The sequence below is a fragment of the Paraburkholderia unamae genome (assembly GCF_003096875.1).
GTDB classification, from domain to species: domain Bacteria; phylum Pseudomonadota; class Gammaproteobacteria; order Burkholderiales; family Burkholderiaceae; genus Paraburkholderia; species Paraburkholderia unamae.
Genome location: NZ_QEOB01000017.1, coordinates 112,519 through 169,719 on the forward strand (window position 1 = coordinate 112,519; position 57,201 = coordinate 169,719).

52 protein-coding genes (2 of these 52 cut by a window edge) are annotated in these 57,201 nt (G+C 65.7%); 25 read left to right on the plus strand and 27 right to left on the minus strand.

The annotated features are described in order from the left end of the window. The 5 genes from C7402_RS31145 to C7402_RS31165 all read right to left on the minus strand — a co-directional run. Window positions 1-322 carry the 5' portion of a hypothetical protein gene (locus C7402_RS31145; protein ID WP_116613373.1) on the minus strand. It extends 206 nt beyond the left edge of the window, so only the first 322 of its 528 coding nucleotides appear in the window; the start codon lies at window positions 320-322; its stop codon lies off the left edge, out of view. Then, window positions 319-1,383: a phosphotransferase family protein gene (locus C7402_RS31150; protein WP_112173750.1), complete on the minus strand. Its 1,065-nt coding sequence runs from the start codon at window positions 1,381-1,383 to the stop codon at window positions 319-321. The genes C7402_RS31145 and C7402_RS31150 overlap by 4 nt, the downstream gene beginning before the upstream one ends. A 12-nt stretch (window positions 1,384-1,395) precedes the next feature. Then, complete coding sequence (locus C7402_RS31155; RefSeq protein WP_112173751.1) at window positions 1,396-2,619, minus strand: Rv3169 family protein; 1,224 nt, start codon at window positions 2,617-2,619, stop codon at window positions 1,396-1,398. 75 nt (window positions 2,620-2,694) lie between these two features. Continuing rightward, the gene (locus C7402_RS31160; protein ID WP_116613374.1) at window positions 2,695-3,504 is read right to left on the minus strand and encodes a hypothetical protein; all 810 of its coding nucleotides are present in this window, start codon (window positions 3,502-3,504) and stop codon (window positions 2,695-2,697) included. 222 nt (window positions 3,505-3,726) lie between these two features. Beyond that, on the minus strand, window positions 3,727-4,884 hold the full coding sequence (locus C7402_RS31165) for a phosphotransferase (RefSeq protein WP_165842035.1): 1,158 nt from the start codon (window positions 4,882-4,884) through the stop codon (window positions 3,727-3,729). A 296-nt stretch (window positions 4,885-5,180) separates the two neighbouring features. Between C7402_RS31165 and C7402_RS31170 the strand changes: the two genes are divergently transcribed. The 3 genes from C7402_RS31170 to C7402_RS31180 are packed head-to-tail and all read left to right on the plus strand — an operon-like array spanning window position 5,181 to window position 7,754. After that, window positions 5,181-6,371 carry a cytochrome P450 gene (locus C7402_RS31170; protein ID WP_116613376.1) on the plus strand — a complete coding sequence of 397 codons (1,191 nt, stop codon included), beginning with the start codon at window positions 5,181-5,183 and terminating at the stop codon, window positions 6,369-6,371. 46 nt (window positions 6,372-6,417) lie between these two features. Further along, window positions 6,418-6,582 (plus strand): rubredoxin, encoded by a 165-nt coding sequence (locus tag C7402_RS31175; protein ID WP_112173755.1) that lies wholly within the window; start codon window positions 6,418-6,420, stop codon window positions 6,580-6,582. A 14-nt stretch (window positions 6,583-6,596) separates the two neighbouring features. Beyond that, on the plus strand, window positions 6,597-7,754 hold the full coding sequence (locus tag C7402_RS31180; RefSeq protein WP_341869260.1) for a 4Fe-4S binding protein: 1,158 nt from the start codon (window positions 6,597-6,599) through the stop codon (window positions 7,752-7,754). Window positions 7,755-7,756: 2 nt separating this feature from the next. On the opposite strand, the gene C7402_RS31185 is transcribed toward C7402_RS31180, so the two are convergent. Then, window positions 7,757-9,085 carry a hypothetical protein gene (locus C7402_RS31185; RefSeq protein WP_116613378.1) on the minus strand — a complete coding sequence of 443 codons (1,329 nt, stop codon included), beginning with the start codon at window positions 9,083-9,085 and terminating at the stop codon, window positions 7,757-7,759. A 180-nt stretch (window positions 9,086-9,265) separates the two neighbouring features. Between C7402_RS31185 and C7402_RS31190 the strand changes: the two genes are divergently transcribed. From C7402_RS31190 to C7402_RS31230, 9 genes are all read left to right on the plus strand, one after another. Continuing rightward, complete coding sequence (locus tag C7402_RS31190; RefSeq protein WP_112173758.1) at window positions 9,266-10,432, plus strand: enoyl-CoA hydratase/isomerase family protein; 1,167 nt, start codon at window positions 9,266-9,268, stop codon at window positions 10,430-10,432. A 62-nt stretch (window positions 10,433-10,494) separates the two neighbouring features. Then, a complete protein-coding gene (locus C7402_RS31195; protein ID WP_116613464.1) occupies window positions 10,495-11,244 on the plus strand; it encodes an electron transfer flavoprotein subunit beta/FixA family protein in 750 nt (249 codons plus the stop codon). A gap of 18 nt (window positions 11,245-11,262) precedes the next feature. Beyond that, entirely contained in the window at window positions 11,263-12,210 is a 948-nt protein-coding gene (locus tag C7402_RS31200) for an electron transfer flavoprotein subunit alpha/FixB family protein (protein ID WP_112173759.1), read from the plus strand. A gap of 29 nt (window positions 12,211-12,239) precedes the next feature. After that, window positions 12,240-12,593: a DUF4286 family protein gene (locus C7402_RS31205; protein ID WP_116613379.1), complete on the plus strand. Its 354-nt coding sequence runs from the start codon at window positions 12,240-12,242 to the stop codon at window positions 12,591-12,593. Window positions 12,594-12,630: 37 nt separating this feature from the next. After that, entirely contained in the window at window positions 12,631-14,040 is a 1,410-nt protein-coding gene (locus tag C7402_RS31210; RefSeq protein WP_116613380.1) for an FAD-dependent oxidoreductase, read from the plus strand. A 125-nt stretch (window positions 14,041-14,165) separates the two neighbouring features. Next, on the plus strand, window positions 14,166-15,656 hold the full coding sequence (locus tag C7402_RS31215) for a phosphotransferase family protein (protein WP_116613381.1): 1,491 nt from the start codon (window positions 14,166-14,168) through the stop codon (window positions 15,654-15,656). 184 nt (window positions 15,657-15,840) lie between these two features. Continuing rightward, window positions 15,841-18,666 (plus strand): PEP/pyruvate-binding domain-containing protein, encoded by a 2,826-nt coding sequence (locus C7402_RS31220; protein WP_165842036.1) that lies wholly within the window; start codon window positions 15,841-15,843, stop codon window positions 18,664-18,666. Window positions 18,667-18,781: 115 nt separating this feature from the next. Then, a complete protein-coding gene (locus C7402_RS31225; protein ID WP_133254595.1) occupies window positions 18,782-19,819 on the plus strand; it encodes a hypothetical protein in 1,038 nt (345 codons plus the stop codon). 47 nt (window positions 19,820-19,866) lie between these two features. Then, on the plus strand, window positions 19,867-20,838 hold the full coding sequence (locus C7402_RS31230; RefSeq protein ID WP_116613384.1) for an AraC-like ligand-binding domain-containing protein: 972 nt from the start codon (window positions 19,867-19,869) through the stop codon (window positions 20,836-20,838). 24 nt (window positions 20,839-20,862) lie between these two features. On the opposite strand, the gene C7402_RS31235 is transcribed toward C7402_RS31230, so the two are convergent. The 15 genes from C7402_RS31235 to C7402_RS31305 form a co-directional block, all read right to left on the minus strand. Then, the gene (locus tag C7402_RS31235) at window positions 20,863-21,141 is read right to left on the minus strand and encodes a hypothetical protein (protein WP_116613385.1); all 279 of its coding nucleotides are present in this window, start codon (window positions 21,139-21,141) and stop codon (window positions 20,863-20,865) included. Continuing rightward, window positions 21,134-21,769: a cytochrome c oxidase subunit 3 gene (locus C7402_RS31240; protein WP_208949034.1), complete on the minus strand. Its 636-nt coding sequence runs from the start codon at window positions 21,767-21,769 to the stop codon at window positions 21,134-21,136. The genes C7402_RS31235 and C7402_RS31240 overlap by 8 nt, the downstream gene beginning before the upstream one ends. Further along, window positions 21,762-22,487, minus strand: a complete 726-nt coding sequence (locus tag C7402_RS31245) for a hypothetical protein (RefSeq protein ID WP_116613386.1) — start codon at window positions 22,485-22,487, stop codon at window positions 21,762-21,764. The genes C7402_RS31240 and C7402_RS31245 overlap by 8 nt, the downstream gene beginning before the upstream one ends. Before the next feature lie 157 nt (window positions 22,488-22,644). Beyond that, complete coding sequence (locus C7402_RS31250) at window positions 22,645-23,103, minus strand: hypothetical protein (RefSeq protein ID WP_116613387.1); 459 nt, start codon at window positions 23,101-23,103, stop codon at window positions 22,645-22,647. Between the two features lie 168 nt (window positions 23,104-23,271). Beyond that, on the minus strand, window positions 23,272-24,102 hold the full coding sequence (locus C7402_RS31255) for an N-acyl homoserine lactonase family protein (protein ID WP_116613388.1): 831 nt from the start codon (window positions 24,100-24,102) through the stop codon (window positions 23,272-23,274). Between the two features lie 63 nt (window positions 24,103-24,165). Next, window positions 24,166-24,888, minus strand: coding sequence for an IclR family transcriptional regulator (locus C7402_RS31260; RefSeq protein ID WP_112173769.1), 723 nt, complete (start codon window positions 24,886-24,888; stop codon window positions 24,166-24,168). 28 nt (window positions 24,889-24,916) lie between these two features. Beyond that, window positions 24,917-25,822: an NAD(P)-dependent oxidoreductase gene (locus C7402_RS31265; protein WP_116613389.1), complete on the minus strand. Its 906-nt coding sequence runs from the start codon at window positions 25,820-25,822 to the stop codon at window positions 24,917-24,919. A gap of 84 nt (window positions 25,823-25,906) precedes the next feature. Next, window positions 25,907-27,379, minus strand: a complete 1,473-nt coding sequence (locus C7402_RS31270) for an aldehyde dehydrogenase (RefSeq protein ID WP_208949035.1) — start codon at window positions 27,377-27,379, stop codon at window positions 25,907-25,909. Window positions 27,380-27,397: 18 nt separating this feature from the next. After that, the gene (locus C7402_RS31275; protein WP_116613390.1) at window positions 27,398-28,111 is read right to left on the minus strand and encodes an ABC transporter ATP-binding protein; all 714 of its coding nucleotides are present in this window, start codon (window positions 28,109-28,111) and stop codon (window positions 27,398-27,400) included. Next, window positions 28,098-28,910 carry an ABC transporter ATP-binding protein gene (locus C7402_RS31280; RefSeq protein WP_116613391.1) on the minus strand — a complete coding sequence of 271 codons (813 nt, stop codon included), beginning with the start codon at window positions 28,908-28,910 and terminating at the stop codon, window positions 28,098-28,100. The genes C7402_RS31275 and C7402_RS31280 overlap by 14 nt, the downstream gene beginning before the upstream one ends. Continuing rightward, the gene (locus tag C7402_RS31285; protein ID WP_116613392.1) at window positions 28,907-29,953 is read right to left on the minus strand and encodes a branched-chain amino acid ABC transporter permease; all 1,047 of its coding nucleotides are present in this window, start codon (window positions 29,951-29,953) and stop codon (window positions 28,907-28,909) included. The genes C7402_RS31280 and C7402_RS31285 overlap by 4 nt, the downstream gene beginning before the upstream one ends. Next, window positions 29,950-30,819, minus strand: coding sequence for a branched-chain amino acid ABC transporter permease (locus C7402_RS31290; protein WP_112173774.1), 870 nt, complete (start codon window positions 30,817-30,819; stop codon window positions 29,950-29,952). The genes C7402_RS31285 and C7402_RS31290 overlap by 4 nt, the downstream gene beginning before the upstream one ends. 37 nt (window positions 30,820-30,856) lie before the next feature. Beyond that, window positions 30,857-32,035 carry an ABC transporter substrate-binding protein gene (locus C7402_RS31295; protein ID WP_116613393.1) on the minus strand — a complete coding sequence of 393 codons (1,179 nt, stop codon included), beginning with the start codon at window positions 32,033-32,035 and terminating at the stop codon, window positions 30,857-30,859. A 46-nt stretch (window positions 32,036-32,081) separates the two neighbouring features. Next, complete coding sequence (locus C7402_RS31300) at window positions 32,082-32,978, minus strand: alpha/beta fold hydrolase (RefSeq protein WP_116613394.1); 897 nt, start codon at window positions 32,976-32,978, stop codon at window positions 32,082-32,084. Continuing rightward, entirely contained in the window at window positions 32,978-33,376 is a 399-nt protein-coding gene (locus C7402_RS31305; RefSeq protein WP_244314983.1) for a hypothetical protein, read from the minus strand. Before C7402_RS31305 ends, C7402_RS31300 begins: the two co-directional genes overlap by 1 nt. A 367-nt stretch (window positions 33,377-33,743) precedes the next feature. On the opposite strand from C7402_RS31305, the gene C7402_RS31310 reads away from it, so the two are divergent. The 9 genes from C7402_RS31310 to C7402_RS31350 all read left to right on the plus strand — a co-directional run bounded on the left by C7402_RS31310 (window position 33,744) and on the right by C7402_RS31350 (window position 45,682). Next, on the plus strand, window positions 33,744-35,057 hold the full coding sequence (locus tag C7402_RS31310; RefSeq protein ID WP_208949036.1) for an MFS transporter: 1,314 nt from the start codon (window positions 33,744-33,746) through the stop codon (window positions 35,055-35,057). A 90-nt stretch (window positions 35,058-35,147) separates the two neighbouring features. Next, a complete protein-coding gene (gene tcuA / locus C7402_RS31315; RefSeq protein ID WP_116613395.1) occupies window positions 35,148-36,572 on the plus strand; it encodes an FAD-dependent tricarballylate dehydrogenase TcuA in 1,425 nt (474 codons plus the stop codon). Next, window positions 36,559-37,728 carry a tricarballylate utilization 4Fe-4S protein TcuB gene (gene tcuB, locus C7402_RS31320; protein ID WP_116613396.1) on the plus strand — a complete coding sequence of 390 codons (1,170 nt, stop codon included), beginning with the start codon at window positions 36,559-36,561 and terminating at the stop codon, window positions 37,726-37,728. Before tcuA ends, tcuB begins: the two co-directional genes overlap by 14 nt. A gap of 87 nt (window positions 37,729-37,815) precedes the next feature. Then, on the plus strand, window positions 37,816-38,487 hold the full coding sequence (locus tag C7402_RS31325; RefSeq protein WP_112173779.1) for a GntR family transcriptional regulator: 672 nt from the start codon (window positions 37,816-37,818) through the stop codon (window positions 38,485-38,487). A gap of 276 nt (window positions 38,488-38,763) precedes the next feature. Beyond that, the gene (locus tag C7402_RS31330; protein ID WP_116613397.1) at window positions 38,764-39,924 is read left to right on the plus strand and encodes an efflux RND transporter periplasmic adaptor subunit; all 1,161 of its coding nucleotides are present in this window, start codon (window positions 38,764-38,766) and stop codon (window positions 39,922-39,924) included. Window positions 39,925-39,936: 12 nt separating this feature from the next. Continuing rightward, complete coding sequence (locus C7402_RS31335) at window positions 39,937-43,125, plus strand: multidrug efflux RND transporter permease subunit (protein WP_116613398.1); 3,189 nt, start codon at window positions 39,937-39,939, stop codon at window positions 43,123-43,125. Beyond that, window positions 43,118-44,545 (plus strand): efflux transporter outer membrane subunit, encoded by a 1,428-nt coding sequence (locus C7402_RS31340; RefSeq protein WP_116613469.1) that lies wholly within the window; start codon window positions 43,118-43,120, stop codon window positions 44,543-44,545. Before C7402_RS31335 ends, C7402_RS31340 begins: the two co-directional genes overlap by 8 nt. 59 nt (window positions 44,546-44,604) lie before the next feature. Beyond that, entirely contained in the window at window positions 44,605-44,871 is a 267-nt protein-coding gene (locus tag C7402_RS31345) for a helix-turn-helix domain-containing protein (protein WP_425273814.1), read from the plus strand. 259 nt (window positions 44,872-45,130) lie between these two features. Beyond that, window positions 45,131-45,682, plus strand: coding sequence for a glutathione peroxidase (locus C7402_RS31350; RefSeq protein WP_116613399.1), 552 nt, complete (start codon window positions 45,131-45,133; stop codon window positions 45,680-45,682). A 164-nt stretch (window positions 45,683-45,846) separates the two neighbouring features. Here C7402_RS31350 and C7402_RS31355 read toward each other — a convergent pair whose 3' ends face one another. The 5 genes from C7402_RS31355 to C7402_RS31375 all read right to left on the minus strand — a co-directional run bounded on the left by C7402_RS31355 (window position 45,847) and on the right by C7402_RS31375 (window position 52,145). After that, complete coding sequence (locus C7402_RS31355) at window positions 45,847-47,154, minus strand: MFS transporter (protein WP_112173784.1); 1,308 nt, start codon at window positions 47,152-47,154, stop codon at window positions 45,847-45,849. Window positions 47,155-47,212: 58 nt separating this feature from the next. Then, window positions 47,213-48,118 carry an NAD(P)-dependent oxidoreductase gene (locus tag C7402_RS31360; RefSeq protein ID WP_116613400.1) on the minus strand — a complete coding sequence of 302 codons (906 nt, stop codon included), beginning with the start codon at window positions 48,116-48,118 and terminating at the stop codon, window positions 47,213-47,215. Then, complete coding sequence (gene ilvD / locus C7402_RS31365) at window positions 48,115-49,872, minus strand: dihydroxy-acid dehydratase (protein WP_116613401.1); 1,758 nt, start codon at window positions 49,870-49,872, stop codon at window positions 48,115-48,117. The genes C7402_RS31360 and ilvD overlap by 4 nt, the downstream gene beginning before the upstream one ends. 71 nt (window positions 49,873-49,943) lie before the next feature. Continuing rightward, entirely contained in the window at window positions 49,944-50,735 is a 792-nt protein-coding gene (locus C7402_RS31370) for an SDR family NAD(P)-dependent oxidoreductase (RefSeq protein WP_116613402.1), read from the minus strand. Window positions 50,736-50,762: 27 nt separating this feature from the next. After that, on the minus strand, window positions 50,763-52,145 hold the full coding sequence (locus C7402_RS31375; protein ID WP_116613403.1) for an MFS transporter: 1,383 nt from the start codon (window positions 52,143-52,145) through the stop codon (window positions 50,763-50,765). A gap of 177 nt (window positions 52,146-52,322) precedes the next feature. Between C7402_RS31375 and C7402_RS31380 the strand changes: the two genes are divergently transcribed. Next, entirely contained in the window at window positions 52,323-53,273 is a 951-nt protein-coding gene (locus C7402_RS31380; protein ID WP_112173789.1) for a LysR family transcriptional regulator, read from the plus strand. Window positions 53,274-53,439: 166 nt separating this feature from the next. Here the strand turns inward: C7402_RS31380 and C7402_RS31385 are convergent, their stop codons facing one another. Then, on the minus strand, window positions 53,440-54,831 hold the full coding sequence (locus C7402_RS31385; protein WP_116613404.1) for an aminotransferase-like domain-containing protein: 1,392 nt from the start codon (window positions 54,829-54,831) through the stop codon (window positions 53,440-53,442). Between the two features lie 367 nt (window positions 54,832-55,198). Here C7402_RS31385 and C7402_RS31390 point away from each other — a divergent pair, with 367 nt between their 5' ends. The 3 genes in view from C7402_RS31390 to C7402_RS31400 are tightly spaced (at most 18 nt apart) and all read left to right on the plus strand, a layout consistent with a single transcriptional unit that may run on beyond the window. Further along, a complete protein-coding gene (locus C7402_RS31390; protein WP_112173791.1) occupies window positions 55,199-55,681 on the plus strand; it encodes an MSMEG_0572/Sll0783 family nitrogen starvation response protein in 483 nt (160 codons plus the stop codon). A gap of 18 nt (window positions 55,682-55,699) precedes the next feature. After that, window positions 55,700-56,725, plus strand: a complete 1,026-nt coding sequence (locus tag C7402_RS31395) for a Nit6803 family nitrilase (protein ID WP_116613405.1) — start codon at window positions 55,700-55,702, stop codon at window positions 56,723-56,725. Then, window positions 56,676-57,201: the beginning of an MSMEG_0568 family radical SAM protein gene (locus C7402_RS31400; protein ID WP_116613406.1), read on the plus strand. It continues 596 nt past the right edge of the window; only the first 526 of its 1,122 coding nucleotides appear in the window; it begins with the start codon at window positions 56,676-56,678; its stop codon lies off the right edge, out of view. Before C7402_RS31395 ends, C7402_RS31400 begins: the two co-directional genes overlap by 50 nt.

Below are 57,201 nucleotides of genomic sequence, written 5' to 3' on the forward strand. Positions count from 1 at the left end.
CAAGTGCGAGATCGTCGCCAGCGCTTTCGAGTTCCGCTGACTCGTTGTCGAGCGTCGAGCGTATGCGCTGTGCAAGGCTCGCCTGGGCTTCGCCCAGCGTGTCGATCTGGGCGGCCAGTTGCGTGAGGAGCGAACGGGTCTTGTCGATATCGTCGAGCAGAATTGCCGTTTCCAGGCGAAGGCGCACTTCGACGTGACGCACCATGTGCCGGCACGTTGCGAGCGCGCTTTTCACGGACATGCGCCCAAGCTCGGGATCGGAGGCGTCGAGCAAGGCATGATCGACGCAGTGCAAGATTTCCGTGGCGGTTGGATAGATCACGGCGCGTTCTCCACCGAGGTGTTCAGTTCAGCGAAATAGGACGGATCGGGCGCGGGCACCAGGCCCATGGCGTGCGCGAGCAGGAGCTTGCTGAAGTGCAGCACTTCGGTGCCGGTCCAGGCCTGCCGGATCGGCGTGGCGGGCGAGCGATGGACCGACGCGCCGGCGCGGTGGCTGAACGCCAGCATGCGCAGCGCGCGCACCATGTAGTAGTACTGCACCGAAGCCGCGCTGACCGGCGCCCCGCCAACGCTGCGGTAATAGTCCAGCGCTTTCTCCAGATCCCACAGCACCTTGCCGTCGCGCACGATGGTCGGCGTGAACTCTTGCAGGAAGGCGAAGTCCGCGGCGGGGTCGCCGATATGCGCTTCCTCCCAGTCGCTCATCGCGACGATTTCGCCGTTCGCGAAGATCTCCTCGCCAAGCCCGTTGGTGCCCTTGCACAGCGTGATGCGCGAGGCGGCAGGCGCGCGCTCCTTGAGCCATTCCACCGCTTCGAGCACGATGGGTATGGGCTCGATGCGCTGCGACTCGATCAGCGCGAGGACCGAGTCGAGGTAATGATGCGCCGCGCTCGCAGTGTCGGGCGCGGTGCCGAGCACCGCGTTCAGTTCGAGGGCGCGCCAGTCCACCGCGTGGACGAGTGCCAGCTTGCGCATGTGCTCCTGCGAAATGCGCATGCGCAGGTCGTCGTATTCGGGCGAGGGGTCCTTGAAGTGGGGAATGTCCCAGCTTCCGGCCACATGCTCGCGAACATAGAAGGGCCGGTCGGTCCATGCGGGGTCGTCTTCCCACCAGAGCACGCGCGCGACCGGCACCGCAGTGCGGCCCAGGCGCTCATAGATGAAGTGCTCCTGGTTCAGCGGCGAAAAGTCCACGCTGCCGGTGGCCGGGTCGCGGCGAAACACCAGATGCCGCGCCTCGCCCTGGCCGCCGGCGCACGTGACGAACCAGGTTTCGCGCGACGTGCCCCGGCCGAACTTCTCGACCTCGACGACCTCGCATGCCGGGCCGAGCTTGTGGCGCAAATAGGGTGTCAGGCTCGCTTTCGAGAATTCCATCGCGCGCGCTCCTTATTCGAAACCATAGGGCGCATACCGGCCCTGAATGAAGTTTTCCACCTGACCCTGGCCGCGATGGCGCGTGCCGTTCGGCGCGATCAACTCCGTGCGCACCAGAAACTCCAGGCCGTGGATCTTCTCGCCCGAACCGAGCCCGAACGCGGCGAGCACTTCCGCGCTGGTCGCGCCGCGGCCCGTTTTCGGTTGATAGGGCGTGTAGAGAAAGGGCTGCTCGCTGAAGTCGAAGTCGTCCCACTCCATCGCCAGCGTCTCGCTGCCGTGGTAGGTGTGCATCGTGCCGCCGTCCTTCCAGCTGCCGGGCGTATAGCCCATCGTCTGCACGACCCAGGGCGGCGCGGCCACTTCGAAGTGCTGCGTCCACGCGCGATTCTGGTCGTCGGTGAGGTGAATGGTGCCGCCCGTGAAGATGCGTGTGCCTTCCTTGAAGCGCAGCTCGTGGCGAGCCGCCTTCAGCGCCACGGTCGGGCCCTGCCAGCCGTTGAACAGGTTGCCTTCGAACGGCGCGCCGAAGACGTCGTTCATCTTGACCTGCTCGCCGTCCGGCGACTCGTGGATATGATAGAAGCCCGACCACTCGCCCGCTTCGAAGAGCGTCCAGAAACGCAGTGCGCGCGGCACGGCCGGGGCTTCGCGCGGCGGCAGCCATTCATGATGCCCGCCAAGCGGCTTGCGGTCGGCATAGAGCCCCCAGGAGTGATCGCGTGCGCCGCTCCAGGTGCCGGGTGTCACGTCATAGCGCTTGCCGTCGAACTCGATCACGCCGCTCGCCACGCCGGGCTGCGAATAGCGGGTCTGGTCGGTGGTGATGCGGCCGCGCGTTTCGGCGATATGGTGGGCCTCTTCGAACGCCGGGGCCACGCCGGTCCACATGATGTCGAACGACAACGCCGAGTCGTTCGCTTCGAGGCGCAGCCGGATCGCCTTCATCGGCTCGACGAACTCGTAGCTGAGCGGGCCGATCACCGTGTCGATCTGCTGGCGCCAGCAGCGCGAAAAACGCACGGAGTGCTGGCGGCCCGCCACGTTAATGATCGCGTAGGCGCCCACCATGTCCGCGTTGGGATTGATGCGCATGCCCGTGAGCAGAAACACCTTGTGCTCGGCGCTGAACACGCCGAAATAGTAGCCGTCGTCCCAACTCAGGTCGGTGGACGGAATGTGCGCGAACGGACGTGATGCCTGGTGAACCGGAAACTCATCGTATTTGCTTAGCATGGCTAATGGATAGATATCGAGTTGAGAAACGGTGTGCGCGGCTCAGGGGCCGCTCAGATGTGGCTCAGATGTGGCTCAAGCGCCAGCCTGTAGCAGCAGCGCTTGCGGGCTTTCCTGCTTCTGCCTTGCGACGAGCGGAATGGCGAGCCACGCGATAAAGAGCGCAAAGAGAATGGTGAGCGTGGCGGCGAACACCTTGACGCCGTGGCCATAGGGGCTGTTCAGCGCGAACCACACCGGCCAGCAGGCGCCGGCCGCGCCCGCGATGGCGCCGATTGGGGCGAGCGCCACGATCATGATTCGGCTCCAGCCCTGCAACAGCGCTTCATAGCGCGCGATGAGCGCAGTGGGCGTGATCAGCATGGCCATGCTGGCGAACGACCAGTAGACCGGTTGCAGGCCGAACGGCTGGTACGGTTGATCGCCGAAATACGACCACAGGCCGACGCGGATCAGCGGTACCTCGTAGATCCACGCGCTGGCGGTCACGCCAAAGAGCATGAGCCAGATCGTGCGCGCCGTATAGCGCCGCTCGCGGAAAGCGGGCACGAGCGACAGGTACGCAAGGCCGAAGTAAAACGTATAGGAAATCGCGGCGTGCCACGGCACCCTCTGGCCGAGGCTTTCATACGCGAGCTGCTGGCCGTTCTGCGCGTGCGTGGCGTCGAGCAGGCGCGTGAGCAGCGGTTCCAGAAAGCACGTGACGGTGCCGCCCAGGCAATAGAGCAGCGGGTTGGGAGAGCGTTCGGCGATGCAGCGATACATGGCCAGCAGGTACGTCAGCACGGCCAGTGCGGAAAAGAGATAGAGCGCCCACATTTGCGCGTCCTGCGGCATGTCGAAGAGCGGCACGCGCATATAGTCGGGCATCGTTTGATATACCATGATTTGTCTCCTCACATACGATAGTCGCCTGGATGTGACGCATATTCGACTCCATTGAAAAAGCGGAAAAGACGGAGGAGGCAACGATCGGGTTGGCTTGTTTCGACTACATAGTACGCATACGTACAATATAGTCAAGCGACAATGGTGGGGATGGCGACGAAGAAAGCGAGGAGCGGGCTCGCCGGTGTATCTGCGGCGAGCCTCGCATGGGCGGCGGGATTATGCGGCCAGTGCGTCGAGCGTGCCCACGTCGTCCATTGCCGTGGCAATGCGGCGGATGAATTCGAGCGTGATATCGCGCGGCTGCATGTCGGGCAGGCCGGGCGGCGGCGTCAGCGTGACGGTCCACCAGGTCAGCGCCGTGACCAGTTGCTGCCGGTAGGCGTTCCAGCCCTCGTCGAAGGACACTTCGGGTCCGCCCGCGTCGCGCAGCGCGTCGAGATAGCACTGGATCAATTCGCGCTCCCAGGCCCGGCGGTCTTCGACGGTGAGCGCCGTGGCCAGGGTGTACGCGAGGTCGCGCCCCCAATGGCCGCGCGAGGCGCACTGCCAGTCGCTCAGGCCCATTTCGCCGCTTCCCGCGACATACCAGTTCTTCAGGTGCACGTCGCCATGCGAGAGGAAGTGAGGCGCGGCGGCGTGCAGGTCCATGCTGCGCAGCGTCGCGGGCCAGATTTCCTCGTAGCGGCGATAGAGGCGGGCGGGAATGACTTCTTCGGCGGCGAGAAAGCCCTGGCTCGAACCCGCTTTCAGGCCGAATGCGCCGCACTTTTCGAAGTAGGCGGGCCAGGTGGGAAGCTGTTCCAGCGCGGCGCGTATTGCCGGATGCGCGTAGGTGGTCCCGTGCATCTTGCCGAGCAGGCGCATCTGGCTGCGGGCGCGCTCGATCGTCATCACCGTCTTGTGATTGCAGAACTCGGTCACGCTGCCCGATAGATCCTCCAGCATGATGATCGAGTTGAAGCTGACCGGATCGAAGCGCGCGTGGAATCCGCGCGGCACCTCCACGTCGAGATGCGGGCGAATGGCGTTGTAGAAGTGGACTTCCGTGAAGGCGCCACCCGAAACGCCCAGCACGATGCGATTGGCCAGTTCATGGCTCGCCTTGCAGAACAGCGCCTGCGGCAGGCCCGCTTCGCGACCCGCCCGGTTGTACTCGACTTCGATGCGGCGGCGGTTCGACGACCCGCTGTCGGCCGGTCCCAGTGTGTGGCCGGTCACCGCGGCGCCCGGCACGCCCCGGCATAGCACGGCGCTCAGCCAGCGGTCGGTGATCGAGTCGAATGAAACGGGAAGGTCGTCGGCCGTCGTCGCCTCGGGCTGGCGTTGATGATCGCGCTCATACGCTGTCTGTATTTCCGAAATCAAATCGTTCATGTCGTTTGTCCCTCTCTCCTGTCTCTGCCAAATGCCTCCGGATTCCCTGGCGCTCTTGCCGCGCATTTTGCGCGACACACAAGGAATGCTACACCTCTCATAACGTATGCTACCATACGTAAATTGAATCGATGGTCAGTATCGGCTCACATCTGTCGCGGAACGTGAGGCCAGAACGGGTGAATCGCGTTTTTATACTAGAAAAACGTATCCATCGATATCAAGACATTCACTGACGTAGTGGTGAACCCTGGGTGCAAACGAACCCAACAAGGAAACGAGGAGGACGACAGATCATGCAAGCGACCGTGCCGGACCATGTGCCCGCCGAACTGGTAAAGGATTTCAACTACGCGGACATGCGTGGCGAAACCGATGTCTATGAACATTTCCGCAAGCTGCATGACGGCCCGGACATTTTCTGGTCGCCGCATCATGGCGGGCACTGGGTGGTGACGCGCCACGAGGATATCGCCCACGTGCTGACGAACAAGACGGACTTCTCGAACCGCTTCCAGTCGTTGCCGAAGAATCCCATCGCCTTGCCGCTGCTGGAGTACGACGATCCGCTGCACATGGACTTCCGCAAGGTGCTGGCGCCATTTTTCACGCCCAAATCGATCGGTGCGCTCGAGCACGTCTCGCGGGAGCTGACCAATCGCTTGATCGACGACTTCCACGCGAAAGGCCATTGCGAATTCGTCAAGGAGTTCTCGCAGCGCATGCCCATCATGATTCTCATGAGCCTGCTGGCGCTGCCCGAAGAAGACACGCCGTATCTTCTGAAGATTTCCGAGGAGATCGTTCGCTCCGCCGATCCGCAACTGCAAGAAGCCGCATTTGCGCGTGTCGCCGGTTATATCGCCGAAAAGGTGTTGCCCGCGCGGCGCGCGAATCGGGGCACCGACATTTTCAGTTCGATGCTCCAGGCAAAAGTGGATGGCGGCCGGGCGATGAGCGACGAAGAGATCATCGGTTTCGGCACGCTGCTGATCGCGGCCGGGCTCGACACGGTCGCCTCGATGCTCGGGTTCATTACGCTCTTTCTCGCGCAGAACCCGGCGCAGCGGCAACAACTGATCGACGATCCCGGCTTGATCAACGAGGCGCTGGAAGAATTGATGCGGCGCTTTCAGATTGCCAACGTGGCGCGCATGGTGATTCGCGACATGGAGTACAAGGGCGTGCAGTTCAAGGCGGGCGATTGCATCCTGACGCCGACTTCCGCCGCGGGTATCGACGCGCGCCGCTATCCCGATCCGTTCTCGGTCGACTTCAAGCGTGCGGACAAGAAAAGCATCGTGTTCGGCTTCGGCGCACACCAGTGCATCGGCGCATTTCTCGCGCGCACGGAATTGCGCGTGTTTTTGCGCGAGTGGCTGCTGCGCATTCCGCACTTCGAACTGAAACCGGGCGAGACCGCCGTTGCCGTGCCGGGCAAGGCGAACGGCATGCGTTATTTGCCGCTGGTCTGGGATCGGGCATGAGCGACCACGCCACGGTAGCAACGAGAGGGACGGAGGGGATGGCCGAATGAAAACGTATATCTGCCTTTTTTGCGGTTTCGTCTACGACGAGGCGGCCGGCATGCCCGAGCACGGCATTGCCGCGGGCACGCGCTGGGAGGACGTGCCGGAAGCATGGGAATGCCCCGATTGCGGCAATCCGAAGTCGGCCTTCGTCATGGAAGAACTGTGAGCGGGAGATTGCCTGTGAGCACGCACGACGATGTGATCGTCCAGCACCTGATCGACCCGGAACTGTGCATTCGCTGCAATACCTGCGAGGAGACCTGTCCTTCCAATGCGATCAGCAATGATTTGCGCAACTACGTCGTGGACGTGGATATCTGCAACGGCTGCCAGGCCTGCGTGAGTCCCTGCCCGACGGGCGCCATCAATAGCTGGCGGCCGGTGCTCAGGCAATCCGCCTACACGCGCGAACAGCAGTTCGCGTGGTCGGCGTTGCCCGAAGCGCCGAGCGACCCGGCGCTGGACGCTGTGCCGCCGGGGCGAGGCAGAGGGGACGGCAGCGTCGTGGTCGAAAACCGCTTTACGCCTGCGCGTCCCGCGCTCGCGCGTGTCGTGGAGAATCGCTGCGTGACGCCGCGCGCGGACGCGGCGGTTCATCACATCGTGCTCGATGTGTCGAACGACGATTTTCCGTTTCTGGAGGGGCAATCCGTGGGCGTGCTCGCGCGCGGCGTTGACGCGCAAGGCGCACGGCACGCCATGCGGCTCTATTCGGTAGCGTGCTCGCGCGACGGCGAGGAGGGCGTGGCGGGGCGGCTGGCGCTAACCGTCAAGCGCGTGATCGAAAATCGCGGGGGCGAGGAGGCCCGCGGAATCTGCTCGAATTATCTCTGCGATCTGACGCCGGGCGACGCCGTGGAACTTGCCGGGCCCTATGGCGCGGACTTTTTGATGCCTGACGACACGACAGCGCCGCTCATCATGATCTGCACGGGCACGGGCGTCGCGCCAATGCGGGCCATGCTCGACAGAAGCCGGGCCTTGCCCGCGCCGCGCGCGCCGCAACAGCTGTTCTACGGCGGCCGCACGCCACAGGAGATGGCGTACTTCGACGCCTTGCAGGCGGCGTACGGAGCAACGTGCGACATCGGTTTCGCGCTGTCCCGGCAAGCCGGGGAGTCAAAGCGCTATGTGCAGGACCTGCTGCGCGAGCGCCATGACGTTCTCGCGCAACTGCTCGCACGCGAGAACACGCACGTCTATCTGTGCGGTTTGCGCGGCATGGAGGCGGGCGTGTTCGAAGCGCTCGCGCAGGTATGCGAGCGGCACGGCCTGAACTGGCAGGCGCTGGAAGCGGCGATGACGCAGCAGCGCCGCCTCCATGTCGAGACCTATTGAGCTCAGACCGGTTGCGCGGCGCTTGCCTGACGGTCTTCGGGGGCGCGCCGCGCGAACTCGCGCAGCGCAGCGCCGATCTGGTCGTCTTGCCATTCGCTGAGAAAGACGACCAGTAGCTGGAGTTGGGCGCGCGCGAGAAAGTTGTTTCTGAGCGCCGGGTCGTGGCGGCCCTCGATCGCGCGAATAGCGCCGATTTCGCGCTCGATCAGTGCGGGCGCATCGAGTATCCACGCGATGCCCAGCACGGCGACCGAGAGCCTCACGAGTTGCGCGAGTTCGTCGAGATCGATGGCGGGGCCGCCGCCACGCCGGTATTCGTCGACGAAAAGCGCCAGCAGGTCGCGCCGGTGCGCGTGCAGAAAACCGGCTTCGGCCGCGCACGTCATGCCATAAAACGCCTGCGCGACGTTCATCTGGGCGACGCTCCCCCAATCGAGCAGACCGGCCTGCAACTCGCCGCGAGCATCGCGCCAGAACCATGCGTTGTCGAGATTCATGTTCCAGTGGCACAGCGCAATATGGTCGGCCGACTCGTTGAGCGCGGCGCGGATCGCCAGTTCATGCTCCAGCACGAAGGGCGCTTCGTTCACGAACTGGTTGAGGAAACCGCCGTTGCGCAGGTGCTCGGGAAAGAGCTGCGGGGCTTGCGCCACGAAGTCCAGCAGTTTCGCGAGCTTGGCCTGCAATTGCTCCGGCGTATAGGGAATGCGGCTGCCGGGGTCGATGTGCTGCGCGTCGAAGGGAAATGCCTGCTGCGTTTCAAGGCCGAAATTCCCGGCCTTGTGATAGGCGGCCAGGCGAGCCATGGCTTTCGTGAGCGCACGATAGTGCTCGACAGGATTGCCCAACTCGTGATCCAGGCATTTGTCATGGCGCGGCTCGATGCCGTTTTCGCCATATTCGATGCGTTCGGTGATGAGGATGCCGGTCGTGGTCGCCGCATGGTAGTCGGCGAAATAGCAGGTCGGCACCGCAACGGGAAAGCCGCTTCTGCGTGACAGCAAGGCAAAGCGAACCTCGGGTTCCATTAGTGGTCCGAACAGTTCGCGCAGCGGGTCGCCGAAGTCGCGCGTGAACTTGACGAACAAATGGGTGTGCAGCCCCGGATCGTCGCGCGCATAGGCCACCGAAAGCGAGACCTTGCGCCCCATGCCGCCGCCGAAGAATTCGGTAAAGCCCGTGATGGCCGTGACGCGGTTGTCCTGCGCCAATGCGCCTGTCCACCGGAACGCCGCGGTGAGGAAGTCCGCGCCCGCTTCGCGCAGGGCTTCCACGCTGACGGGAAACGGCAGCGCCGATCGATCTCCCACGACGCGATCTGGATCATTCATGACTGGCGGCCTCAGTTGATGAGTGAACGAATGTTGTCAATCAAGAATATCATATTGAAGCGAACAAAATACGGTGACATCGTCCAGCAAGTACTTGAGTATCGTATGGATGCATACTACAATGCGTTTCAAGCGTGACCAATCCCCGTTGCCGTCTCATGCTGCAAAGGAAAAGAGTTCATGAGTGACGTATTGGATGTTGTCGACGCAGTGACGCCTGGGCGCGCCGTGACGGTTGCGGCGAATGATGCGCCCGAGCCCGCGCTCGACTTTCGGCTGTCCAACCGCGTCGCCATCATGACGCTCAACCGTCCCGCGGTAATCAACGCGCTGTCGCACGACATGGTGCGTGAGATGGCGAGCCTCGTCGAGCGCTGCCGCAGCGACCGCGAGATCGTGGCCGTGGTGCTGCGCGGCGCGGGCGTGAAGGGCTTTTGCGCAGGCGGCGACGTGCGCGCGCTCTATCGGGCGGCGACGCTCGGTTACGGCAACTGGCGCGAGTTCTTCGTGGACGAGTATCGGCTCGACTTCGCGCTGCATTCGCTGCACAAGCCGCTGGTGGCGTTGATCGACGGCGTGACGATGAGCGGCGGTATGGGGCTCGCGCAGGCGGCGTCGCTGCGCATCGTGACCGAGCGCACCCGCCTCGCCATGCCCGAAGCGCGTATCGGCTTCGTGCCCGACGTGGGCGCGACGCGCTTTCTCGCGGACCTGCCCGTCGAACTGGCGCTTTATGTGGCGCTGACGGGGCAATCGCTCACGGGCGCCGACGCCATCCGTTACGGCCTGGCCGACGCTTATGCGCCGGGCAGGTCGCTTCAGGGTTTCGAAAAGCGCCTGGGCATGCTCGACATGGACGACGTGCGGCAGAGTATCCGCGATGTGTTCGTGTCGCCCGCCAACGCCGTGCCGCCGTCGGAAATCGTCGAATTCATGCCCTTGATCGGCGAGCACTTCGCTGCGCGAAGCTCGGTCGAGGAAATTGTCGAGTCGATCGAGTGCGCCTTGCAGCGTGAGCGCCCGGTGCGCGAGCGCGAATGGCTACAGACCACGCTCGACGCACTGCTGGCGGGCTCGCCGCTCATGCTCAACGTGACGCGCGAAGCGCTGCTGCGTGGCCGGGCCATGTCGCTTGCCGACTGCTTTCGCATGGAGTTCGATCTGGCCACGCGTGCGATCGAGGTGGGCGACTTCTGCGAGGGCGTGCGCGCGCGCATGGTCGACAAGGACGGCGCGCCGCGCTGGATGTTTCGCGCGCTCAAGGACGTCAATCCGGCAATCGTGCGGCGCTTTCTTTGTGCGCCCAGCCGGGTGGGACCGCATCCGCTCGCCGATCTGGGCGCGTGAGTGCGCGAGGCGCGACGACATGGGCGGCAATGGACGATTTTTACACGGAAGAACCTGAATTTATGAAGATCCTGGTTGCAGTGAAAAGGGTGGTGGACGCCAACGTGAAGGTCGGCGTGAAGTCCGACGGGTCGGGCGTCGATGTCGCCAGTCTGAAGATGGCAATGAACCCGTTCGACGAGATCGCGGTCGAGGAGGCGGTCCGGTTGAAGGAAGTCGGTGTCGCCAGCGAGGTGATTGCGGTGTCGTGCGGCGTTTCGCAGTGCCAGGAAACATTGCGCACCGCACTCGCCATCGGTGCGGATCGCGCCGTGCTGGTCGAGACCGCCGGGGAGTTGCAGCCGCTGGCCGTCGCGAAGCTGCTCAAGGCGCTGGTGGACAAGGAGCAGCCTTCGCTCGTGATTCTCGGCAAGCAGGCGATTGACGACGACTCCAATCAGACCGGCCAGATGCTCGCCGCGCTGGCAAACCTGCCGCAAGCGACCTTCGCTTCGAAGGTCGTCGTGGCCGACGGCCGGGCCACCGTGTCGCGCGAGGTGGATGGCGGCGCGCAGACGCTCTCGCTCTCGCTGCCCGCGGTCGTCACCACCGACCTGCGCCTGAACGAACCGCGCTACGTGACGCTGCCCAACATCATGAAGGCGAAGAAGAAGCCGCTGGAGACGCTCAAGCCCGAGGAACTGGGCGTTGACGTCACGCCGCGCCTGACGACGCTGAAAGTCGTCGAGCCGCCGAAGCGCAGCGCGGGCGTACAGGTGCCGGACGTGAAAACGCTGGTCGGAAAGCTGAAAAGCGAAGCCAAGGTGCTGTGAGAAGGGAGCAAGAGAAAAATGACGATTCTGGTGATTGCCGAACACGACAATGATTCGGTCAAGGCCGCGACGCTCAACACGGTTGCGGCGGCGCAAAAGTTGGGCGGCGAGATTCACGTGCTGATTGCGGGCCACCACGCGCAGGCGGCCGCGCAAGCCGCGGCGAAAATCGCGGGCGTGGCGAAGGTGTTGCTGGCCGACGCGCCGCAACTCGAAGCGGGCCTTGCGGAAAACGTGGAAGCCACCGTGCTCGCGCTCGTGCAGCAGGCGGCGAATGCGTACTCGCACATCCTCGCGCCGGCCACGGCGGCGGGCAAGAACGTCGCGCCGCGCATTGCCGCGAAGCTGGACGTCGCGCAGATCAGCGACATTACGGCGGTCGTGAGCGCGGACACGTTCGAGCGCCCGATTTACGCAGGCAATGCGATCGCAACGGTGCAGTCGCGCGACGCAGTGAAGGTCTTGACAGTGCGCTCCACGGGCTTCAGCCCGGTGGCGGAGGAAGGGGGCGGCGCTTCGATCGTGAGCGTCGATGCCGCGCCCGAGAGCGGCCTCTCGCGTTTCGTGAGCCGCGAAGTCACCAAGCTGGACCGGCCGGAACTCACCAGCGCGAGCATCATCGTCTCGGGCGGCCGCGGGCTTGGTTCCGGCGAGAACTACACGAAGGTGCTGGAGCCGCTCGCCGACAAGCTCAACGCGGCGCTCGGCGCATCGCGCGCGGCCGTGGATGCCGGCTTCGTGCCGAACGACTACCAGGTCGGGCAAACGGGCAAGATCGTCGCGCCGCAGCTTTATCTTGCGGTGGGCATTTCGGGGGCCATTCAACACCTGGCCGGCATGAAGGACTCGAAGGTCATCGTCGCCATTAACAAGGATCCCGAAGCGCCGATTTTCGGCGTCGCCGACTACGGCCTCGTGGGCGATCTGTTCGAGACGGTGCCGGAACTGCTTGCCGAGCTCGGCTAGGAACTGGACCGTTTGAACAGGAAGCGACGATGAAAAGGCATGCGCTGATCGTGTTCTCGAACCCGGTGCCGGGCCGGGAGAGCGAATTCAACGAGTGGTATTCGCAGCGGCACATTCAGGATGTTCTGGAAGTGCCGGGTTTTCTGAGCGCCCAGCGCTTCCGGCTCGCGCAGGACGACGCGAATGCGCATTGGCAGTATCTCGCGATCTACGAGTTCGAGGCCGAACTGCCCGAGGGCGTGCTCGCGGAACTGTTCAACCGCGCGGGCAGCGCCCGCATGGTGTTGTCCGATGCAATGGACATGCAGCACTACAGCGCGACGCCGTGGGTCGCGATTACCGAAAAGCTGGGCGCGAACCCAAACCCAAACCCAAACCGTTAGCCGGCTCCGGCCCGGCATCACAAGAACAGGAGACGAGATGAGCAGGGACTTCGATATCGTGATCGTGGGTGGCGGCGGCGCCGGGCTTGCGGCGAGCATACTCGCGCGCGAAGCGGGCGCGAGCGTGATGGTGCTGGAGGCGGACACGAAGCTCGGCGGCGCCACGGCGCTGTCCGCCGCCGTGATGTATGCGTGCGCAACGAGTGTGCAGCGTGCGCGCGGCATCGACGATACGCCCGACGCCATGTATCGCTACATGACGACGCTCGCGGGCTGGGAGTGCAACACGCATATCATGCGCGTGATGTGCGAGCAAAGCGGCCCCGCGCTCGAATGGCTGATCGGGCTGGGCGTGCATTTTCCGCCCGAGTATCTGCTTTGCTCGGGTGTGGACGAAGTGCCGCGCGGGCATCCGAGTCACGGCGTGGCCGACGCGCTCATCAACGCCGCGGGGGCTGCGGGCGTGGAGTATGCGCTCGGCACGCGCGTCGACCGCTTGCTGGTCGAGAACGGCCGGGTGGTGGGCGTGTCCGCGGGCGGGGAGGAACTGCGCGCGGGCGCGGTCATCATCACGACCGGGGGCTTCGGCAACAGCCCCGAAATGATCGAGCGTTTCTTCCCGACCGCCGCTTCGCACGGCGACTGGACCTATGCGGTTCACTACGCCGCGCCCTATATCGTGGGCGACGGCCTCAAGCTCGGGCAGAGCGTGGGCGCGGGCGTGGTCGGCGTGGATTGCGGCCTGTTGCTGCCCACGAGCGGTCTGGGCAAATGGATCGAAGCGTTCCTGCCGCCGTGGATCATGCTCGTCAACACGGCGGGGCGGCGCTTCATGGACGAGTCCGCGCCGTATGCGGTGTCGGGCTATCTGCTCAACAGCCAGGCGGACAAGCGCGCGTATGCGATTTTCGACGAGCCGACGCTGGAGAAGGCAAGCCAGGACATGCGCTTCGCCGACCCGTACCACAGCGGCACGGCCATGCCAACGTGGGAGTACAACCTGCTGCGGCAGAGCATCGAGAACGGCAAGGTCCTCAAGGCGGACAGCATCGAGGAGCTGGCCGCGAAGATCGGCGTTGATAGCGAGACGCTGCGCGCCACCGTCGAGCAATACAACGCCGATTGCGACGAGGGACGCGACAGTCAGTACTTCAAAGCGATGGAGCAGCGCTTTCCGGTGCGCACCGGGCCGTTCTATGCGCGCGAAGTGCGTGCCTGCGTGATCGGCCAGACCGGCGCGGGGCTCGACATCAACAATGACGCCCAAGTGCTCGACGAACACGGCCGCGTGATTCCGGGGCTCTACGCGGCGGGCGAGGTGCTGGGTTGCGCCGTGGGCAAGCGGTACTCGGGGGGGGGCATGGGCATCTGCAATGCGATGGTGTTCGGCCGTATCGCGGGGCGGGCGGCGGCCGAAGAAGCCTTGCAGTATGAGCTCGAACAGTAGAAGGCCGTGAATATGCCGCCGGTGGGTTCGCGCCAGACGTGCTGACTGCCTGGCGGTATGTCGGCCAACCGGCGGCTGAAAAGCAATCTCCGTAGTTCCTTCGTGACAGACGATGAGGGGAAGCGATGCTCATACCGGCACAACGGATCTGGAGCGCGTTGAGCGACGAAGTCGCGAAATTGCAGGTGCAATTCGCGGACAGCGACGTGGACGGCTCAGCAGTCATGGCGATTTCGAACGGCCTGCGATTGCTGCGAAATCGCGAGGCGGGCGGCGTTGCCGCGTTGCGCGTGCAATGCGACGGGCTCGATGGCGTGCTTGCGCAACTGGAGGTGATGCTAGGCACGGCCGGGAGCAATGTCATGGACGACCTGCGCAAGCTGCGCACGCAGTTGGATGTGGCGCGAGCGCAGACCGCGTTGCCCGGCATCGAAGCCGCATGGCTTGCCGCGCTCGGCCGCTTGCAGGCGCTCATGGCGCGCGTGAACCAGGGCGGAAGCCTCGCCCCCGGCGCGAAAAAGGCGGTCGCGCGCATCCTGACCGATTGGGAAACCGCGCACATGTCGGCACAAGGCGCGGCCTCGGCGTGCAGCGGCGACGACGCCGGTGCGACGCAGATCGATGCACAAAAGCTCGAAGCGTACCTGCGCGATCGCTTTGACGAGCCGGCGCTTCGCGTGACCTCGTTCCGGCCGCTCGCGGGCGGCTTCGGCAAGCAGACGATCTTGTTTGACGTGGCAGGCGAGGCGCTCAGCGGGGCGTTCGTGATGCGCCGGGACATGTCGGAGCGGCCGTCGGTGGAGGGCGATTGTCACCGCACGCGGGACGAATATCCGGTGCTCAGGGCCATGCGCGCGCGGGGCTTTCCCGCGCCGGAGGCGCTTTGGGTCGACACGGCGCACAGGCTTCTCCCCGGCGGCGATTTCATCGTCATGCGTTGCTCGCCGGGCAAACTCTCCGGCAGCGTATTCGGCGTGCGCGCGCAGGTACCGGAGAGCCTCACCGTTACGCTGGCGGACACCATGGCGCATCTGCACACCATGGCGCCGCTCGTCGACGTGGGCGAGTTGACCGATTCCTTGTGCGCCGAAGGGTGGAAGCGCTCGCGCGGAGCCTGCACGGCGCGTTATGTGCGCAACCTGTATGAGCTTTATTTGCAGGCGGAGCACACGCCTTCGCCCGCGCTCGTCGCGATCTATGGCTGGTTGCTCGACAACGTGCCGGACCGCAAGGGGCCGCCGTCCATGCTGCACGGCGACTTCGGGTTTCACAATTTCCTGTTCGAAGGGGACAGGCTTTCCGCCGTGCTCGACTGGGAATTCGCGCACGCCGGCGACCCGGCGGAGGATCTCGGCTATGTCCACGTAACCGTTGGTGCGGCGATCGACTGGGCGCGCATGATGGAGCGCTACGTGGCGGGCGGCGGCGAACCGGTGGACGACGACACGCTGCGGTTTTTCCGCGTGTGGGCGTATGTGCGCAACGCAACGGGCGCGAATCTGCATGCGACCATGTTTTCCAGCGGCCGGGCCGACGACCTCAAGCTGGCCATCCTGCCCGTTTCGCACATTCCGCAGTTTATCCGCTGCGCGCAGGCATTGATCGACGAGGCGTAGGTCCACAGTCACCTCGCCGCCGCACGAAGCCCATACCAGGCAGTCCTTTGTTCACGAATGGATAAAGCGGCATGCAGTCCCGGTTAAGACTGCCATGCGCAATTGCGTTGAAATGATCTCGCAGGTTTGACCCGCCAAAACGATGAGCCGGGTTGTGAAACAGCGAACGGGAGACATCCAGATCATGCGAATCAATGAAGCGCAACAACAAGGGGCCGGGGTCGAATCCGGGGGCAATGGGTACGCGCACGCGCCGCAACGCGCGCCGGTGGTGCTCGGGTTCGACGACCCGGCGTCGCACGGCGCGCTCGTCGGCGGCAAGGGGCGCAATCTTGCGCTGATGAGTCAGGCAGGCTTTCGGGTGCCGCCGGGCGTGACGATCACCACGCAGGCGTATGCACACATGCTGGCTTCGGCCACGGTGCGCGAGCGGATCGGCGCGTTCGTGCAAGGAATGCGCTACGACGACACCGACGACCTCGCGAAGCGCACGGCCGGGATTCGCGAGTTGATCGAAGCGACGCCAATGCCCGAGCAGGTCGCGTCGGAAATCCTGGCGGCCTATGCGCGCCTTGCCGAGCTGGCGGGCGGCGCGCAGCCCTACGTCGCGGTGCGCTCCTCCGGCACGGCCGAGGATCTGGCGGAGGCCTCCTTTGCCGGGCTGCACGATACTTATCTCGACATCAGGGGGGGCGAGGCCCTGCTGGAGGCGGTGCGCCGTTGCTGGGCGTCGATGTGGACCGCGCGCGCGGTCGCCTATCGCCACACGAACGGTTTCGACCACTTCGCCGAGGCGCTTGCCGTGGTCGTGCAGGTGATGGTGGAAGCCGATGCGGCCGGGGTGATGTTCACGGCGAACCCGCTGAGCGAGCGGACCGACGAAATCCTGATCAATTCGAGCTGGGGCCTGGGTGAGGCGGTGGTGAGCGGCATCGTGACGCCCGATGAATTCTTGCTCCGAAAGCGCAATCTCTGCGTCAAGGCCCAAACACTGGGCGCGAAGCAGTCGTTGATTCGCCGGAAAGCGGGCGGCGGCACGCTCCACGAGGAGACCGCGCAGGCGCGGCGCGATCAGTTCAGCCTCGACGTGGAGCAACTGGGCTTGCTTGGCGACCTGGGGCGGCGCGTCGAGGCGCACAGCCAGGGCCTGCCGCAGGACATCGAATGGGCATTGGCGGGCAACGTCATTTACCTGCTGCAATCGCGCCCGGTGACGGGCGTGAACTTCGCGTGGGAAGAGGACATCGAACTTCCCGAGAAAGAAGAAGACGAGGACGGCACGATCTGGGAAAAGTCGTGGGCCGAGGAGGGGTTGACCGGCGCGAATTGCCCGCTGTTCTACACCACGCGCGCGTGGGCCTACGATCGCGCGTACACGAATCAGCTCAAGGTGTATGGCTTGAAGGAAGGGGATTTCAATCTCAAGCACTTCAAGTATTACCGCAGCGCGATCTATTACAACACGGCCACGGAAAAGGCCTTCGCACGCCACACGATGATTCCGCACGCGCGCAACAGCCCGTTTTGCTGGGGCGGCACGCGCTTTATCGAGCCGCAGGCGCACGATGAAATCGTCAACGCGCCGTTCTCGTGGACCCAGTACCTGAAGATGGTCGCGCGGCTTCAGCTTCATCCCATGACGGCCTATATCGGCTGCCGCGCGCATGTCATGAAGACGTGGTTCCAGCGGGAAAAGTGGAATCCAAAAGCATTCGACCGCCATGCGCTGAGAAACCTCGACGACGAGACGCTCAAGCGCACGATCCTCCAGTGGCTTTACGACGAGCAGCTATACGACGACGAAATCACCGTCTGGTTCTACAACCTGCGCGACGCCATCAATATGCTCGCATGGCTCGTGGCCAAATGGTACCGGGGCGACAATCCCACGGCGATGGTCGACCTGATCAGCGGCGCGGCCGGGGAAACGCCCACGTCGCGGGAAAACAAGGCGCTGTGGGAATTCACCCAGCGCATCCGCAATAGCCCGGCGCTCAAGGCATGCTTCGACGAATACCAGGAAGAGGCGTTCTTCGCAAAGCTCGCGCAGTCGGATGAGGGGCGCGCGTTCCTGAGCGATTACGAGGCCTTTGCCGCCGAGCATCCGCATCGCGGCCATAGCGACCGCGACATCTATTGGGTCCGCCGTGGCGAAAGTCCCGCTGTCGACTACCGGGCCATTCAGGCGCTCATGACGGCCGACCCGGAAGACAGCCCGCACAAGCGCGAAAAGGAGACCAACGCCCGCCGCGCCGCCGTGATCGAGGACGTGACGCGCAGCATCGCCCAGCAGGCGCTCGGGCCGATCAAGGTGCAGGCCTTCAAGGTCGTTCTGGAATATGTGAGCACGTTTCTCGTGGAGCGCGATCTCGAACGGTATTCGTACGACAAGCACACGTATATCCAGAAGCTCATGTTCCTCGAAGTCGGCCGCCGCCTCAAGGAGCGCGGCATCCTCACGGGCGAGCGCGACTTTTATTTCCTGGGCAAGGAGGAACTGTTCGCCGTGCTGGAGGGGCACGCCAACATGACCCTGGCGCGCGCGAAGATCGCGGGCCGCATGAAGAATTTCGACGCCTATCACCACAAGGAGTGGAGCCCGCCGCCTTATCTCGTGAAGGGCAACGCTCACGATCCGAGCCGCCTCGACGACGGGAGCGATCCCAACCGGCTGCGCGGCATTCAGCAAAGCCGCGGTGTCGTGACGGGCCGCGCACGCGTGGTCAAGACGCTCGACAAGATCGGCACGATCCAGAACGGCGAGATTCTCGTTTGCAACGCGACGGATCCGGGCTGGACGCCCGCGTTCCTGATCATCAGCGGCATCGTGACCGAAACCGGCGGCGTGCTGTCTCACGCAGCCTGCCTGTCGCGAGAATATGGCTTGCCGGCCGTGCAGATTCCCAATGCCATTCAACGCATTCAGGACGGCGCGACCATTACCGTGAACGGCGACACCGGTGAAGTGATACTCGCGGCCGAAACACCTGAAGCCGCCGAAGCGGCCTAGCCGCATAGCGGATCGCAAGGTTGCGAGCCGGGCGGCGGCGCTGGCGGGCCGCCCGGTACGAACCCGGACACAACCTCAGTCACAGCCTCACTTCAACGGCTGCTGGAGCATTGAAATGCAAGCGAAAACCCGAGGTGTGCCTCGAATCGTGGTGTATGGCGTCGGTCAGTTCGGACAACATATCGTCCGCTTCGCGGTGGAGAAGGGCTGGCCGATCGTGGCGGCCTACAACCGCGCGGGGGACAAGATCGGCAAGGATGTGGGACGGCTCGCCGGGCTCGGCTATGACCTTGGCGTGCCGGTGCAGGACTGCGAGACAGCCGACTATGCCGGTGTGCAAGCCGATATCGGCGTGGTGACCACGACCAACCGGCTGGCGCAGAACATGCCCGCCTACCGTCGCTTGATGAAAGCGGGCCTCAACGTGCTGTGCCACGGTGCGGAGTCCTATTATCCACGCGCGGTGGACAAGGTGCTCGCCGCCGAAATCGATGCCCTCGCGCGCGCGAACCGGGTGACGTTCACCGGCGGCGGGATCTGGGACATGTCGCGCATCTGGATGGGCATTGCCGCCGCCGGTCCTTGCACGGAGCTTCGCGCGCTGCGTCATTCCAGCATTTCCGACGCGCAGAGCATGGGCCGCGAGCAAATGCTGATTTGCGGCGTCGGCATGAGCGTCGACGAATACGAAGAACGCATGGTCAAGGCGGCCGGCGAAATAGGCGGCTATTACAAAACGATTCCGTGGCAGGTCATGGCCGCGCTCGGTTACGACGTCACGCAGGTGAGCGAGCGTCGCGAGCCGGTCTTGTTCGACACGCCGATTTACTGCGAACTGCTTGAGCGAGAACTGGAGCCCGGCGTTTGCGTCGGCACGCGCCTTGTCATCGAACTGGAAACGGCGCAGGGCGTGAGCGTGAGCGCCAGGATCGAGCCACGACTGTTGCGTCCCGGCGAGGTCGAGCACACGCTCTGGGAGATCGACGGCAAGCCGGTTTCGCGTATCCGGGTGGAGCGCGACGATCAGGCGCATTACAGTGCGTCCAGCCTCTTTAACCGCATACCCGACGTGATCGGCGCGCCGCCCGGCATCATGCCGGTTTCGAAACTCGGCATGCTCAGGCACACGGCCTCGCGCGGCGCGCCGGTTTGAGGACCGGGTTGCGGGAAAGACGCCGGTCGCGCCCAAGGGAGCCAATCATGCTGGACATGCTGGAATCGCGCAGTGAGACGCATGACGATGCGTGCAACATCGACACCTTCCGGGCGCGCTTCACGTCGTCGATATGCTCGAGCGATCTGTACGCCATCGAAGGCGGGGCCGCGTTTTCGATGCGCTTCGACGGCATTCAACTGGGCGCGGTCGAAATATTCCGCTTCGACGGGCAGGGCATTCGCGGCGGCATGCGCACCCGGCGGCATATTCGCTGCCAGCCCGCCGACGATGTCTTTCTCGTGCTGCCGTTGAACGACGCGCTGGAAATCTCGCAACGCCAGCATCGAAACGTGGTGCAGCCGGGGCACTTCGTGTTCATTTCATCGGCGGCGCCGTCTGAGGGCACGTGCGGGGTTGCGCCGAACCACATCTATTCGGAACTCGTCATCAAGATGCCCAATGCGCTGCTGCGCCAGCAGGTGCCGCATATCGACGATATCTGCGCCGTGCCGATCGACTCGAATACGGGGGCGGGCCGGGTGGTGCGCAACCTCATCGAGTCGCTGCTCGCCGAGGGGCGCGCGTTGACGAATGCACAGGCGCTCACGTTCGGACCGGTGCTGATCAACGCTGTGGGCGTCGTGGCGCGGGAGGCGAGCGGCTGCGAGGAGCCGGGCCGCCGCGCGCGCAAGCACGCGCACGAGCGCATACGCATGAAGGCGCTGGCGTTTATCGAATCACATTTGTCCGACCCGCAACTCGATACCGCGAAGGTGGCGGAGCATTGCCGCGTGTCGCTACGCCATCTTCATGCGAGTTTCGATTCGGCGGCCACCTCCGTTGGGGCGATGATTCGAGAGATGCGCTTGCAGTGCTGCCGCGCCGAACTCGTAAACCCGTTGCTCAGCCACAAGTCGATCATCGAAATCGCGATGGCCTGGGGCTTCAATAGCTCCGTGAGTTTTACGCGCGCCTACCGGCGGCGGTTCGGCGTGGCGCCCAGCCAGGAGCGCTGATCGTGTGGTGGTCGATGCGCGTGTTCACGGTGACGCGCTTGCGGTTGACAGCCAGATCGCGGCCACGGCGGCGCCCACGCCCAACGTCCAGCCCGCGAGGCCGAATTTCAGCGGCCAGGGCGCGGTGCGTGCGTCCATGAATTGCATCATCACGGCCGCCGTTTTGGCGAAGGCCAGCACCACGATGACGAGCGCGGGCGCAACGCCGAACGCCAGTGCATTGCCGCCAGTTTCCCATGATGCGATGGTGGCTGCGACGAGCACGGCCCACCAGATGATCAGACGCCGCCCGGTTTTATCCACGCGCGCCTCCGAGCAGATAGAACAGGGCGAACAGCACGATCCACAGGAGATCGACGACGTGCCAGAACAGCCCGCCGCTCTCGATCAGAAGGAAACGTTGCGCCGTTAGCGGCGGCCGCGCCGAATCGCGCATGAGGACGAGGACCACGAGGCCCAGCAGCACGTGCAGCAGATGAATGGCCGTGAACGTGAAGTAGTACATGAAGAAGTCGCTCGTGAGCGGCGTCACGCTCCGATGGATCTTCTGCGCGTATTCGGCGAGCTTGCAGACGACGAAGCCGCCGCCAAGCGCGATGGAAATGCCGAAGTGGCGCCTGGCGCCAGGACGTTGCTCGCGCAACCGATGCATGCCGAGCGCGACAAACAGGCTGCTGGAGAGCAGCAGCAGACTGCCGAGCAGACCCAGGCGCCGGTCCAGCAGCAGATGGTCGGCGGCAAAAGCGGCGGGGGCGTTGGAGCGCGCCAGCGCGAAGCACAGGAAGAAGGCCGCGAAAACCATCAGGTCGCCGAATATCAGCACCCAGACGCCGGGCTCGCCCGGTATGCGCGGCGAAGCGCGCAAGGCGTGCATGGCGGGCGTGGCGTCGCGCGGTTCCTCGCAGGCGGCAACGGTGCTCGCCTTAGCCACACTGGCGCTCCTGGCGCGTGATCGCTTTCAGGCACAGCGTGCACTTGACGGAAATCCAGATGCCGAAGCCCACGAGGGGAAACCAGAAAACGAACAGACCGTTCCATGCGAAGGGCCCCGTGCGGGGAATGAAGGCAAACGCGCCGGCCTCGAAAATGATGGCGATCCAGATGGTCAGGAAGCCGAACCAACGTGGAAACGCGCCGTTGCGCGCGGTGCCGGCCTTCAACGCGAGCCAGCCGATCGGTACCATCTGGAAGATGAAGTATTGGTCGGTGGTGACGAGCGTCAGGTTGGCGAGGTCGTGAATGAGCGCGGTGGCGTACGCGGCGCGATCCGGATGAAAGGCCGCCGCGCCCCACAGGATGGGCGGGAATACCAGAAACATCGACATGAGCGCGCCGCCCACGAGTTGCAGGACGGACCAGATTGGCCAGCCCGTTTCCAGCTTCGACATCTGAACGCATACGACCATGGCGATCGGCACCATGAACGCGCCGGTCCATGAGCAAATGGTGGCGCCAATGCGGATTGGGATCGTGTTCGCCTGATAGAAGGCCGCGACCTGCTCTGGCGGCCAGGTCGCGGCCGGCAATGGCAGCAGCCGGATGAGGAAGCCCCATGCGAGGGCAAAGATCACCGCGAAGGCGACGCCCCACCAGATCAGCAGGCGCTGCGCCCGCGGACTCGTTGACAGTCTGATGCTCAATTCGGCCATTCTCGCTCCATACCGATGCAAGTTATCGACGCATGTAACTCATACATATGGTATCGAAGCATACGAGATCGGTGAAATTAGCGCAAGCATACTCAGTCCGCACGGGGAACGTGCGGATCTGTCGCGCCGGGCAGTCTGGGCAAACCTCGCGAAGCCGTCAGGCAGAGTGGCCGAGGTCGCCGCAGAAGAGGTTTGAAAACCCGTCCGCCGGGCTCGCCCTGAGCACGATCGCGTAGTTGCCCGAGCGCAGTTCGGACATCGCGGCCGGAACGCTTTTCCAGATTTGCATGGGTCGCGTTTCGTCGAGCAGGACGTGCTGGTTCAGATCGAACGCCGGTTTGAGCCCCAGATTTGCGCAGGTACCCGGGTAGATGTATGAATACATCGTCGCGGGTCGTGCGGTTTCGGAGGGCAGGCCGCTCACGAGGAGCATGACCTGGGTGGTCGTGGGGCCGGTCGGCATCAACGTCGCCACCGCAATTTTCCCGGCGTTTTGCGGCGTAGCCGCAAGGGGAACTTCGACCGCTGCGGGGCGCTGCTGCGCAGCCGCCATTCCACCGGACATGGCGGCAATGCCGAGAACAGCCGCCAGCGCGGGCCAGGCATGAACGTTCATCGTCCACCTCCTGCTTCGAGCCAGATACTGGGCACTACCTCGATAAATATAGTTCGTTTCAGGGAAAACACGGCAACGAGGCACGCAAGTCGCGCGACATCGAAGCGGCTCGCGGCGTCGCACAACGACGCCGCCGGATCGGGGTGACGGATTGCCTGGGCTTGCGGCTCAGATGGGTGCGCGCTCACCCACCGCGCGGCTCACGCAGTCCGACGACACACAGGCGATCTTCAACCCCGCGCCCTCCACGAGCGGATAGCGTTCGAGCACCAGCGGGTCGTGCCCCGGAATGAAATGATCGGGGGAATCGGCCAACGCCATCAGCTTGCGGTAGCCCGCCAGCATCGCGGCAACGTCGGCGGCGATCGGAAACGGGTTGTTCTGCTCGATGTTGGCGTAGTAGTGCGCGGCGTCGGAAGCCAGCACGATCCAGCCGCGCGCCGTATGCACGCGTACGGCTTGCAGGCCGCGCGTATGGCCGCCCACGAATACGCCTTCGATGCCGGGCTTGAGCGTCCAGTCGCCCGCGTGGAATTGCACGCGGTCCTCATAAACGCGCCGCACGAGGTCGCAGACGTCGTCGACCGAATACGCGCGCCGCAGGTAGGGCTCGCACATGCAGCGCCCGGTCGCGTATTCCACTTCGGCGTCCTGAATATGAATGCGCGCGGCGGGCAGTTTGTCGAGATTGCCCGCATGGTCCCAGTGCAGGTGCGTGAGGATGGCATCGGTGATATCGGCGGGCGCCACGCCGAGTGCGCCGAGCGCCTCGATGGGGCAGTGGTCGAGCTCGCGCTTGCGGCTCGCCGCGCTGCGCGCGCCGAAGCCGGTATCCACGAGCACGGTGGTCCCCGGTCCCTGGATCAGCCAGACGAAGAAGTCGAGCGGCATGGGGCCGTCGTGGTCTTCGAGGTACATGAAATTGTGGCGGCGCGGCCGCGGCATGCGAGCGAAGCGCAGCGCGTGAACCGTGTATTGGGGCAGGTCTGTTGTCGTCATGAAGGTTTGGATTGAAGTCTCGCGCGCCGCTTGATCGCCCCTCAGCCGGCTCTCAGTCGCCCGTCATGCGGCGGGCCAGCGGCCGCCCAGGCGTTCGCTGAGCGCGCGGCCCGCTGCGAGCAGCAGCGGCGTCATGTGGGCGATGGCTTCTTCTGAGTAGCGTTCGAGCGGGCCGGAAAGCGACAGCGCGCCGACGAACTGGTCGCCGCTGCCGAACACCGGGCACGATACGGCCGCGCACGAGGGGTTGCGTTCGCCGAACGAGGTGAAGACGAGCGGCGTGTCTTTCGGCAGCGAAGCGCATGCGCGCCCGAAGTAGTAGTTGATGACTTTCGCGGGCGCGCCGCGGCCAAGCGGCAGCAGGTCGCCCGCGTTGACGTTGTCGAGCGTCGAATGGCGCGAGTCGACGCGGAACAGGCACAGCCGTTGTTCCTCATCGTAGCGCACGTGAAACGACGCGCTTTCGGTGCCCTGGCCGACCAGCCGGTCGAGCGTTTCGAGCACGCGCTCGCGCAGCGGGTGGCTCGCGTCGTAGGCGCGGCCAAGCCGGAACGCGAGCGGGCCGAGCTCGTACTTGAGGTCGGGGCGCTGCACCACGAGCGCGCCTTTTTCCAGCGAGGCCACGAGGCGCAGAATCGTGCTCTTGTACAGGCCGGTGAGGCGCGAAAGCTCCGACAACGAAACCGGCGCGGCCGCGCCCTCGACGGCGGCCACGATGGCGAGCGCGCGGTCGACGGCGGCGACGCCTTCTGCGTCTTTGGGCGGGGTGGCGGTTTCCTGGGTCATGGGCAAGGCGTGATGGAGAGCGAAAGCGTTATTTTCCCTCAAAGAGCAGGCTGATGGCCGGTGCGTACCGTTCGCCATGCCCGGCGGCAATGGCGCGGTCGAACGTCTCGACCAGATTGCGCGCGCCGCATGCGTCCACGCCCACGCGCCCGGCGAGCGCCACCGCGTAGCTCACGTCCTTGCGGGCATACGAAACCGGAAAGGCCTTTTCCGGAAACGCTTGCGGCAGGATCGCCTTGAAGCCGTGGTTGCGCAGCGCGAAGCTGTCCGCGGAGCCTTTCGAGAGCGCGTCGAACAGCACCTGCGGGTCGACACCGGCGCGCCGCCCGATCGCGGCGGCCTCGGCCAGTGCGAGCACGGTTTCGTAGAGCACCATGTTGTTGAGGATCTTCACCACCTGGCCCGCGCTCACCTTGCCCGCGTGCAGCACGTCGCTCGCGAAGGTGCGGATCAGCGGTTCGAGCCGGGCGTACAGGTCGGCGTCGGCGCCCACGGGCACGGCGAGCGTGCCGGCTTCGGCGGCGGCGCGCGTGCGCATCACGGGGGCGTCGGCAAAGCGCACGTGGCGGCGGGCGAGCGCTTCGGCCACGTCGAGCGTGATGTCGACCGACGAGGTGGAGAGATCCACCACGCACTGGCCTTCACGCAGGCGCGCGGCGAGGCCGTCCTCGCCGTTGCCGCCATCGGCGCCGCATACGACCGAGCGCACGGCCTCGCCCGAAGGCAGGGAAAGGAAAATGATGGACGCCTCGCCGGCGATCTGCTCGACGCTGGCGCGCGTGACGCCGTGCTGCGCGAGCCGTTCGAGCGGCTCGGGGTTGCGGTCGCACGCCAGCACGCGCGCGCCGCTTTTGGTGGCGAGATGGCGGCACATGGGCTCGCCCATGACGCCGACACCGATAAAGCCGAGAACGAGAGGAGCGGGTTGGGTCATCGATTGAAATCCGTATGGGTTTGCAAGGAAAATGCGGAATCGGGAGCGCCTGAATGAGACTATCAGGCCACGATCAGGTCGCGATCAAGCCGGCACATTGGCCGGATTCATGCTCCAGTAAATCCCTTTCGACTGCTGATAGAGCCGCACGCCGCTTACGCCTTTCTCGCGGCCGATGCCGCTTTCCTTGAAGCCGCCGAAGGGCGTGGCGATCGAAAGCTGCTTGTACGTGTTGATCCAGACGGTGCCCGCTTCGAGCGCGCGCGCCACGCGCCATGCGCGCTGGTAGTCGGCGCTCCAGATGCCGGAGGCGAGGCCGAACACGGTGTCGTTGGCCTGGGCGATCAGATCGTCTTCGTCGTCGAACGGCAGCACGCACAGCACCGGGCCGAAAATCTCTTCCTGCACGGTGCGCGCGCGGTTGGAGAGCCCCGTGACGATGGTCGGCAGGTAGAACGAGCCGGCGTCGAGCCGCGCGTCGTCCGGGCGCGCGCCGCCGCACACGATTTCACCGCCTTCGGCACGCGCGGCGTCGACGAGCGACTCGATGCGCGCGCGATGCGCGAAGCCCGCGACCGGCCCCATCTGCGCGCCTTCGGCGTCGGGCAGATCCACGCGCAGGGCGCGCGCGCGCTGCGCGAGTTTTTCGACCACGGCTCCGAGCACGCGGCGTTGCACGAAAAGACGCGAGCCCGCCACGCACGACTGGCCGCTGCCTTCGAAGATGCCGTCCACCACACCGGCGACGGCGGCGTCGAGATTCGCATCGGCGAACACGATATGCGGCGACTTGCCGCCCAGTTCGAGACCGACCGGGATCAGGCGCTGCGCCGCGACCCCCGCGATGGCGCGCCCGCTCGCGGTGCCGCCCGTGAACGACACCATGCCCACGCCGGGATGCGCGACCAGCGCCTTGCCCGCGAGCGCGCCGGTGCCGGGCACCACGTTGAGCACGCCGCGCGGCAGCCCCGCTTCGAGCGCGATGCGGCCGACGCACAGCGCCGCGGAAGGCGTGATTTCCGAGGGCTTGAGCACCACGGCGTTACCGGCCGCGAGCGCGGGCGCGACCTTTTGCGCTTCCATGGTGAGCGGCGAGTTCCACGGGGTGATGGCGGCCACGACGCCATAAGGCTCGTAGGCGGTCATCGAAAGATAGTCGCCGCGCGAGGGCGTGACTTCCGCGCCGAGCGTCTCGCAGACGGCCGCGTAGTAGCGCCAGGTCGAGGCGGCGCTCGCCACCTGGGCGAGGCACTCCTTCCACACCTTGCCGTTCTCGATCATCTGTAGCTGCGCGAGTTCCGCGGCATTCGCGTCGATGCCGTCGGCGATTTTCGCGAGCACGCGCGCGCGCACATGCGGCAGCATGGTGCGCCACGCTTTCGAGGCCGCGGCCGAGCGTGCGCTTTGCACGGCGGCGGCGATCTGCGTGTCGCCCGCGGCGCTCACGCGGTAGTTCACCGCGCCATTCGCGGGATTCACCGACTCGAAGGCGTGGCTGTCGTCGCGCACCCACTCTCCGTCGATCAGCATGGGCTTCAGTTCGTCATTCGATTTCATCGTGTTCGTTTCCTTGGGTCAGATGCCGAGAAAGGCTTTTTGCACGTCGGCGTCGGCCAGCAACTCCGCGCCCGTGCCGCTGCGTGTGATCGCGCCCTGTTCGAAAACGTAGGCGCGCCGCGAAAGCTTGAGCGCGAGCCGCGCGTTCTGCTCGACGAGCAGGACGGCGAGGCCCCGTTCGCGGTTCAGGCGTTCGATGGCCTCGGCGATTTCGGCGACGATCTTCGGCGCAATGCCGAGCGACGGCTCGTCGAGCATCAGCAGCGCGGGCTGCGCCATGAGCGCGCGGCCAATGGCGACCATCTGCTGCTCGCCGCCCGAGAGGGAACCCGCCTGCTGGCGGCGGCGCTCCGCCACGCGTGGAAAGAGCGCGTAGATCTCGTCGAGCGTGCGTTGCTTGACCGCGCGCGAGCGCACCGTGTGTGCGCCCACTTCGAGGTTTTCGAGCACCGTCATGTCCGCGAACAGGCGGCGGCCTTCGGGCGAGAGCGCGATGCCGCGCGTCACGCGCTGGGCCGCGCCGCGCGCGCGCACGGATTCGCCGTCCCACAGGATGTCGCCGGCGGCGGCGGGCACGAGGCCCATGACGGCCTTGAGCGTGGTGGATTTGCCCGCGCCGTTCGAGCCGATCAGGGCGACGATCTCGCCTTGCGCCACTTCGAACGACGCGTTGCGCACCGCTTCGATCTGGCCGTAGTGCACGGCGAGGCGGCGGACTTCAAGCGTGCGCATGGTCGGGCGCTCCCAGGTAGGCTTCGATGACGGCGGCGTCGCCGCGCACCCCGGCGGGGGACGCGTCGGCGATCTTGCGGCCCTGCACGAGCACGACAATGCGGTCGCACAGGCTCATGACGAGCGCCATGTGGTGCTCGACCAGCAGCAGCGTGAGCTTGCGCTCGGCGCGCAGGGTGCGCAGCAGTTCGCCGAAGGCCACGCACTCTTCGGGGTTCAGTCCCGCGGCCGGTTCGTCGAGCAGCAGCAACTGCGGGCGCGTGGCGATGCCGATCGCCACGCCGAGTTTCTTCTGGAGTCCGTATGGAAGCGCGCCGGCCAGGGTGTCGCGCACGGGACCGAGCCCCGTGAGTTCCAGCACCTCGTCCACTTCGTGGCGCAGGCGTTCGAGGTTCGCGCGTTGCAGCATGCCGCCGCGCCACTGCGTCCACACGGAGCCGGGCAGCGTGGAGATCGCGCCGCGATAGAGGTTCTCGGCCACGCTCACCTGCGGATACACCGCCGCCGACTGGAACGTGCGCGCGAGCCCGAGGCGAACGACGCGGCTGGGCGCCAGCCCGGTGATGTCGTGCTCGCCAAGATGCACGGTGCCCGCGCTCGGCTTGAGCGCGCCGCAAATCAGGTTGAAGGCGGTGCTCTTGCCCGCGCCGTTCGGGCCGATGAGGCCCACGGTTTCACCGGCGGCCACATCGAAGCCGAGATCCTGCACGGCGCGCAGGCCGCCGAAGCGTTTGGACAGGCCCTGCACGCGCAGGAGCGGCGCGAGGGCCTGGGTTGGGGCGTGGGTTGCGCCGTTCATTGCGCACCTCGCTGCGGACGACGGAAATGAGCGGCAAAACGAGCGGCAATGCGACCCGGCACGCTCGCGAGACCTTGCGGCATGAAGCGCAGGATCAGGATGAGCGCGCAGCCGTAGAAGATGTTCTGCGTTTGCACCGCGCCGCGAAAGAGTTCGGGCAGCGGCGTCATGATGAGCGCGCCCACCAGCGGCCCGAGTGCATAGCGCCGGCCGCCCACCACCAGCATGATGATGAGGCTGACCGAAAGGCCGTACTGGAAGCTCTCGGGCGAAACGAAGCCGATATAGGGGGCGAGCAGCGCGCCCGACAATCCGGCAAACGCGCCCGCCGCCGTGAAGGCGAAGTGCTGCGTGCGCCGCACGCCGAGCCCGCTCGCTTCGGCCAGCGCCGCGTTTTCGCCGACCGCCTCGATCGTGTGACCGGCGGGCGAGCGGAACAACGCGACGAGCGCGCCGATCGACAGCAGCGCGAGACCGGCCGCGAGGCAGTAGAACGACAGCCTGGAGTCGAGCGCGAAGCCGAACAGCGAGGCGGGCGGAATGCCCGCGATGCCGTTCGCGCCGCCCGTCATGCTCTCCCAGGCGAGCATGACGAGCCGCACGAACTCGCCGAACGCAAACGTGAGCAGAACGAAGTACACGCCGCGCAGGCGCAGCATGACGAAGCCGAGCAGGAGCGCGACACCGGCGGCGCACACCGTGGCGCACAGCGCCGCGAGCGCGAACGGCAGGTTCAGGCGCATGGAGGCGAGCGCGCAGACATAAGCCCCGATGCCGACGAACGCGCCGTGGCACAGCGACACCTGGCCCGTGCGCGTGAGAATGGCGAGCCCTGTGACCGCAATGGCGTTGATCGCCACGAGCACGGCGAGGTGCAGATAGAAGGGCCGTTGCAGCACGATGGGGATGGCGGCGAGCAGCACGAGCGCAACGGGCGTGATGAGCGCCGTGCGGTGCGTGAGCCCGCGGCGCGGCGGCGCGGAACTGGGCGCGAGCGCGCCGCCGCCCGCGAGCGCGCGATTGGAAAGAGGTTTGGTTTTCATGCCGTGGAGCGGCCGAAGAGGCCGGTGGGACGAATGATCAGGATCGCCATCACGAGCCCGAAGATCGCGATGTCGGAAACGCTGCCGTCGAGAAACGTGCTGCCGAGACTCTCCGCCACGCCGAGCAGCAGGCTGGCGAGCGCGGCGCCGGGAATGCTGCCGAGGCCGCCGAGAATGACCACGATGAAGGCCTTGAGCATGGGCGTCGCGCCGATGAAGGGCGACACCGAAAAGAGCGGCGCCATCAACGCGCCCGCCACGGCGGCGAGCCCCACACCGAGGCCAAAGCCGAGCGGATAGACGAGGCGCGCGCGTATGCCTTGCGCCGTGGCGATCTCCATGTCCTGCACGACGGCCCGCAATGCGCGGCCCCAGCGGGTCCAGCGCAGGAATACGTAGAGCAGCGCGAGCGCCGCGGCCGAGCAGCCGACCACGACGAGGCGCGAGGCGGGCAGCATGACCGGCCCGAGGCTCACCGCGCCCACGGCTACCGGCGGCATGAACTGCGGGTCGGGGCCGAACGCGATGAGCGCCAGGTTTTGCAGGATCATGCCGAGCCCGATGGTGGCGATCATGCCGTTCAGTTCGTCGTTGCGAAACGGCTTGAGCACGACCCACTCGACGAACCCGCCGAACAGCACGGCCGCGACGAAGGCGAGCAGCACGGCGGCATAGAACGTCAGGTGCCAGTCGGACACGAACACGTAGGCGGCGACCGCGCCGAGCATGTAGAACTCGCTGTGCGCGAAGTTGACGATGCGCATCACGCCGAAAACGAGCGTGAAGCCCACGGCCATCAGCAGATACAGCAGTCCGATGATGACGCCGTTGCTCAGCGCCTGAACGATCAGGGAGGTCAGGTCCATGGTGGCGATCTCCGTTGGAGGGCGGCGGCGCGCGGCGTCACTGGCAGGCCGCGGGCGTGCAGTGCGCGCGCACCACTTCCTGGCCGTCCTTGACTTCGGCGATATAGAAGGGCGCGTCGATCTGATGATTGATGCCGTACTTCGCCGCGCCGGTCCAGTTCAGTTGCCCGAGAATGCCGGCGTAGTTCTTCGTCGATTCGAGGGCGTTCTTCACGCGTTCGCTGTCGGTCACGGTGCCGGCCTGCTGCATGGCGGCGAACAGCATGTGCGTGCCGTCATAGAACGCGGGGCTGAAACCGTTCATGCGCTTGCCGTATTTCTTGTAGTAGCGCGCCGAGTAGTCCTGCACGGCCTTGTTCGCGGGATCGATCGGCGTGTTCACGAGCATGCCTTCCGCCGCGTCCTTGCCCGCTACCGCAACGATCTCGGCCGTGGCCGGTCCGCCGCTGCGCACGATCAGCCCCTTGAAGCCCAGTTCGCGCGCCTGGCGCACGATCAGGCCTGCGGTGGCGGGAGAGTTGCCGTCGAGTTCGATCGTGTCGACGCCGGTGGCGATGATGCGCGTGAGCAGCGGGACCATGTCCACACGCTGGCGCTCGAAGAATTCCTTCGAGGAAAGCTGCGCACCCGCGCGCGCATAGGAGGCGTCGAGATCGCGCGCGATCTGCTGGCCGGTTTCGTCGTTCGGGAACAGCGCGCCGACCTTGCGGATATGTTTGGCCTTCACGAGCCAGTCGATCTGCGGCTGCGAGGTTTCCTCGGTCGTGAGGTTCGGGCGGAACGCATAGGGCTTGTCCTTGCCGAGCGCCTTGGGCGTGAAGCCGAGCGTGAGGATGATGACCTTGTTGCGCTCGGTGACCGGCTCGATGGCAAGCGCCGCCGCCGCGCCCACGGGGCCGATGATGTACTTGACCTGGTCCTCCGAAACAAGCCGGTTCGCAGCGGTCACGGCGTCGTTCGCCTGGTACTTGTCGTCGTACGGGACCACCTGGACCTTGTACTTCTTGCCGCCGACGTCGAGGCCGCCCTTGGCGTTCACGTCGTCGGCGGCGAGTTCTGCGCCGTAGAGCAGCGCCTGGCCCCAGGCCGCGCCCGCCCCGGACAACGTGACGATCGCGCCGATCTTGAGCGTGTCCTGCGCGTGCGCGGTGCTTGCGCCGAAGGTGCCCAGGGTGCCGATGGCGGCGAGCGCGGCGGCGGCAATACGGTGGTTCATCGAGAGTCTCCTTTTCTGGTTCTGTGTCTGTTTCTGGTGTGTCTTGTCAAACGTCGCGCGAGGCGGCGTGAATGCGATCGAGCACCGGCAGCAGATAGCGCCGGAACTGCGCGGGGTTTTCGCTCATCGGAAAGTGACCGACCTCTTTCATTTCGATCACTTCGGCACCGGCGATGCCGGCCGCCGTGCGCCGCGTGTCGTCGGGCGAGCACGAAAAGTCGTATTCGCCGGTCAGCAGCCAGAGCGGCGTGACCGAGGTGTTGATGTTGCCGAGACGGCCGCGCAGATCGCCGTCCACGCGGTAGAAGTGCAGGTCGCCGCGAAACACGCCGGGGCCGCCCTGCATGTATTGCCAGAGCGTTTCGTCGCGGTACTGCGCGGGGCTTTGCGGCGCCACGAGCCCGGAGACGAGTGCCGCGCACACTTCGCCGCCGTGGACGTCGCCGCGATGCAGCCAGGACGTGTCGTACCAGGGCGCCTGGTAGTCGGCGGCTTCGACGCCGATCAGCGCGCGAAACTCGGGGCCGTGGTCGTTGGCGAGTTGCAGGGCGATGCGCCCGCCGATCGAGCAGCCCATGACGACGGGCTGGTCCAGCCCGAGCGCGCCGATCACCGCGCGGATCGTCTCCACATAGCGCGCCGTCGTGAGGGCGTATTCGCCGGGTTGCGCGCCGGGCGGCGGATACGACTTGCCGTGCCACGGCATGTCGAAGGCGATCACGCGAAAGCGATCGGTGATGGCGTCGTCGCACATCAGGTGCCGGTACTGGCGCGCGTCGGCGCCTGCGGTGTGAAGGCACACGAGCGGGATGCCCTGTCCCGCTTCTTCCACGTACACGCGGCAGGCCTCGCCGCCGATGGGCACGCTCAGATAGCGGCCGATGATCGCCTCGTACTGGGGCGCGGCCTGCGGCTTGTCGTGGCTGTGGATTTCGGCGCTCATCAGCGGGCCTCCTGGCGCGGCAGGTTGAGGACGTCTTTCACGTATTGCAGATGCGCCAGCAGGAATTGCATGTCGCCTTCGATATGCATCTCGCCGCGTTTGGTGAGCGCGAACAGGTCGTGCCAACCGGCGCGCGGCAGGGTCTCCCACAACGCCTGCCATGCGCGTGCGCTGCCGCTGACCGAGAGGCGCGTGGCGTGCAGCAAGGGCACGCGCGCCTCGCAGGCGCTCACGCGGCCCGCCTCGCAACGCACGAGATGCGCGATCGAACCGATCCGCACGATCCAGTCGGCGGTGAACGTCGGCGCGCGCCGGGCGAACGCGTCGCTGCGCGCTTCCGGACGCTTCATTGCGGTGACGAGGCGCTCGCTCAGCGCCTGCTCGTCGATGCTGGTCACGTGACCTCCTTGCGGTTCGGTTTACTCTGATGGTCTGCTAGACAGACCGACTGTTCTGTTTTGTGAGTGAAGTTTCGCGACGAAGGACGGTCGAGTCAAGCGGATTGAAGCCAGGGAATGTCCTGGGAGAAGCCCGGTGAGGCGCCTGGATGTTCAAGTAAATCGATGATTGAAAGGGGTAAACGGCGGCGAGCCGATTTTTTGCCCCCGTTTTTTCGGCACTGAGAACCGGCTTCTCTAACTTCCGGCCTGCTCACTGCCTCTTGAGTATTGCTGGATCAATGTATACATTTCAGCCTCGTGCAAGACGACGCGTGTGGACATTGAAGGCGGGCGCTGCGAGCAGCCCGCAAGAGGAGACGACATCGTGGTGATCGACGAACAAGTGGTGCTCGGCCGGATACGCCGGCACATCCTGCCCCTCTTGATGCTGTGTTATTTCGCGGCCTATCTGGACCGGGTCAACCTCAGTTTTGCCGCGCTTTCGATGAACGCCGATCTGGGGCTGTCGGCGTCCGTGTTCGGCGCGGGGGCGGGCATCTTTTTCCTCGGCTACGTTTTGTTCGAAGTGCCAAGCAATATGGCGATGCAGCGCTTCGGCGCGCGCCGCTGGTTCGCGCGCATCATGCTTTCGTGGGGCGTGATCTCGCTGCTGTTCGCCTTCGTGCGCACGACGCCGCAATTCCTGGGGCTGCGCTTCCTGCTCGGCGTGGCCGAGGCCGGCTTCTACCCTGGCGTGATGTTGTTTCTCACGCGTTGGTTTCCTTCGGCCTCGCGCGCTCGCATGATCGGCGCGTTCGCCGTGGCGTTGCCCGCTTCGGCGGCGATCGGCGCGCCGGTCTCGGGTTTCATTCTCAATCTGCATGGCTTTCTTGGCCTGCGCGGCTGGCAGTGGCTGTTCATTCTCGAAGCGTTGCCCTCGCTCGTGCTCGGCTTCGTGCTGCTGCGCAAGCTGGTCGATTCGCCGCGCGAGGCGCACTGGCTCGCAGCCGACGAAAGAGCGTGGCTGGAGCGAACGCTCGCGGCCGAGCGCCACGCGTTGCCGCCTTCGTCCGCGCACGGCGCGGCGGGCGCATGGGGCGCGCTGCGCAATCCGCTCGTGTGGCTGCTGGGCTTCATTTATTGCGGCATCGTCGCCGCGAATTACGGCGTGAGCTTCTTCTTGCCGCAGATCGTCCGGGCGTTCGGCGTGTCGTTGACGGCTGTCGGCCTGCTGTCTTCGCTGCCCTTCGTGGCCGGCGCGCTCGGCCTGCTGTGGTGGGGCGCGCGCTCGGACAAGCGGCGCGAGCGGCGCTGGCATCTGCTCGTGCCCGGCATCGTCGCGGTGCTCGCGCTGATCGTTGCGGCCGCAACCGACTATCCGCCGCTGCGCTTCGGCGCGCTGGTGTGCGCAGGGTTCGGCGCGTTCGCGAACCTGCCGGTGTTCTGGACGCTGCCCGCCTCAATGCTGCCGGAGAGCGAGGCGCCGGCCGGCATCGCGGTGGTGAGCTCGATCGGCAACGTGGCGGGCTTTGCAGCGCCCTATGCGGTGGGCGCGCTCAAAGACATGACCGGCACGTTTGCGAGCGGCATGGCGGCGCTCGCGGTCTTCATCGCCGTGACGGTGGTGGTGGCGGCGCGTGTGGTGAACCGGCGCTCAGGTGTCGCGCAAGGGCTCGTCGCGCCGGACGCGGGCGCTTGAGAAGCAAACGCGACACAAGCGCGAGAGCAGCGCGCGATGAACGCAGCGCCTGAATTGACGTATCGGACTGGAAGGGAGAGAAGGGAACTCATGATAGACGTGCTCGTGATCGGCGGCGGCAACGCTGCGCTGTGCGCCGCGCTGATGGCGCGCGAAGCGGGGGCTTCGGTGCTGATGCTGGAGGCCGCGCCCCGCGCCTGGCGCGGCGGGAATTCGGCGCATACGCGCAACCTGCGTTGCATGCACGACGCCCCGCAGGACGTGCTGGTCGACGCCTACCCGGAAGATGAGTACTGGCAGGATCTGTTGAAAGTCACGGGCGGGCTGACCGACGAAAAGCTGGCGCGGCTCGTCATACGCGCGTCGTCGAACTGCCGCGGCTGGATGCGCCGCCACGGCGTGCATTTCCAGCCGCCGCTTTCCGGCGCACTGCACGTGGCGCGCACGAACGCGTTTTTCATGGGCGGCGGCAAGGCGCTCGTCAACGCCTACTATCGCAGCGCCGAAAAGCTGGGCGTGCAGATTCGCTACGAAACGCCGGTGCAAACGCTCGATCTCGACGACGGACGCTTCATCGCGGCGCGCCTCGCCAACGGCGAACGCATTGCGGCGCGCAGCTGCGTGCTGGCGGCGGGCGGCTTCGAATCAAATCGTGAATGGCTGCGCGAAGCGTGGGGCCAGGTGAACGGCGAATGGGTCGCGGACAACTTTCTGATTCGCGGCACGCGCTACAACCAGGGCGTGCTGCTGCGTCACATGATCGATGCGGGCGCCGACATGACCGGCGACGCTTCGCAGTCCCACTGCGTGGCCATCGACGCGCGCGCGCCGCTCTATGACGGCGGCATCTGCACGCGGGTGGACTGCGTGTCGCTCGGCGTCGTGGTGAACCGCCAGGCACAGCGCTTCTACGACGAAGGCGAGGACTTCTGGCCCAAGCGCTATGCGATCTGGGGGCGTCTCGTTGCGCAGCAGCCCGGTCAGATCGCCTGGTCGATCATCGACAGCAAGGCCGTTGGCCGTTTCATGCCGCCCGTGTTTCCCGGCACCAGGGCCGGGTCGCTGCCGGAGCTGGCGCGCGCCATCGGTCTCGACGAACCGGCGTTCATGCAGACGCTGAACGCCTTCAACGCATCGTGCAAGGTCGGCAGCTTCGATCACGCGGTGCTCGACGATTGCCACACGCAAGGCGTCGCGCCGCAAAAGAGCCACTGGGCCTTGCCGCTCGACACGCCGCCGTTCTACGCGTACGCGCTGCGGCCGGGCATTACGTTCACCTATCTGGGATTGAAAACCGACGAGACGGCCGCAGTGCGCTTTGGCGGCCGTGCGAGTCCGAACCTGTTCGTGGCGGGAGAAATGATGGCGGGCAATGTGCTGGGCAAGGGCTATACGGCGGGAGTCGGCATGTCGATCGGCACGGCGTTTGGCCGTATCGCCGGAACGAATGCGGCGAGCGCGGCGCGCGGGGCGGCCGATTCACAACGCAATGGAGCCTTGCATGCAGCAGCTTGACGCCCTCACTCGCGAAGCCAGTGCGCTCGGCGCGGGCGAATACGCCGCTGTCGATGCGCGCGCCGCCGAACAGGAAGTGGCGCGCGTGATGCAGATCTGCAATGCGTGCCGTTACTGCGAAGGATTTTGCGCCGTGTTTCCGGCCATGACGCGCAGGCTGGAGTTCAATCGCAGCGACGTGCACTTGCTGGCGAACCTTTGCCACAACTGTAGCGCCTGCCTCCATGCGTGCCAGTATGCGCCGCCCCACGAGTTCGCCGTGAACGTGCCGCGCGCGATGGCGCAGGTGCGCGCTCACACCTATCGCGAGTACGCGTGGCCGGCCGCGCTGGGTTCGCTGTACGCGCGGGCCGGGCTCGCGGTGGCGCTGGCGACGGCGGGCAGCCTCGCCGTGTTCCTGATGCTGGCCATCGCGCTAACGGGCGGCCTGAATACGCAGCCGGGCGACGCGAACTTCTATGCAGTGTTTCCGCACAATCTGCTTGCCGTGCTGTTTGGCCTGGTGCTGCTGTTCGTCTGCGGCGTGTTTGGCGTTGGCGTCGCGCGTTTCTGGCGCGAGGGCGAGGCGCATCCGGTCGAAGCCGGTGCGATCGGCGAAGCGGTGCACGATGTGCTGTCGCTGCGCTATCTGGGCGGCGGCCACGGCGAGGGATGCAACAACGAGAGCGATGCGTTCACGCTGGCGCGACGCCGCTTTCATCACCTGACGTTCTACGGCTTCATGCTGTGCTTCGCCGCGACCTGCGTGGCGACGGGCTATCACTATCTGCTGGGCTACGAGGCGCCTTATCCCTTGTTCAGCGTGCCGGTGGTGCTGGGCACGCTGGGCGGCCTGGGCTTGCTCGTCGGACCGGCGGGCCTGCTGTGGCTCAACGTGAGGCGCAATCCGCTCCAGACCGATCCCGGCCAGAAGCCCATGGATCGCGGCTTTATCGCCTTGCTGCTGCTCGTTGCGGGCAGCGGGTTGCTGCTGCTGGCGCTGCGCGAGCAGGCGAGCATGCCGTTCTGGCTCGCGCTGCATCTGGGCTGCGTGATGGGGCTGTTCCTGACCATGCCGTATGGCAAGTTCGCGCACGGCATCTACCGCAGCGCCGCGCTGCTCAAATGGGCGGTCGAAAAGCGCCGGCCCGCCAGGCTCAAGCTCGGCGGCGACTAAACCACGAAGCAAGGCGCCCGGCTCCCGGCGGATACAATGACGCCTTGAATTCGCGCCGGGCGCCCTGGCACGACCTGCCGTCTCACCATGCCACTCAAACCGTTTACCTCCGAGGACGACGAGAACCCGGCGCTGCCGCGCGCCGAGTTCGTCTACCGGCAACTGCGCAGCGCCATTCTGGAAGGTGGGCTGCCGGCCGGCACGCGGCTGCGCGAGATCGAACTGGCGCAGCAGATGGAAGTGAGTCGCACGCCCGTGCGCGAGGCGTTGCGCCGTCTGGAGAGCGAAGGCATGGTGACGGCCGACCGCGCGCGCGGCCTGATCGTCACGGAACTCACGGGCGAGATGGTGCGCGAGTTGTACGCGATGCGCGAGATGCTGGAAGGCACGGCCGCGGCATGGGCGGCGCGCAACGCCACGGCGGTCGAGCTGGCGGCGCTGCGCACCATTGCGGACCAGGACGCCGCGCTCGTGGGCGATCCGCTGCGCCTTGCGAGAAACAATCATCTGTTTCATCAAACGCTGTACCGGGCCGCGCATAACCGCTATCTGCTGAAATCGCTCAGCTCGCTTCAGGCTTCGATTGCGCTGCTTGGGAGCACGGGACTGGCCGCCGGGCAGCGCGCGCATTTCGCGGTGAGCGAGCATCAGGCGCTCCTCGCCGCCATCGAGCGCCATGACGCGCGCAGCGCCGAGGACATCGCGCGCTCGCATATTCGCGGCGCGCTGGAGGCGCGGATGCTGGTGTTGGGGCGGTAGGTTTTTTTGGGGCCGGTTTTCCTCAGCGTAGCGTGTTTTTCAGCGTCCAGTCTCCCGTATCCCGTGGCTAGAGGATGATCGCCGTTGCCCCATCCGCACGGGAAACATAGGGAATTGCATTTCGAGCGGTGCCAGTCAATGGCAGTCGAGGGAGCGACCGCAAGGCGTTTATGGTTAACTACGTGCGTGACATCGCCATCAGGCGATCAAGCTCACGCGTGACGAGCCATCGGACGCCGGAACCTACCGTCCAGATCTTCTTCGGTGGAGCCTCGAGTGCCAGACTTCGAACCCAAACGCTGTCGACCGTGGCTGATCGTTCTTGCGGCGCTGTTGCCGCTGGCGGGTTTCGGATGCCGCGACCAGCAAGCCCAGAGCGGTGCGGCGCCACCGCCGAGCGTGCTGGTCGAAACAGTTGCGGCGCACGCCATCCCCCGTGTGATCGAATTGCCGGGCCGTATCGAAGCGATCCGCTCCGCGGAGGTGCGCGCCCGCGTGGACGGTATCGTCGAGCGGCGTCTGTTCGAGGAGGGCACCGACGTGCGCGCCGGCGCGCCGCTCTTTCTCATCGATCCGCGCGACTACCAGGCCGCATTGCAGCAGGCGCAGGCGGCGCTCAACCGGGCTCAGGCCGTGCGCGGCAATGCGGCCTCCGAGGTCGCGCGCTTCAAGCCGCTGGTGGCGCGCCAGGTCGTGAGCGCCCAGGAATACGAGGCCGCGACTGCCGCGCTCGAGCAGGCCGAGGCGAACGTTGCGGACGCACGCGCCGCCGTGACGCTGGCGCAACTGCGTCTCGATCGTTGCACGGTTCGCGCGCCGATTGCCGGCCGCGTGGGGCGGGCGCTCGTCACCGAAGGCGCGCTCGTCAGTGCGGCGGGCGCGACCTTGCTCACGCAGGTCAATCAGCTCTCGCCCGTGAACGCCGTTTTCACGCAGTCGAATATTTCGCTGCTGGAAGTACGCAAACAAATCGCGTCGGGTTCGCTCTCCGCGCCGGCCGCCGAGAGCGCAAACGTGCGTCTCACGCTCGCGAACGGCGACGATTATGGCGAGACGGGCGTGCTCGACTTCACCGATCTCGTCGTCGATCCTTCCACCGGCACCCAGGTTCTGCGCGCGCGCTTCAATAATGCGTCGCGCATTCTGTTGCCAGGGCAGTTCGTGCGCGGGCGCATCGTGATCGGCACGATACCGAACGGCCTGGCCGTGCCCGCGCGCGCCGTGCAGTTCGACAACAACGCCACGAGCCTTTCGCTCGTTGCCGAAGACGGCACCGTCGTGCGGCGCAATGTCGTTCTCGGCCCCCAGGAAGCGGGCCAATGGGTGGTGAAGGATGGGCTGGAGCCGGGTGAGCGAGTGATTGTCGACGGCTGGCAGCGGGTGCAGCCGGGGCAGCGCGTGGACGCCCAGCCCGCCGCCGCCCCGAGCCACTCCTGAGCGGCGCGCGACATGAACCGATTTTTCGTCCACCGGCCCGTCTTTGCGTGGGTGGTTGCGCTTTTCGTGACGCTCTTTGGCGGCCTCGCGCTCATGCTGCTGCCGGTCGAGCAGTACCCCGACGTCGCGCCGCCCTCGCTCACGGTTTCGGCGGTTTATAGCGGCGCGGACGCGAACACGCTGGACCGTACCGTCACGTCGATCATCGAAAACGAAATGAATGGCGTCGACAATTTTCTTTACATGTCGTCGCAAAGCCGCTCGAACGGCACGGCGCAGGTCACCGTCACGCTCAGACCCGGCACGAACCTCGACGTCGCGCTTTCGCAGGTCCAGGACCGCGTGAGCCGCGTCGAGCCGCGCCTGCCGCTGGAAGTCCGGCAGGTTGGCGTGAGCGTCACGAAAGCGTCTTCGGGATTCTTGATGCTCGTTGCGCTGCAATCCGCCGACGGCTCGATCCCTGCGGTCGAACTGGGCAACTTCGCCGCCAATAACATCGTCAACGAATTGCGCCGCATTCCGGGCGTGGGCGACGCCCAGCTTTTCGGTTCGTCGTATGCCATGCGGATATGGATCGATCCGGAAAAGCTCGCCAGCTTCGGTCTTTCGGCCAACGAAGTGATGACGGCCATTCAGGAGCAGAACAGCCAGACGGCGGGCGGGGCGCTCGGCGATCAGCCCATTGCGCCGGGGGCGGAGCTCAATGCGCAAATCGTCATGCACGGCCGCTTTTCGACGCCCGAGCAGTTTCGCGAGGTCATTGTGCGCTCGAACCCGGACGGCTCCACGGTGCGCGTGGGCGACGTGGCGCGCGTGGAGCTGGGCAACGACAGCTACGGCTTTCGCTTTCGCGTGAACGGCAAGGAGTCCGCGGGGATCGCCATCCAGCTTGCGAGCGGCGCGAATGCGCTGGCGGTGGCGACCGCCGTGCGGCAGCGTCTTGCGCAATTGCAGCCGACTTTCCCGAAAGGCGTGGCATGGGTCGTGCCGTTCGATACCACGCCGTTCATCACGACTTCGCTGAGCGGCGTGCTGCGCACGATGATCGAGGCGTTGCTGCTCGTGACGGTCGTTGTGTTCCTGTTCCTCCAGAAGTGGCGTGCAACGCTCATTCCCACCCTGGTCGTGCCGGTTGCGCTGATCGGAACGTGTGTGGGGATTTATTTGTTCGGACTCTCCATTAATCTGCTGTCGTTGTTTGCGATGGTCGTCGCAATCGGCATATTGAACGACGACGCGATCGTGGTGGTGGAGAGCGTGGAGCGCGTGATCCAGGAAGAGGGCTTGAGTTCGCGGCGCGCGACCATCAAGGCCGTCGGGCAGATTGCGGGCGCGGCGATTGCCAGCACGCTCGTGCTCATTGCGGTATTCGTTCCCATGGCCTTCTTTCCGGGCTCGACGGGGGCGATCTATCGCCAGTTCTCGGTCACGCTCACCGTCTCGATCTTTTTGTCCACCTTGCTCGCGCTCTCGCTGGGCGTGGCCATGTCAGCGGCGCTGCTGGGCAGCAAGGCGAAAGCCGATGACGGTACGGGCAAGCAGGCGGCCACGCGTTGGCCGGCGCGCATTCAGCAGCGCATTTTCGATGCGTTCAATCGCGGCATGGATGCGGCCACCGAGCGCTACGTGCTGGCGGTGCAGGCCATGCTGCGCAAGCCGGTGCGCTGGCTCATCGTATTTCTCGTCGTTTGCGTCGCGACTGGTTTCCTTTTCACCCGCTTGCCGCGCGGTTTCATTCCGGGCGAGGACCAGGGGCATATATTCGTCGCGTATACGGCAGCGCCTGGCGCGACGGCGCAGCGCACGCAACAGGTCGTCGATCAGGTCGAGGCTTTTCTCAGGCAGCAACCCCAGGTGCGCAATATCGCCTCGGTCACGGGCTTCAGCTTCTTCGGCCAGGGGCAGTCGGCGGCCATGTCGTTCGTCGACCTCAAGCCGTGGGCGGACCGGCCGGGCGCGGCGAATTCCTCGGCGGCGCTGGTTGGGCGCGCGAACGCCGCCTTCCGCAATATTCCACAGGCGCTCGTCTTCGCGCTCGATCCGCCGGCCATTCCCGCGCTCGGCAATGCGAGCGGCTTCACGATGAAGATACTGGACCGCAGCGGCGTGGGCGGCGCGGCGTTGCAGCAGGCGAGCGCGCGTCTGCTGGCGGAGGCCTCGCGCAGTCCCTTGCTGGTGGGCGTGCGCCCCGACGGTTTGCCGCCCGCGCCGCAACTCTATGTCGATATCGACCGCGTAAAAGCGCGCGCGCTGGGGTTGCAAATCGGCCAGGTGAACAGCGCGCTCGCGCTGGCGTTCGGCGCGAATTACGTGAATGACTTCGTCTACGAGGGCAACGTACTGCGCGTGCTCATGCAGGCCGACGCCGACCAGCGCATGCGGGCCGAGGACATCGGTGCGCTGCGACTGCGCAACAACGTGGGCGAGATGGTGCCGTTCTCCGCGTTCACGAGCGTGCACTGGACGGCCGGGCCGCAGCAGGTCGAACGCTATAACGGTTTTCCGTCGGCAACGATCTCGGGCCAGGCCGCGCCGGGCCGCTCCAGCGGCGCCGCGCTCGCGGAGATGGAGCGCATCGCGGGCAATGTCCTTTCCGGCAGCCTGACGTACGAATGGACCGGTACGGCCTACGAGGAACAACAGGCGGCCGGGCAGATCGGTGCGCTACTGCTGCTTTCGCTCGTCGTCGTATTTCTGTTGCTCGCCGCGCTCTACGAGAGCTGGGCCATTCCCATTGCCGTGCTGCTCATCATTCCGCTGGGTGTGCTGGGCGCGGTTCTCTTCACCATGGCGCGGCGCTTTCCCGCCGATATCTACTTCAACATCGGCCTCGTGACCATCATCGGCCTCGCGGCGAAGAACGCCATCCTGATCGTGGAATTCGCCATCAAGGAAGAGGCCGCGGGCAGCGATATCGTGAGCGCCGCGGTGAACGGCGCTCGCCAGCGCTTGCGGCCCATCCTGATGACGAGCGTGACCTTCGTGCTGGGCATGCTGCCACTCGTGCTCGCCACGGGCGCGGGCGCGGCGGGGCGGCAGGCCGTGGGCACCGGCATCATGGGCAGCATGCTCACGGCCACGCTGTTCGGCATCTTCTTTACGCCGGTGTTCTATGTGGTGGCGCGCAAATGGCTGAGCCGCAAACGCGCGCAGGGCGACGATGAGGGCGATGCGCGGCCCGCAGGAGCGCACGATGCTTAAGACTGCCAGGTGGATGGCGATCGTCTCGTGTCTCGCGCTGGCTTCGTGCAATTTCGCGCCGCGCTACCAGCAGCCTGATCTGCCGATAGCCGGCGCCTACGAGAGCGCGGATATCGCCACGCCAGGCGGCGAGCGTCTCGCTTCCGAGCTGACGTGGGAGACCTTCTTTCGCGACCCGGCGCTCAAGCAATTGATCGCCAAGGCGCTCGCCGAGAACCGGGACCTGGCGGCGTCCGTCGCACGCATCGGGCAGGCACAGGCGCTTTATCGCGTGCAGCGCGCAGCGCAGTTTCCGCAAGTGGCCGTGGGCGCGGACGCCACCCGCACCAAGACGCCGCTCAACACCATCGAGCCGGAGCTTCCCAACAACAACACCTCGGTCCACTTCAACCAGTACAGCGTGCAGGTGGCCGTCACGTCGTTCGAACTCGACTTCTGGGGACGCGTGGCCAACCTCAGCGAGTCCGCGCGGCGCAATTATCTGGCGACGGTCGAGGCGAATGAAGCGTTCCGGCTCTCGCTCATCAGCAACGTGGCGGCGACCTATTACGCCATTCTCTCGGGCAAAGAAGGCATCGACCTGGCACAGCACACGCTTGAAACGCGCCAGTACGCGCTGGAAGTCGCGCGCCTGCGTCTCGAAGCGGGCGCGACATCGCTCGTGGACTATGAGCAGGCGCGTATTCTCGTCACGCAGGCACAGACGCAGCTCGCCGAGCTGCAAAGAACGACGGGCCAGCAGCGCGATCAGTTGGCTGTCCTGATTGGCGGGCCGCTACCCGACTCCGCCGACATGACGCAGCGCCACGTGCTCGCCGACGCCGACCAGTTCGGTACGCTCGACGCGGGCCTGCCTTCTTCCCTGCTCACGCTGCGCCCCGACATTCGCGCGGCCGAGCAGTCGCTGCGAGCCGCCGCCGCCGATATTGGCGCCGCGCGTGCCGACTACTTCCCGCGCATTTCGCTCACGGGCAATTTCGGCTATGTGTCTCCGGAGTTGAGCGACCTGTTCGTGCCGGGCAAGCAGGCGTGGCTCATATCCGGATTCGTCACGCTGCCCATATTCGACGCGGGCCGCCGCAGCGCGCAAGTGCGCCTGTCCGAAGCGCGCCAGACCGAACTCGTGGCGAACTATCAGAAAACCGTTCAGGTGGCGTTCCGGGAAGTTTCGGACGCCCTGATCGCACGCCAGCGGTTGCAGGAGCAAATCGCCGCACAGGAGCGCGCGGTGGCCTCCGAGGCGCGCCTGGCTGAGGCCGCCGAACTGCGCTACCAGAACGGCATTTCCATCTACCTGGAGGTGGTCGATGCGAAGCGCAGCCTGTTCGCGGCCCAACAGCAATTGATCCAGTTGCGCGCGGCGGCGCTGCAAAACGGTGCTTCGCTCTATGTGGCGCTTGGCGGTGGGCAGGGTGGTTGAGGAAAGGGGGGCTGGCTGGAAATGTCGCGTTTTGTGCAGGTCGAGTGTCGGACATCCACATGGAAGCGCCGGCGATGAGCGCGACTGGGACGATCACGATGACGATGCGTGAAGTTGACCGATTCAAGGCCATTCAGGATGTGGTGGACGGCAGGCTCACGCCCACGCGCGCCGCAGAACGTTTCGGGCTGACGACTCGCCAGATTCGTCGGCGGGCGGCGCGATTGCGCGAACATGGGTCCGAAGGCCTCGTGTCAGGCAAGCGCGCGAGGCCGGGCAATTACCGGCCGCAGGCCGCAACAGCCAACCACGCGCTGTCTGCTTGACCTTGCCGCAGTGCGGAGCGACGTTGCCGGTGCGCATGCGCGAAGCGCTTCGCACCTGTTCTATTCGCGGCATCGAGGGCCCCTTCAGCGGGTCGAGTCCGCACGACGCGAGATGTCAACTTGCGCAAACCCGTCGCTCCTTGCGCTCCGCTGCCCGCGCTACGCTTGTCTCTTACCCCTGCTATGCTTGGCGACGATATCGGGGGCAACCGTGCCTTCGAACATCGCATCGACCGGTTCAAACCAGAAGGAGCTAGACATGAGCACGACGCTTTACGACATTCCCGTGAACGCGATCGACGGCACGCCAACGACCCTGCGGCCCTTCCAGGGCAAGGTGCTGCTGGTCGTGAACGTGGCTTCGAAGTGCGGGCTGACGCCGCAATACGAGGGCCTGGAGGCGCTCTACAAAGACAAGCGCGAGCGCGGTCTGGAAGTCCTCGCGTTTCCCGCAAACAACTTCAAGGGGCAAGAGCCTGGCGCGAATGAAGAAATTCTGGCGTTCTGCACCGCGACCTACGGTGTGGAGTTTCCGTTGTTCTCGAAGATTTCGGTCGTCGGCGCGGACCAGCATCCGCTCTATCGCGAGTTGACCCTGGCGCAACCGCAAGCCACGGGCGACGGTCCTTTCCGCGAGCGGCTGAAGGGGTACGGTATCGAACCGAATCCCGCCCCCGACGTGCTGTGGAACTTCGAAAAATTTCTGGTGAGCCGCGAAGGCAAGGTGGTGGGGCGCTTCGCACCGAACGTGAGTGCCGACGACGCCGCTTTGGTGAGCGCGATCGACGCCGAACTCGCGAAGGCGCCGTAAGCGCCGGCCCCGGAACTCGATCGAGACGCTCCGCAACCGACCCGCACCGGTGTCGCCGATCACCGATGCGGTCGACCTGCGGCTGCCCCTCGCGTCGTCGAGGCGCTCCATAGGCTCGGCATTCGTCCATACACACTGACGGTGCCGATTCTGCGGCGAGGCCTTCACTCGGCCACGCCGATCTTCCCGCTCAACCCTTTGAGTGCGAACGTCGCGGCGAACGTGAGGAGCGCGCACGCCGTCATGAACCATGCTGGAGCGAGCGGGGTGCCCATCTTGCCGATCAGCCAGGTGCCGATCAACGGCGCCGTTCCGCTGAAGATCGTAAAGCTGAGATTGAACGCGATCGCCACGCCGCTAAAGCGTACGCGCGTGGGGAACATGTCGGCGATGATGCAGGCGAACGTGCCGTTGATCAGCGCGGCGCCCAGCCCGCCCAGCAGCATCAGCGTGACGAGGTCCATGCCGTGCGCGACGAGCACCGAGTAGAACGGCAGCGACAGCACGACGAGAATCAGCGCGCCTGCGCGCATCAACAGCCGCCGTGGCACATGGTCGCCGAGATAGCCCACGATCAGGATGCCGATCGATGCCGTTGCGAGCGCAACGTTCTGCGCGATCGCGACGGTGTGCGGATCGTAATGGAGCACCTTGTCGAGGTAAGCCGGCATGTGCGCGAACAGCAGGCCGTTGTAGCCCGCGGTGGCGGCCGTGGTGAGAATGCCGCACACCACGGCGCGCCAATGCTTGCGCCACAATTCCGTGAACGGGCGCTTCGAGGCGAGGTGCTTCATGTTCGCGAATTCGGGCGTTTCCTCGAGCTTGCGGCGCAGCCAGAACCCCAGCAGCCCGATCAGGCCGCCGAACACGAACGCAATGCGCCAGCCATAGGCGGGGACGTCGGCCGGTGCGAGCGCGGCGTGCACGAACAGGTTCATGAGCGCCGCGAGCAACACGCCGGAATTCACGCAGAAGAACACGATGCCGCAAACGAAGCCCGCCCGCCGGGGCACCGTTTCGACCACATAGGTGATCGAGCCGGGCAGCTCGCCGCCAAGGCAGAAGCCCTGGATGAGGCGCAGGCCGATCATCGTGAAGGTTGCCGCAAGCCCCCAGCTTGCGTAGGTGGGCACGAGACCCATGCCGATCGTCGAAAGCGAAACGACGATCACGGAGACGATAAACACGCGCCGCCTGCCATAGCGGTCGCCGAACCAGCTCAGGACCGCGCCGCCCAGGGGCCGCGACAGATAGCCGATGGCGAACACGGCGAACGACATGACCAGCGACATCATCGGGTCGAGCATCGAAAAGAACGCCGCGCCGATGAATTGCGCGAACACGCCGTAGACGACGAAATCATAGAATTCGAGCGCGCCGCCGAGGCTGGCAAGAATGATCAGCCGCCACTGGCTCGCGCTGAGGCGTTCACTGGAGGCGCCGAGCGCAGTGCTCGATTCGAGGGTTGGCATGCTTGTCTCCGTGTTTTTTTGGTGTCGATGAGCGATGAGCGATGAACGATGAGTGGGGCTAGTCGGGGTCGACGGTCGCGATTTGCGAAATGTCCGCGTCGGCCAGGCCTTGTTCGACGGCTCGCGTGAGCCAGCGGCGCACGAGCGCGGCGACGGGCAGCGCCGCGCCGTGCGCGCATGCGAACGCTTCGACGGCGTCGAGGTCCTTGAGCATCGTGCGGATCGTGCCGCTCGGTTGCACGGGCGCGACGATCATACGCGGTTGCAGTGTTTGCAGCAGGACGGAATCGGCCCATCCGCCGGCGAGCGCGCTGGGTATGCTCGCGGCGTCGATGCCGGTGCGCTGCGCGAGCCGCGTGGCTTCCGCAATGGCGGCGATGGTCGTCATCACGATGACCTGGTTCGCGAGCTTGGTTGCCTGGCCTGCGCCACTCTCGCCCATGCGCGTCACACGCGCAGCGTAGGCCGTCATCGGCGCGGTGGCGGTGGCGATGTGCCCGGCGTCGCCGCCCGCCATCACCGCGAGCGTGCCCGCCGTCGCGCCGGCCGTGCCGCCGGAGACGGGCGCGTCGATCCACGCGCCGCCCGTTTCGGCGCGCCATCGCCGCGCGAGTGCCTGGGCCTGCGCGGGCGCCATGGTCGAATGATCCGCGACGATTGCGCCGCGCCTCGCCCCGTGCGCGAGCCCTTGCGGGCCGAAGGCGACCTCTTCGACCGACGCATGGTCGGCGAGACACAGCATGACGACGTCGCTTTGCGCGGCCACGTCGGCAGGCGTTGCGCCAACGGCGGACATCCCCTGCGTCGTCGCGCACAGCGTGTGCGCCTTTTCCGCGGAACGGTTCCAGAGCGCGGTGCGATACCCCGCTTCGACGAGACGCCTGGCCATCGGCAGCCCCATCTTGCCCAGTCCGCAAAAGCCGACGCTCAACGCAGCTTGCTCGCTTTGCAGCGTGGTGCTCATACGGTGTCTCCATGCGTGGGGGCGTCGTAGGGCCAGTCGAGGTTGCCCGAATGCGTGACCGCGCCCAGATGCGCGGGCCGCACGAGCGCCGCATACTTTTCGAGCACGCCGGCCAGCCGCTTCGGCTTGTGCGGGGGCATTTGCGCACGGCGCTGCGCAAGTTCCTCGTTGGCAAGCTCGACGTGCAGCACGCCCTCGCGCGCATCGATGCGAATGCGGTCGCCGTCACGCAGCAGCGCGATCGGGCCGCCTTCGGCCGCCTCGGGCCCCACGTAGCCGATACACATGCCGCGCGTGGCGCCGGAGAAGCGTCCGTCGGTGAGCAGGGCGACTTTCTCGCCCATGCCCTGACCGTAGATCGCCGCCGTCACGCTCAGCATTTCGCGCATGCCGGGGCCGCCGCGCGGCCCCTCGTTGCGGATCACCAGCACGTCGCCTTCGCGATAGCTTCGCGCCGCGACCACCGCCATGCAGTCCTCCTCGCACTCGAAAATGCGCGCGACGCCCTTGAACGTCAGCGACTTCAGGCCCGCGATCTTCAGGCACGCGCCGTCTGGCGCGAGGTTGCCGCGCAGGATCACGAGGCCGCCGTTGTGCGAGAGCGGGGCGTCGCAGGCGCGCACCACTTCGCCGTCGGGGCCGCTGAATTGTGCAAGCGCTTGCGCGAGCGTCGTGCCTTCGAGCGTGAGCGTGTCGCCATGCAGATGACCGCCCGCCAGCAGCGCGTTGAGCACGGCGGGCACGCCGCCCGCGTGATGGAGATCCTGCGCGAGATAGCGGCCGCCCGGTTGCAGGTCGCCGATCAAGGGAATGCGCGCGAACACGCGTTCGACGTCGTCGAGCGTGAAGCGGATGCCCGCCTCGTGCGCGATCGCCGGGATGTGCAGACATGCGTTGGTCGAGCCGCCCGTCGCGGCCACGGCCGCGCAGGCGTTCTCCAGGCTCTTCACGGTGACGAGGTCCCGCGGCAGCGGCCCGCCCGAGCGCAAGGCGCGCATCACGGTCTCGCCGGCGCGCCGCGCGATGCCGATGCGCTCGCTGTAGACGGCGGGCACCATCGCCGAGCCGAGCGGCGCGAGCCCCAGCGTTTCGGCCACCATCGCCATGGTGTTCGCGGTGAACTGGCCGGGGCAGGAACCGGCTGTCGGCGTGCATTGCTTTTCAATGGCGTCGAGTTCGCTGCGCGAGATGTCACCGCGCTGCGCGGCGCCCACGGCCTCGATCGCATTGAGGATGGTCGCCTGACGCTGAAGCCCGTGGCCCGCGCCGCCGGGAATCGCGCCTGGTGCGCTGCCGGGCAGCATCGCGCCGCCGAACAGGAACACCCCCGGAACGTTCACGCGCACCATGCCCATCAGCATGCCAGGGAGCGTCTTGTCGCAACCGGCCACGCCGACGATGGCGTCGTAGCCGTGCGCGCGCACGAACAACTCCACGCTGTCCGCGATCACTTCGCGCGAGACGAGGCTCATGCGCATGCCCGCGTGGTTCATGGAGGTGCCGTCCGAAACCGAGATCGCCGTGCCGCGAATCGGCACGCCGCCGCCCGCGGCCACGCCAAGGCGAACATTGTCGGAAACCTGGTTGAGCGACATGGAGCAGGGCGTGTTCTCGCCGAAGGTGTCGACGATGGCGACGAAGGGCTTTTGCATCGAGGCGTCGTCGAGCCCGGTCGCGCGCAGGAACGCGCGATGCGGTGCGCGCGTGACGCCGTCGGTCACCATCCGTGAGCGGTGCTTGTGAAGATCGGTCATGGTCGTATCGTGGAGATGTCGATTCGTTGCATGCGCAACGTGCAAGAATGGATTGGGCGATTTCGCCCGGGTCACGCGGTCACGAGCAAGAAGCCGTTTTCGGCCGCAATGACCTGGCCGGTGATCGCGGGCGCCTGGTCCGCCAGGAAGAATGCGAGATCGGCGATTTCCGAGGGCTGCGAGACACGCTTGAGCGGCGAGTTCGCCGTCATGCGGCCGAGCACTTCGCGATATTGCGAGGGTTCGAGCGAGCGCAGCAACAGGCCGTCGTCGACCATGCCCGGCGCGATCGCGTTCACGCGCACGCGCGGCGCAAGCGAACGAGCGAGCGAGAGGGTCATCGTGTTGACGGCCCCTTTCGAGGCGGCGTAGGCGATTGACGAGCCGGTGCCGTTCAAGCCCGCGAGGGAAGAGATATTGATGACGCTCGCACTACGCGTCGCGCTCGCGGATTCGCGCAGCAGCGGCGCGGCAGCGCGCGTCATCTGGAAGAGGCCGATCGTATTCACGCGATAGATACGCTCGAACTCGGCGGCGTCGATGTCGTCGAGCGCGTGATGGGGGATCACGCGCGTCGTGCCCGCGCAGTTGACGAGGGCGTCGATGCGCTGCCAGCGCGTTGCCACGGCGTCGACAGCGCGCCGGCAGGCGGCGGCGTCGGCAACGTCGGCGTCGAACATCAGCGTTTGCGCGCCGAGCGTGCGGCATTGCTCCTCGATGGCGAGCGCGCCGGGCCGTGTGGCGTCGTCGAAGTTGCCGATGGCGACGGACCAGCCCGCGCGTGCGAAACGAATGGCCGTGGCGGCGCCGATGCCGCTTGCGGCACCCGTGATCATGCAGACCGGAGCTGCGGTTTGCGTCATGTTGATTTCCTTGAACCAGGCGGTGAATCAGTGGCTGCCGGTAGCCGCCCCTTGAGGCGGCGGCGCGGCTCGCAGCGTCAGCACGAGCGCTGCGCCAATGAGCAGAGCGACAGCAATGGCGAGCATGCCCGGCAGCAGCTTGCCGCCGCTCAGATCGGACAGCCAGCCGACGAGGAACGGGCTCACGAAACCCGCGAGATTTCCCGTGCAATTGATGACGGCGATGGCCGCGGCGGCGCCCGCGCCGCCGAACAGCGCGGTCGGAATGCCCCAGAACACCGGCGCAATCGAATTGATGCCGATGGCGGCGACCACCAGCGCGGCGACGGCCACGGCCGGCGTCGCCGCGAACAGGACGGAGGCGAGCAGGCCGAGCGCACCAAGCACGCAGCAGATCGCCACGGGCCGGCGGCGCTCGCCACGGCGATCGGCGTACCGCGCGATCGCCACCATCGCCGCGATGCTGATGAGCGACGGCACGGCCGAAAGCCAGCCGATGTTGCTCACGCTGGCGACGCCGCTCGCCTTGATGATCGTCGGCACCCAGAAGGCGAGGCCGTAGTTGCCCATGGCGATGCAGAAGTACAGCAGGCCGAGCAGCCAGACGCGCGGGCTCGCAAACGCACTGCCCACCGTTTGCTCGACGCGCGTGTGCGCGTCGCGGGCGAGGTCGGCCGTGAGCAGCGACTTTTCGGCGGCGTCGAGCCAGCGCACGGAGTCGATCCGGTCGTGCAGCATGAAGAACGCGGCGAAGCCCACGAGCAGCGAAGCGAGGCCTTCGACAACGAACAGCCACTTCCAGCCCGCAAGCCCGAGCGCGCCGCCCAGATGCGCCATCACCCAGCCGGACAGCGGGCCGCCAATCGCGCCCGAGACGGGAATCGCCGCCATGAAGAGCGCGATGATCTGCGAGCGCCGTGTAGAAGGAAACCAGTTCGACAGGTAGAGCACGACGCCCGGAAAGAAGCCGGCCTCCGCCACGCCCAGCAGGAAGCGCAGCGTGTAGAAGGAGGCGGGCCCGCTCGCGAACATCGTGAGGCTCGACACGATCGACCAGGAGATCATGATGCGAGCGATCCAGCGCCGTGCACCGACGCGATTGAGGATCAGATTGCTCGGCACCTCGAAGATGAAATAGCCGAGAAAGAAAATGCCCGCGCCGACACCGTAGACGGTCTCGCTGAGTTGCAGGTCGGCGAGCATTTGCAACTTCGCGAAGCTGACGTTGACGCGGTCGATATAGGCGACGACGAACGCCAGAAAGAGAAACGGCACGATGCGCCGCGCGAGCTTGCGGTAGAGGGCGAGGCGCGCGGGATCGGTGGCGGGGTGGGCATGCGCGTGCGCCGCGGCGGCGACATCGGCGCAGGCGGCCGATGTGGCTTTCGCGCCGGATGGCTGGGTGCTCATGGTGTCTCCAGTACGCCGGTGTGGCGTTCTCACCTGCCGGCTTTGTTATGCTTCGCCTGCATGTAAAACTCGCGACGAGCCTGAAGCGCAAGAGTAGCCGCCCGCGATGGACTGCCGCAAATCACTCTTTCGGTATCGCACATAACCAAATTGGTATACCGGATACGGGAAACCCCTATGCAAAACGACGCGCCCATCGACCGGTTCTTCCGCAGCGGACTGAAGCTCGCGCACTTGCGCATCCTCGTCGCGCTGGCCGATCTTGGCCAGGTCACGCGCGTGGCCGCGGCTTTTCACGTGACGCAGCCGGCCGTCTCCAGACAGATCGCCGAGATCGAGCAGGCAATGGCGGTGAGCGTCGTGAACCGGGTCGGCAATGCGCTCGAACTCACCGCCATCGGCACGGTGATCGTCGCGTGCGGGCGCGAGATACTGCGCCATCTCGAACTTGCGCGCCGCGACGTGAACGCGCTCGCCACGGGCACGGGCGGGCACGTGCGCTTTGGCGCCGTGGTGACGATTCCCGAGCCGCTCACGGCGAATGCCGTGCAGCTCTTTCTTCGCCGCGCGCCGGCGGCGTCGCTGTCGTTCGTCGAAGGCACGCTGGACCGGCTCATCAAGATGCTCGACGAGGGCGAACTCGACATCGCCATAGGACGCAACCGCATACCGACCGCGCAAACGCAGTTGCGCCAGGAAGCGCTCCATAGCGAGCCGTTCGTGTTCGTGGCGAGCGCCCATCATCCGCTCGGGCAGGTCGATCAGGCCGTCGAGTGGGACGACCTGCGCAATTGCCGCTGGATCACGCCGCTGCACGGTTCACCGGCCTATGCGACGCTGATCGAGACGCTCTCGTCGCACGGCATCGTGCCGGGGGCGAGCAACGTCGAATCGAGTTCCCTTTCGCTGAATGTCACGCTGCTCACGCACGGCGAATTCGTCGCGATCCTGCCGCTTTCCACGGCGCGCCAGCACGCCATGCGCGGCCACATGCGCATCCTGCCGCTGGCGCCGCTCGAACCGTTGACCGAGGTGGTTGCGTACTGGCGTGCCGACGCGCTTCAGGGCGCCGGGCAACTGTTCGTGGAGTGTCTCAAGGAAGCCGGCAACGAAATGCGCAAGGATTGAGCGGGGCGCAACGCCGGCGCTGGACCTTCAGTGGCCGTTCGACGATAGACAGTTCGGTTGACGATAGAGGAGAGCGCCATGAACGAGGTTTCGCTTATGGGCATCGCACCGGACGCACGGCTACCATTAACCGGATACACGGCGTTCTGCTCGATTGAGGTGTCCTCTATAGCAACGGCGAATGCAGATGATCCGGATGATCGAGCATGTCGGCGACGAGATGCAGTGACTCTTCTATTCCCAGCGCGTCGCTGGGACCGCCGAGACAGATGCGTACGGCGTTGGGTGGATTCCCGTCGGTGCTGAACGCCGCACCAGACACCACGCCAATTTGCTTCGTGCGCAGATGCGAAGCGAGTTCCGACGCGCTCCATCCCGTTTCGCGCGGGACCTTGAGCCAGAGGTGAAAGCAGTCCTTCGACGCTTCGAACTCGCGTGCAGCGAACACCTGCGCCGCAATTTGCTGGCGCACCATGCACTCGTTACGAATGGCTTCAAGCATCTGCTGAGCCACCCCGCTCTCGATCCAGCACGCGGCGAGATGCGACATGTACGGGCTCGCCATGACCGTGGTCGCGCGCAGCGCCCCCGATAGACGCTCGGCATGGCGCGCGCTCGGTGCAACGACGAACGCCACACGCAATCCCGCACCGAAGCACTTCGACATGCCTGTCACGTAGTAGGTGAGTTCGGGCGCGAGCGTTGCAAGCGCCACGGGCGGCGCTTCGCAGAGCATGCCGTACGCGTCGTCCTCGATGATGGGCACGTTATAGCGCAGCGCGATATCGGCGATATGCTCGCGGCGATTCTGTGAGAGCGTGCGCGTCGTCGGATTCTGAAGTGTGGGATTGCAGTAAAGCACTCCGGGCTTGCGAGTCTTGCAGAGCGCTTCGAACGCCGTGGCGTTGATGCCGTCTTCGTCGCGCGGCAACGGGGCGAGCGGCATGCCCAGTTGATTCGCGATCACCTTCAGGCCGGGATAGGCCAGGCAATCGGTGCAGATCGTTTCGCCGGGTTTCACGAGCCGCAGCAGCAGCGCAACAAGCGCGTTGTGAATGCCGGGGCAGACCAGCAAGCCATCCGGGCGATGCGAAGGCAGCGTGTGGCGCAGCCACTGGCTGGCCGTGCTGCGCTCGAACTGCGAGCCGCCAAAATCCTGATAACGCAACATGGACCACGGGTCGGCCGCGCCAACGATCCGTGCCGCCGATTCCGCGAGCAGCGCCCTCATGTCCGGCGGCTCGGGCGGCATGTTCATGGTCATTTCCAGCGCCGTACCCGCGCGCAGCGGCACGGCCGGTGGCCGGCCGCGCACATAGGATCCGCTGCCTGCGCGCGAATCGATCAGGCCCCGCTTGCGTGCCTCGGCATAGCCGCGCGCGAGCGTCGTGTAGTTGATCTTGAGTGCATCGGAGAGATCTCGCAGCGCGGGAAGCCGGTCACGCGGGCGCAAACGGCCGCTCGCAACGTCCTCTTCGATGAGATCGGGAATGGTCTGATAAACGGGCTTGTCGCTTTCGGCGAGCCGTTTCAGCCAGTGAGTGGTGAAATTCGACATGGAGCGTGCGCGTGCGATCGGGTGAAGATGGGCTCATTCATTCTAGTGAGAATCCACGGCGGAAAATAAACAATTGATTGTGAGTGATTGCATCGAATGATCCGAATTGATGCGCGCATGCACCGAAAGTGATTGCATATTGCCCAGCACCAGGGCGTGAGCCATTTCATGCGGTTTGCACGCCATGTCACGCGAAAGGGGGTGGCACGCACTTCACGAAAAAAATCTGCGTGGATCATTCGCGGCACGTCGAATTGATTGGGTATTGATTGCATGACGCGTGCCGCCAGATGGCATAGCCGTTGCAAAAAGAGAGGCGCCGGCCACGGGTCGGCCACAGTCCTCAATCATTCAACGGAGTCACATCATGCCCGCCATCACCACGCCCGCCCACAAGACCGGCGACTTTCTCGTCGACTATGAGGAGAAGGTGTTCGAGGACGTCAAGGCGGAACCCGGCGAGAAAGCGCTCGTCACGTTCCACACAGTCGCGTTCGAAGGCTCCATTGGCTTCGTCAACATGCTTCAGGCCACGCGGTTGCAGCGCAAGGGCTTTGAAACCTCGATTCTGCTCTACGGTCCCGGTGTGATGCTGGGGGTGCAGCGTGGTTTCCCGACGCTCGGCGCCGAAGCGTTTCCGGGGCATCTGAACTTCAACAACCAGATCATGAAGTTCATGGCCGAAGGCGGCAAGGTCTACGCGTGCCGTTTCGCGCTACAGGCGCTCTACGGCCACGGCGAGGCCTCGCTGATAGAAGGCGTGCGGCCCATCAATCCGCTCGACGTGCTCGACCTGAAACTGCTGCATCGCAAGTCGAACGCGCTCGTGATCGACACCTGGACTGTCTGAGCGCACACGGGTATCGCCATGTCGATCCAATCCACGAACCGCATCGTTCGCGCCGCCGCCGTGCAGATTGCGCCGGATCTCGAATCGTGCACGGGCACGCTCGCGCGCGTCGGCGACGCGATCGTCAGCGCCGCGCGCGAGGGCGTGCAACTGGCCGTGTTTCCCGAAACGTTTCTGCCGTACTACCCGTACTTCTCGTTCGTGCTGCCGCCCGTGCAGTCGGGCGCGGAGCATCTGCGGCTGTACGAGCAGGCGGTGACGATACCCGGTCCGGTCACGGAAACCGTCGGCGCGCTTGCGCGCGAGCACGGCATGGTGATCGTGCTCGGCGTGAACGAGCGCGATCACGGCAGCCTCTACAACACGCAACTCATTTTCGATGCGGACGGCCAGATCAAGGTGAAGCGCCGCAAGCTCACGCCGACGTTCCATGAACGCATGATCTGGGGGCAGGGCGATGCGGCCGGCCTGAAGGTCGCGCACACGGCCGTGGGGCGCGTGGGTGCGCTCGCGTGCTGGGAACACTACAACCCGCTGGCGCGATACGCGCTGATGACGCAGCACGAAGAGATTCATTGCAGCCAGTTTCCGGGCTCGCTGGTCGGGCCGATCTTTGCCGAGCAGATCGAAGTCACGATCCGCCATCACGCGCTGGAGTCGGGCTGTTTTGTCGTCAACGCGACAGGCTGGCTCAGCGACGCCCAGATCACATCCATCACCAGCGACCCCAAGCTGCAAAAAGCGCTGCGCGGCGGCTGCAACGCGGCCATCGTCTCGCCCGAGGGCCAGCACCTGGCCCCGCCGCTGCGCGAAGGTGAAGGCATGGTGATCGCCGATCTGGACATGGCGCTCATCACCAAGCGCAAACGCATGATGGATTCGGTCGGTCACTATGCGCGGCCCGAACTGCTGAGCCTCGCAATCAACGAGCGTGCCGCCACGCCTGTTTTCTCTCTCGACGACACGAGCGTCACCGCTTCATGGAGCTTCCACGATGAATGCCAGCGTCAATCTACCGGAATCGAGTCTGCGACTCTTGACTGAGCTGCAATCGAGCGGCCTGCGGCTCGCGCAGCCCGATGCCGAGGGCCTGTCGCGGCGCGGTGGGGCCGGTCCGTCCGACCACAAGGCCGTGATGATCGACGGCGTCGCGCTGATGGTGCCGGTGCATACGCACAGCGCGCACCAGTCCGCCTTCGTCGCCAACGCGCCGGACGCGGACGGCACGAGCCTGCTCACACGCGGCAGCATACCGGTTGCCCAGATCGCCTTCGCGAAGCCGCCGCGCTTCTACAAGCTGCAAACGCTCGATGGCGTACCGTACTCGCACATTGCCACGCTGCATGGCACCGACGTGCTCGCCACCACCGTGCTGCAAACCTGTATCCGCTACGAGAGCCGCAAGAAAGCCTGCAAGTTCTGCGCGATCGGGCAGTCGCTCGCGGCGGGGCGTACGGTCGCGCACAAGACGCCGGAGCAACTGGCGGAAGTCGCGCGCGCCGCGGTGCTGCTCGACAATG

Bases quoted from the DNA above. Each gene is read 5' to 3' on its own strand.
- C7402_RS31190 (WP_112173758.1), top strand. From the start codon at position 9,266: ATGAGTGACGTATTGGATGTTGTCGACGCAGTGACGCCTGGGCGCGCC.
- C7402_RS31185 (WP_116613378.1), bottom strand. From the start codon at position 9,085: ATGAATGATCCAGATCGCGTCGTGGGAGATCGATCGGCGCTGCCGTTT.
- C7402_RS31220 (WP_165842036.1), top strand. From the start codon at position 15,841: ATGCGAATCAATGAAGCGCAACAACAAGGGGCCGGGGTCGAATCCGGG.
- C7402_RS31255 (WP_116613388.1), bottom strand. From the start codon at position 24,102: ATGACGACAACAGACCTGCCCCAATACACGGTTCACGCGCTGCGCTTC.
- C7402_RS31345 (WP_425273814.1), top strand. From the start codon at position 44,605: ATGGAAGCGCCGGCGATGAGCGCGACTGGGACGATCACGATGACGATG.
- C7402_RS31270 (WP_208949035.1), bottom strand. From the start codon at position 27,379: ATGAAATCGAATGACGAACTGAAGCCCATGCTGATCGACGGAGAGTGG.
- tcuB (WP_116613396.1), top strand. From the start codon at position 36,559: ATGCAGCAGCTTGACGCCCTCACTCGCGAAGCCAGTGCGCTCGGCGCG.
- C7402_RS31210 (WP_116613380.1), top strand. From the start codon at position 12,631: ATGAGCAGGGACTTCGATATCGTGATCGTGGGTGGCGGCGGCGCCGGG.
- C7402_RS31155 (WP_112173751.1), bottom strand. From the start codon at position 2,619: ATGCTAAGCAAATACGATGAGTTTCCGGTTCACCAGGCATCACGTCCG.
- C7402_RS31265 (WP_116613389.1), bottom strand. From the start codon at position 25,822: ATGACCCAACCCGCTCCTCTCGTTCTCGGCTTTATCGGTGTCGGCGTC.
- C7402_RS31350 (WP_116613399.1), top strand. From the start codon at position 45,131: ATGAGCACGACGCTTTACGACATTCCCGTGAACGCGATCGACGGCACG.
- C7402_RS31280 (WP_116613391.1), bottom strand. From the start codon at position 28,910: ATGAACGGCGCAACCCACGCCCCAACCCAGGCCCTCGCGCCGCTCCTG.
- C7402_RS31230 (WP_116613384.1), top strand. From the start codon at position 19,867: ATGCTGGACATGCTGGAATCGCGCAGTGAGACGCATGACGATGCGTGC.
- C7402_RS31370 (WP_116613402.1), bottom strand. From the start codon at position 50,735: ATGACGCAAACCGCAGCTCCGGTCTGCATGATCACGGGTGCCGCAAGC.
- C7402_RS31250 (WP_116613387.1), bottom strand. From the start codon at position 23,103: ATGAACGTTCATGCCTGGCCCGCGCTGGCGGCTGTTCTCGGCATTGCC.
- C7402_RS31355 (WP_112173784.1), bottom strand. From the start codon at position 47,154: ATGCCAACCCTCGAATCGAGCACTGCGCTCGGCGCCTCCAGTGAACGC.
- C7402_RS31375 (WP_116613403.1), bottom strand. From the start codon at position 52,145: ATGAGCACCCAGCCATCCGGCGCGAAAGCCACATCGGCCGCCTGCGCC.
- C7402_RS31225 (WP_133254595.1), top strand. From the start codon at position 18,782: ATGCAAGCGAAAACCCGAGGTGTGCCTCGAATCGTGGTGTATGGCGTC.
- C7402_RS31360 (WP_116613400.1), bottom strand. From the start codon at position 48,118: ATGAGCACCACGCTGCAAAGCGAGCAAGCTGCGTTGAGCGTCGGCTTT.
- C7402_RS31200 (WP_112173759.1), top strand. From the start codon at position 11,263: ATGACGATTCTGGTGATTGCCGAACACGACAATGATTCGGTCAAGGCC.
- C7402_RS31205 (WP_116613379.1), top strand. From the start codon at position 12,240: ATGAAAAGGCATGCGCTGATCGTGTTCTCGAACCCGGTGCCGGGCCGG.
- tcuA (WP_116613395.1), top strand. From the start codon at position 35,148: ATGATAGACGTGCTCGTGATCGGCGGCGGCAACGCTGCGCTGTGCGCC.
- C7402_RS31245 (WP_116613386.1), bottom strand. From the start codon at position 22,487: ATGGCCGAATTGAGCATCAGACTGTCAACGAGTCCGCGGGCGCAGCGC.
- C7402_RS31325 (WP_112173779.1), top strand. From the start codon at position 37,816: ATGCCACTCAAACCGTTTACCTCCGAGGACGACGAGAACCCGGCGCTG.
- C7402_RS31150 (WP_112173750.1), bottom strand. From the start codon at position 1,383: ATGGAATTCTCGAAAGCGAGCCTGACACCCTATTTGCGCCACAAGCTC.
- C7402_RS31390 (WP_112173791.1), top strand. From the start codon at position 55,199: ATGCCCGCCATCACCACGCCCGCCCACAAGACCGGCGACTTTCTCGTC.
- C7402_RS31340 (WP_116613469.1), top strand. From the start codon at position 43,118: ATGCTTAAGACTGCCAGGTGGATGGCGATCGTCTCGTGTCTCGCGCTG.
- C7402_RS31385 (WP_116613404.1), bottom strand. From the start codon at position 54,831: ATGTCGAATTTCACCACTCACTGGCTGAAACGGCTCGCCGAAAGCGAC.
- C7402_RS31170 (WP_116613376.1), top strand. From the start codon at position 5,181: ATGCAAGCGACCGTGCCGGACCATGTGCCCGCCGAACTGGTAAAGGAT.
- ilvD (WP_116613401.1), bottom strand. From the start codon at position 49,872: ATGACCGATCTTCACAAGCACCGCTCACGGATGGTGACCGACGGCGTC.
- C7402_RS31215 (WP_116613381.1), top strand. From the start codon at position 14,166: ATGCTCATACCGGCACAACGGATCTGGAGCGCGTTGAGCGACGAAGTC.
- C7402_RS31260 (WP_112173769.1), bottom strand. From the start codon at position 24,888: ATGACCCAGGAAACCGCCACCCCGCCCAAAGACGCAGAAGGCGTCGCC.
- C7402_RS31290 (WP_112173774.1), bottom strand. From the start codon at position 30,819: ATGGACCTGACCTCCCTGATCGTTCAGGCGCTGAGCAACGGCGTCATC.
- C7402_RS31160 (WP_116613374.1), bottom strand. From the start codon at position 3,504: ATGGTATATCAAACGATGCCCGACTATATGCGCGTGCCGCTCTTCGAC.
- C7402_RS31275 (WP_116613390.1), bottom strand. From the start codon at position 28,111: ATGCGCACGCTTGAAGTCCGCCGCCTCGCCGTGCACTACGGCCAGATC.
- C7402_RS31195 (WP_116613464.1), top strand. From the start codon at position 10,495: ATGAAGATCCTGGTTGCAGTGAAAAGGGTGGTGGACGCCAACGTGAAG.
- C7402_RS31285 (WP_116613392.1), bottom strand. From the start codon at position 29,953: ATGAAAACCAAACCTCTTTCCAATCGCGCGCTCGCGGGCGGCGGCGCG.
- C7402_RS31295 (WP_116613393.1), bottom strand. From the start codon at position 32,035: ATGAACCACCGTATTGCCGCCGCCGCGCTCGCCGCCATCGGCACCCTG.
- C7402_RS31165 (WP_165842035.1), bottom strand. From the start codon at position 4,884: ATGAACGATTTGATTTCGGAAATACAGACAGCGTATGAGCGCGATCAT.
- C7402_RS31300 (WP_116613394.1), bottom strand. From the start codon at position 32,978: ATGAGCGCCGAAATCCACAGCCACGACAAGCCGCAGGCCGCGCCCCAG.
- C7402_RS31395 (WP_116613405.1), top strand. From the start codon at position 55,700: ATGTCGATCCAATCCACGAACCGCATCGTTCGCGCCGCCGCCGTGCAG.
- C7402_RS31380 (WP_112173789.1), top strand. From the start codon at position 52,323: ATGCAAAACGACGCGCCCATCGACCGGTTCTTCCGCAGCGGACTGAAG.
- C7402_RS31175 (WP_112173755.1), top strand. From the start codon at position 6,418: ATGAAAACGTATATCTGCCTTTTTTGCGGTTTCGTCTACGACGAGGCG.
- C7402_RS31335 (WP_116613398.1), top strand. From the start codon at position 39,937: ATGAACCGATTTTTCGTCCACCGGCCCGTCTTTGCGTGGGTGGTTGCG.